Source organism: Mesorhizobium huakuii (genome assembly GCF_030160235.1).
In the GTDB taxonomy this organism is placed as follows: domain Bacteria; phylum Pseudomonadota; class Alphaproteobacteria; order Rhizobiales; family Rhizobiaceae; genus Mesorhizobium; species Mesorhizobium huakuii.
The window spans coordinates 113,164-169,454 of the sequence record NZ_BSNY01000027.1 but is presented as its reverse complement, the minus strand read 5'-3'; the positions used below and the strand labels follow the sequence as shown (position 1 = coordinate 169,454).

Below are 56,291 nucleotides of genomic sequence, written 5' to 3'. Positions count from 1 at the left end.
GGCGTCGAAGATGGCTGATGTGTCGCCGACCTTGGTGTGGATTTCCCAGCCGAGTTCGCCGGCAAAGGAGACGCGCACCAGCTTCGCCCACCGGCCGGCTATCCCGGTTTCCTGATGCGTCAGCCACGGCAGGGTGAGATCGGCGTCGCAGACATCGGCGAGGATTTTCCGCGAATTGGGGCCGGCGAGGATTTGGGTGGAATAGTCCTCGGTGCGGTCCGTCAGGGTGAAGGCCGCGTCTTTCGGCATGCGCGATTTCAGCCATTCGAAATCGTGCCATTGCGCGACCGCCGCGGTGATCAGCGTCATCTGGTCTTCGCCGTGGCGCACGACCGACATTTCGGTGACTATGCGGCCCTTGTCGTCGGCGAAATAGACGAGACCGATGCGGCCGGGCTTCGGCACCAGTCCGGTGACCTGCAGGCTCAGCCATTCGGCGGCACCGGGACCTTCCAGGTTGAAGCGCGAGAAGCCGGGCAGGTCGAGTATGCCGGCGGCGTCGCGGACGGCCAGGCACTCTTCACGCACACGTTGTTGCCAGGGCCCGTCGCGGCGGAACGTCAGTGTCGCTTCCTCGGAAATGTCGTCGCCAGGCTGCGCATACCAGGTGGCGCGCTCCCAGCCATTATAGGCGTCGAAGCGGCCGCCCAGCGCCTTGGTGCGATCATGGATCGGCGACAGTTTTCTGTCTCGCCCTTCCGGCCAGGCGTGGCGGGGGAACTGGATGGCGTATTCATTGCCATAGATTTCCATGCCCTTGGCGACGCAATAGTCCGGCGCCGAGGCAAAGGACGTGAAGCGGCGCGGATCGCAGGACCACATATCCCATTCGGTCTGGCCCTGGGTGACCCACTCGGCCAGCACCTTGCCGGCGCCACCACCCTGGGCGATGCCGAAGGTGAAGACGCAGGCCTCGAAGGCATTGGGCACGCCGGGCATCGGGCCGATCAGCGGATTGCCGTCCGGCGCATAGGGGATCGGCCCGTTGATGACCTTGGACAGGCCGGCCGTGCCCAGGATCGGCACGCGGGCGACGGCGTCTGCCAGGTAATGTTCCAGCCGGTCGAGATCGTCGGGGAAGAGCTGGAAGGAAAAATCCTCCGGCATCGGATCGCCAGGGGTGGCCCAATGCGCGCGGCAATTGCGCTCATAGGGGCCGAGATTCATGCCGGCCTTTTCCTGGCGAAGGTAATAGGACGTATCGACATCGCGCAGCAGCGGCAGTTTCTTGCCTTGTTCCTTCGACCATGCCGCCAGTTCAGGGATTTCCTCGAACAGGATGTATTGGTGACTCATCACCATCATCGGCACCTCGCGACCGAACATCCAGCCGACCTCGGCGGCACGGTAGCCGGCGGCATTGACGACGATTTCGCAGCGGATCTCGCCTTGCGGCGTGGCGACCACCCATTCATCCTTCTCGCGGTGCACGCCGGTGACGGGGCAGAAGCGGATGATCTTCGCACCCAGGTCGCGCGCGCCCTTGGCCAGCGCCTGGGTCAACTGCGCGGGGTCGATGTCGCCGTCGCTCGGGTCATAGAGCGCGCCCTTCAGGTCGTGCGTCTCGATGAAGGGATAGCGGCGCTTGATCTCGTCGACGCCGACCACGTCGATATCCATGCCTTGATAGCGGCCCATGCCCTTGGCGCGCTGGAATTCCTGCATGCGCTCTTTCGTGTGGGCAAGGCGCAGCGAGCCGGTGACGTGGTAATTCATGGGGTAGTCGACCGCGTCGGCGAGGCTGCGGTAGAGCTCGGTCGAATAACGCTGCATGTTCATCAGCGACCAGGACGAGGAGAAGGTCGGCACATTGCCGGCGGCATGCCAGGTCGAGCCTGATGTCAGCTCGTTCTTTTCCAGGAGCACGCAGTCGGTCCAGCCCGCTTTGGCGAGATGATAGAGCGAGGAGGTGCCGACGACGCCACCTCCGATGATCACCACGCGCGCCGTGCTTGGCAAACCCGCCATCTTCTTCTCCCAGAAATGAAGCGCGTTGCGCTTCCATTTTTGTTGTGATGCAAGTCGTTATCCCGGCGACATGCATTTCAATAAACCGGTGGCGAAACCACCCAGATGACAACCGCCGGCTCGGTGCCTGGATTGCGCCAGCGATAGGGCTTGCCTTCGAAGCGGAAGGAATCGCCTTCGCCGAGCCGGTGCCAGATACCAGCTATCTCGATCTCGAAAATACCCGAGGCGAGATAGCCGGCTTCCTCGGTCGGCCGGAGCTGCTCGGTCTTCATCTGCGCGCCCGGCGCGAAGATCGAGCGCACCATTTCGAAGCTACCACCGAGATCGGGTGACAGGAGTTCTTCCACCAGGCCGGATTCGCTGGTGCCAAGCGTGCGGCGCCTGCCGGCGCGCACCACCACGCCGCGCTCGCTTTCGACGGGCACGTCATGGCTGAAGAACAGGCTGATCGGCACGCCGAACAGTTCTGCGAACGCCCTGAGATCACTGAGCGACGGCGTCGACAGGCCGCGTTCGACCTGACTGACCCAGCCGACCGAACGGTCGAGTTTCAGCGCGATTTCGGCGAGCGTCAGCCCGCGTGCCCGGCGCAGCGCGCGGATATCGCTGGCCAGCACGCGTTCGTCAGGTCCCTGCAATGTTCGTGCGGTAGGAGGCGCCAAAACGCTCACTTCATGAAAATTTCAATCCGAATTTCATGAGAAATCAAGCTCATGAAAAAATCAAGTCGATTTTCACCAATGCTCAAGATTTGCTTGCAGGATTTTGACGGTTCATGCAAAGGCTCCGCCGCGAGCGGCGAGTGGGGACGTCCGATCGACACAAAGGCTAAGGGACGGCCCATGTTGGAAAAGAAGGCTCGAATCGCGGATGAGGCCGAGATCGTCGATGAGGCGATCGTGTCGCGCCGTTCGGTGCGCGCATTTTTGCCCGACATGATCGACGACGACACCATCCGCGACATTCTGGCGGTCGCGGCGCGCGCGCCGTCCGGCACCAACATGCAGCCATGGCGTGTCTACGTCACCAAGGGCGAGACCAAGCAACGGATCTCGGATGCCATTCTGAATTCCGGTATCCGCGCCGAAAAGGCCGACTGGGACGAGTATCGTTACTATCCCACCCAGTTCTTCGAACCTTATCTGACGCGGCGACGCGCCAATGGCTTCGGCCTCTATGGCGCGCTCGGCATCGGCCGCCGCGAGGTCGACAAGATGCGTGCCCAGCACGACCGCAACTTCGTCTTCTTCGACGCGCCGGTCGGCATGATCTTCACCATCGACCGCCGGCTCAACCAGGGCTCGTGGATCGACTACGGCATGTTCCTGCAGAACATCATGGTCGCGGCGCGGGGCAGGGGCCTGCATACATGCCCGCAGGCGGCCTTCGCGCCCTACCACCGGCAGATCCGGCCGGTTCTCAACATTCCCGACGAGGAGATTGTCGTGTGCGGCATGGCGCTCGGCTATGAGGACACCTCCAAGCCGGAAAACGCCTTTCGCACCGACCGTGTGCCGCTGGAAGAGTGGGTGACGTTCAGCGAATAGCTGCCAGCTGTGCCAGCGACTTCAGCTATTCCGTGTTCATCTGCATGCCATGGCCGCTGACATGGGCGCCGTCCTGCGGCGTCAGCTTGAGATAGGCAAGCAGCGCGCAGAGCGTGATGACGCCCTCGATCGCGAACAGGATGCGGAAATCATTGGTCGCGGCGGGTCCGCCGCCAGCCAGGAACGACAACATGGCCGCCGCCAGGCCGACGCTGACCGCCACCGCGAGCTGCCAGAGGATGTAGTAAAGCGCGCTGAAGCGAGCGAGCTGATCGGGGGCGATGTCGGAATAGGCGAGGTTTCCGGTCGATGCCCATTGGACGGAACGAAAGACGCCGAACGCAAAGATGTAGCCAAGCACGATCCAGACCGGCGTCGCCGCCTGCATCAAGGCGAAGCCGGCGACCATGGCGGCGACAACAGGCGTGTTGAAGACCAGCACGCGGCGGAAGCCGAACCGGTTGAGGACGCGCGGCATGAAGAAGCGCATGATGACCGAGCCGAGCGCGGCAACGAAGGTCAAAGATCCCGCCTGCACCGCGCTCATGCCGAAGCCGAGCTGGAACATCAGCGGCAGCAGGAAGGCGACCGAGCTGAGGCCGATCGTGTCCAGCCCGCCGCCGGTGAGGAATGAGATACGGAAGGTGCGGATGCGCAGGAGCTTGAGGTCGAGCAGGGGACTGGGCACACGCAGACAGTAGAGCGAGGCAATCGACAGGATGACGATCGCCAGCGCCAGTTCGCCGGCGATCATGCCGCCGCCGGCATCCTTGGCGGCAAGCGAGTCCATGCCGAACACCAGCAGCACCATGCCGCTGCCGACCAGCAGGAAGCCGGGAAAATCGAACCGCGTGCGGACGGGCTTGGTGACCGTCGGGAACAGCGAGGCGGCAAGGACCGCCGCCGCCAAGGCGAACGGCACGTTGATGAAGAAGATCCAGCGCCAGGAAATGTAGGTGGTCAGCGCGCCGCCGACGAGCGGTCCGACCAGCGGTCCGGTCTGGCTGGCGACCGAGATATACATGTTGATCTTCAGCGTCCGGTTGCGCGGGAAGCTCGACAGGATGACGACCTGGCCGAGCGTGCCCATCAGCGCTCCGCCAAATCCCTGCAGCGCGCGAGCGCCGACCAGTGTCCAGATGTTATCAGACAGGCCGCAGAGCGCCGAGGAGGCGGCGAACACCAGCAAGGCAAAGCAGTAGACGTTGCGCAGGCCGAAGCGGTCGGCGGCCCAGCCTCCGAGCGGCATCGAGATGATCAGGCTGGCGACATAGACGGTGATCAACAGGCCGAGCTGGCTCGGCGGGCGGGCGAGGCTTTCGCCGATGCCGGGCAGCGCGGTCACCACGACATTCTGGTCGAGGCTGGTCATGAACACGCCGCAAGCGACCGTCAGCGGCAGCAGGAGCAGGGCTCTGGCCGACACATCGGCGCGATCCGTGGCGCCGGCGGATAGTTCTGCGGTCATGGGGATGTTCGAACCAAACGAATGTGCCGAGTCTGAGACGGGATTTTTATCCCTTGGGCCGATCTGGCGACCACGTTTTGCACCATGGCCGCCGGCGGCGCGATTCTGTAGCGGCAGAACCGGCCGGCATTGAGGCCAGAATGTTCTCCGAGCCGTTTGGTCAATCAACCGTCAAGCAGATGCTGAAGCCGCGACCGCAGCCATTGGTGCGCCGGGTCGCCGTCGCGTCGCCTGTGCCAGATCTGTGTGAACTGGAAGGCCGGAATTTCGAAAGGTGGAGCGAATACGCAAAGCCGGTCGTCCTGTATCGGCAGTATCCGGCTGGCGACCGTAAGCACCAGGTCGGTGCCGGCGATAAGGCGAGGCGCCACACCCCAATGCGGGACGATGAGGGAGAGCCGCCGGTTGTGGCCCAATTCGGCCAGGGCCTTGTCGACCTCGCTCGGACGCTCTGGCCGCAGGTCGACCAGCGCGTGCGGCCGCTCGAGATAGGTGGCGAGATCCATCGTCTTTCTGCCGCCAAGACTTGCCGCATCGGCGAGACAGGCAAAGCGCTCGTCGAACAGCCGATGCGAGCGTACGGACCGATCCAGGCCGGGAAAGACACCAAAGGCAAGATCGATCTCGCCGTCGACGACTTGAGAAACCATCACCTCGCGGCTCGCCTGGCTTACCACGAGGTCGACCTGCGGTGCCTGCGCCCGCATGACCGGCAGCAGGGCCGGCAGGATGACCGCGGCGCCATAGTCCGACATGGCGAGCCGAAACGTTCGGCGCTCCGTCGCCGGGTCGAAGCCAGCCGGCGCCAGAAGATGCCGCATGCGATCGAGCGCCTCGGTGAGCGCGGGGGTGATTTCCATGGCGCGCGCCGTCGGCTCGAGGCCACCTTGCCGCCTGACCAGCAGCGGGTCATCGAGAAGGTGACGTAGCCTGGCTAGGGCATGGCTGATGGCGGGCTGACTCTTGTTCAGTCGGATTGCCGCCCGAGAGACGTGGCGTTCGGCCAGCAAGGCCTCCAGCACGACAAGCAGGTTGAGATCGACACCAGAAAGACTATTCATCTAGTGCATACTATGTGTACGGAAATCGAATTTCCATACGTAAACATGATGATGTAGTCGGCCGTGATCGATATGGAGACGATCTCATGGCCAGAACCTTTTCCTTTCTGATCGTCGCCCTGCTGGCAGGGGCCGCCGTTCCCTTCCAGGCGGGGGCGAACGCCATGCTTGGCCGCCTGCTCGGTCATCCGCTGTGGGCAACCTTCGTTTCACTGGGTGTCAGCGCCGTGCTGATCGTCCCGGTCATGATGGGCTTCAAGCTGCCCGTTCCAGCCGTCGGGATGGCAGTCAAAGGTCCGTGGTGGATCTGGATCGGCGGCGCGGCAGGCGTGGTCTACATCACCGCCGCGCTGCTTCTGGCACCGAAACTCGGGGCTGCGAGCTTCATCGTTGCCGTCATCGCCGGCCAGATGGTCGCGTCGCTGGTCATCGATCATTTCGCCTTGATGGGCTTTGCCCATCGGCCGGTGACTGTCGCTCGTTTCGCCGGACTTGCGCTGATCGTCGGCGGGCTGGTCGTGACGCAATGGGCAAGTACGATTGCACCACCGGCAAACCAACCCGACTTCAATCCCGCCCAAAAAGGAGACAGCAAATGAAACCTCAGCTCGTCCTGCGTGTGGCGCGGCCGACGAACGACCTGGCGGCGGTCATCCGTTTCTACCGGGATGGTCTCGGCCTCCAGGAGCTGTTTCGCTTCAGCGATCACGATGGCTTCGACGGCGTCATGCTCGGGCAGCCCGGCGACGCCTATCATTTCGATTCACCCACGCGCATGGTCACGATGCCGGCAGGGCGCCCACGGCGGACAATCTGGTCGTCTTCTACATCCCGGATCGTGACGCCTGGCAAGCCGCCATCCAGCGCATGAAAAGCCAAGGCTACACCACCGTGCCGTCGTTCAATCCCTATTGGGACACGCAGGGCGTCACCTTCGAGGATTGCGACGGCTATCGCGTCGTATTGCAAAACGCCGACTGGTACGCCGTCGCGCAGCAATCCTAGCTGGCGCCGGGCGAGGTGACCCTACTGCACCTCGTAGCCGACTTCCTCGCTGGCATGGCAGAGCGCCTTCCAGAACGAACGCGCGAAGGAGCGGAAGACATAGATGTCGAACTGGTCGGCGCCCGTGCGTTGGATCTGGGCGAAAACGTCGTGGTGGGCGGTTGAGCGGCCGGCGCCGACCGGGAAGGCCGGCAGCGCGAAGTCGATGGCGAAGAATTTCGCCAGCACCCATTCGGCCTTCGGCCCGGCGATGCGGATGGCGGTGCGGCCGTATGACAGGTCCGTCACCGTGCCGACGGAAGGCGTCACCGCCTTGGCAAAGGAAGCGGCCAGCCCTTCGGCCTCGTCGGCCACGGTGAATTTTCCCGGCGCGAAGCCGAAGACCGACTTCACGCCATCGCTCGAGCCGCCGCCAGCGCCGTCGGGCAGCGCCAGCCCGGTGACGCTGCGGATGGAAGCGATCAGTTTCTTCTCTTCGCCGGGCCACGCCGCGAGCTGCACGATCGAGCCCGGCTTGGTCTCGGTCAGGAGGATCTCGACGCCATGCTCGAAATTGCCATGCGAGCCGACATGAAACTCCGGCTCGAGGGGGGATTGGCGCTCAACCATGCATGCGGGTCCCTTCCGGATCGTAGAAATGGTTGGAGACGATTTCGACCGGTCCGAACCTGTTGCGCAAGGGATCGGAGACATGGGCACGGGTGCCGTGCCTCGCCTTGCCGCCCTCGACCAGTGCCAGCGCGATGTGCTTGCCGAGTGCCGGCGAATAGCAGCAGGCGGTGATGTGACCGATCGAGCCTTGCGGATTGGCCTCGTCCAATGCCTCGACTATGTGCGCGCCGCCATTGAGCGGCCGGTTGTCGAGCGCGATCAGGCCGACCAGTTCCAGGCGGTCGGATGCGATCAGGCCTTCGCGGTCCATCATGGCCGAGCCGATGAACGGCTTCTTCTTCGACAGCATCCAGTCGAGATGCAGGTCACGCGCCGTGGTGCGGCCATCGATCTCGGCGCCGGTGACATGGCCCTTCTCGATGCGCATCGTACCCAGCGCCTCGAGTCCGTAGGTGACCAGCCCGAACGGCTTGCCGGCTTCGATCAGCGCTTCCCAGACATGGGTGCCGTGACCGGCGCCGGAATAGACCTCGAAGGCCATTTCTCCCGAGAAGGAAAGCCGGCAAATCATCACCGGCACGCCTGCTATCTGACCATGGACGATGCCCATGAAGGGCAGTGTCGCATTGTCGACTGCGGTGCCGGTGACGCAGGCGGCGAGGATCTGCCTGGCTTTCGGCCCGCCGATCGCGGCACCCGCCCATTCGTCGGTCACCGAGGTGACGTGGACCTTGAGGTCCGGCCAGATCACGTCGAGGAAATATTCGAGATGCTGCATCACCTTGCCGGCATTCGCCGTCGTGGTGGTCATCAGGAAATCCTGTTCGCCGAGCCGCCAGGTGGTGCCGTCGTCGAAGGCGAAACCGTCCTCGCGCAGCATCAGCCCATAACGCGCCTTGCCGACGGCGAGCGTCGAAAACATGTTGGTGTAGACGCGGTCGAGGAACGCGGCGGCGTCAGGACCTTGCACGGCGATCTTGCCCAGCGTCGAGACATCGACGATGCCGGCACTTTCGCGCGTCGCCTTGGCTTCGCGCACATAGGCCTGTTCGATTGTTTCACCTGAAAGCCCGTAGATCATCGGCCGATACCAGAGGCCGGCGGAATACATGGTCGCGCCGTTGGCGACATGCCAGTCATGCATCGGCGTCAGCCGCTCCGGCTTCAGGTCGCCAAAGCGTTCCGCCGCCAGCGAGCCGATCGATACCGGCGCGAAGGGCGGCCGGAAGCGAGTCGTGCCGACTTCCGGGATCGGCTTGCCCAGCGCCTCCGCCATGATGGCGAGGCCGGGAACATTGGAGCTCTTGCCCTGATCGGTCGCCATGCCGAGCGTGGTATAGCGCTTCAGGTGCTCGACCGAGACGAAGCCCTCGCGATGCGCCAGGCGCACGTCTTCGGCCGTCACGTCGTGCTGGAAATCGACGAAGCTCTTGCCCTTGGCCCTGATCTCGAAGACGGGCGCAGGATCGGGGTCGCCAGGCACCGCCTCGACCGTGGGCAATGCCGCCGGCGTGCTCGTTCCACCGGCCGCTGCAAGGCCGGCGGCACGGCCTTCGGCGATCGCCTCGGCCGTGGAAAAACTGCCGGTAAAAGCGCCGGCGCCAATCCAATGCTGTGTTGGCCATTGCTGCATCGGCTTCGGCGGCAGGAAAGCCTGGCGTGCGGCATTCCATTCCGCCTTGGCGCCGGCCTGGCTGGCCAGATGGATGGTCGGCGACCAGCCACCCGACATCAGCAGGCAGTCGGCATGGATGCTTCGTTCATCGCCGGTGAGCGCGCCGGTGACCATGTCGAAACGCTGGACCTTGATGCCGGACAGCGCCTTGCCGCCCTCGGTGGCGACGACGGCATGGCCGGCAAAGATCTCGGCCTCGGCTTCCGTGGCCAGCTTGCGCATCTCTGGCGAAAGCTCGGACCTGACGTCGGCGATGGCGACGATCGCCGCGCCGGCCTTCTTCAGGGCAATTGCCGCGCGATAGGCGCTGTCATTGTTGGTGAACAGCGCGATCCGCTCGCCCGGCAGCACGCCGAACTCGTTGGCATAACGCTCGGCGGCATGGGCCAGCATGACGCCCGGCCTGTCATTGCCCGGGAAGACCAGAGGGCGTTCGAAGGCGCCGGTGGCCAGCACCACCAATCTGGCACGGATCGCCCAGTAGCGATGGCGCGGCTCGCCCCTGGCGGGTTGCTCCTTGTGATCGCTGACCCGTTCGAGCGCGGCGAGGGTGTTGTTGTCGTAATAGCCCCACACCGTGGCGCGCGGCAGAAGCCGGACATTGTCGCGGCCTTCGAGTTGGGTGACGGTGCGACGCGCCCATTCGGCGGCCGGCGCGCCGTCGATGGTTTCAGCCGACCAGTTGGTCGAGCCGCCAAAGCGCGGTTCGAGATCGGCCAGCATGACGCGTGCCCCTTGATCGGCCGCCGCCTTGGCGGCCATCAGGCCGGCGGGGCCGGAGCCGACCACCAGCACGTCGCAAAAGGCGTTCATTCGCTCGTAGCGGGCAGGATCCTTCGCCGATCCGGCGCTGCCGAGACCAGCGGCGCGGCGGATGAAGTGCTCACAGAACATCCAGAAGCGCGTGCCTTTCAGCGGACCGATCACCGGTCCCATGAAGGTCTTGTAGTAGAAGCCGGCCGACAGGATCTTGCCGCCAAGCTGGTTGACGGCATGGACGTCCCAGGCGAGCGAGGGAAAGCGGTTCTGGCTGACGGCAACCAGCCCATCATGGATCTCGACCATGGTCGCGGGGATGTTGGGCTCGCGCACCTCGCCCTTCAGCACCGTCACCAGCGCATTGGGTTCCTCCACGCCGGCAGTCAGCAGGCCGCGCGGGCGGTGGTATTTGAACGAGCGGCCGAAAAGTGTGACGCCCTTGGCCAGCAGGGCGGAGGCCAGCGTGTCGCCAGCATGGCCGGTATAGGCAACGCCGTCGAAAGTGAAGCGGATCGTCTTCAGCCGGTCGATGCGGCCGCCGGTGTCGGTGCGGCGCGGGCTCATGCCTTGTCCTCCGCCTTGTGGCGCGCGCTCGAGCCATGATCGCCGCGCACGAAGGCGACGCTCGAAATCTCATGCGTCAGCGTGTTGCGCACGACGCGCAGATGCGCGCGGCAACCGCCGGAATGCTGCCAGATCTCATTGTGGTCGCCGGCCGGGTTCAGCCGGTCATAGACATAGGCGTTCCAGGCTTCGAAATTCTGCGAAGCCGGGTCGGGACGCTCGCGGTTGCCATCACCCTGATAGGTGAATTCGATGACGTCGCGCGGGCCGCAATAGGGGCAAGTGATCAGCACAGGATGTTTCCTAATGAAGCCGCGGGTTCGCGCCCTGGCCCTTGTCGTCGATGACGAGGCCGCGGTGGAAGCGGTCGAGTGTGAACGGCGCGTTGAAGTCGTGCGGTTCATCCTTGGCAATGGTCCAGGCAAAGGTCCAGCCGGAGGCCGGCGTCGCCTTGAAGCCGCCATAGCACCAGCCGCAGTTGAGATACATGCCGGGCAGGGGACCGGTGGTGATGATCGGCGAACCGTCCATCGACATGTCGCACACACCGCCCCAGGAGCGCAGCATGCGCACGCGCGCAAGGCCCGGAAACAGCGCCAGCATCTCGCTCATCACCTCGTCGACGATGGGCAGGTTGCCGCGCTGCGCGTAGCTGTTGTAGCCGTCGATATCACCGCCATAGACGAGGCCGCCCTTGTCGGACTGCGACATGTAGAAATGCCCCATGCCGAAGGTCACGACCGTGTCGATGAAGGGCTTTAGCGATTCGGTCACGAAGGCCTGCAGCACATGGCTCTCGATGGGCATCGTCTCGACGCCGGCCAACTGCATGACGCGCCCGGTGCTGCCGGCCACCGCGACCGCCACTTTCTTGGCCCTGATGTCGCCGCGCGACGTGGTGACGCCGGTGACGCGGTCGCCATCGCGCAGGAAGCCGGTGACCTCGCAATTCTCGATGATGTCGACGCCGCGGCGGTCGGCGCCGCGCGCATAGCCCCAGGCCACGGCATCGTGGCGGGCGGTGCCGGCGCGCCGCTGCATCAGGCCGCCAACCACCGGAAAACGTGCGTCGCCGGAGATATCTAGCGCCGGGATCAGGCGCTTGATCTGCGCCGGCGTCATCAGCTCGGCATCGACGCCGAGATGGCGCATGGCGTTGCCGCGCCTTGCATAATCGTCGAACTGGGCCGGCGTGTGCGCCAGGTTCAGGCAGCCGCGCTGCGAGAACATGACGTTGTAGTTGAGCTCGTGCGACAGGCCCTCCCACATCTTCATCGAATGTTCGTAGAAACGGGTATTGGCGGGCAGCAGATAGTTCGAGCGCACGGCCGTGGTGTTGCGGCCGACATTGCCGGAGCCGAGCCAGCCTTTTTCCAGCACGGCGACATTGGTAATGCCGTGCTCTTTCGCCAGATAATAGGCGGTCGCCAGCCCGTGGCCGCCGCCACCAATGACGATGACGTCATAGGAAGCCTTCGGGTCCGGCTTGCGCCAGGCCGGCTTCCAGTCCTTGTTTCCCTTGAGCGCGTTCGCGAGCAGCGAAAAGGCCGAGTACTCTGCCATTGATGTCATCCGGTTCGGGCGATGCGGCAGACTATAGAGCAGGCCGCATCCGCAAAGCCAATATTGCGCCATGGCCTTTCGACTGGCCGACGCCGCGATGCGACGGCTTGCCCCACGATATGGCCGTCTTTATCAAGGACAGGCTTTTTGAATGCCTTTGCCGCGTGTGAGTCGCCAACAAATCATGCTTTTGAGATTGCTTCGCCTCGTTTTGGTTTTCACGCTGGTCATTTCGGCGTCGCCTTCGTTCGAGGCGATGGCGCAGGCGCTTGGCCAGGGCTCCATCGGCCTGATCACCGATCAGCAGAAGGTCATCCAGGGCCTGACGGCGAAGACCGACGATCTGGAGAAGAAAATACAGCAGGACGGTGAGGACGATGCCTCGCTGGTGGATATCCGTCTGCAGCTGGAGGATCTGTCGCGGGCGGCACTGACCAGTGCGCTGGTGTTCCGTTCGCGCCTCACCGAGATCAACAATCGCATCGAGGTGCTGGGTCCACCGCCTGCGGCGGGCCAGCCGCAGGAGCCCGACATCGTGACCGGCGAGCGCCAGGCGCTGGCATCGGAAAAGGCCGAGATCAACGCGGTGGTCGCCAGCGCGCAGAACCTGTCGATCCGCATCAGCGGGCTGATCGACAAGATCGGCAACATGCGCAGCGCGCTGTTCCGCAACCTTCTGACCAAGCGCTACGTGCTGTCCGACGCGCTGAGCCCACAGGTTTTCTCCGACGCCCAGGAGGAATACGCCAACTTTTACAAGGCGGTGTCGTCCTGGCTGAGTTTCGCTTTCAAGTTCAAGTTCCAGCCCATCCTGGCGGCGACCTTCGTGGCGCTCGGCCTGGCGCTGGTGCTGCTGGTCGGCGGCCGGCGGCTGTTCGGGCGGGTGTTCGAAGCCGATCCCGCCAATGAGGACCCGTCCTATCTCAGCCGTCTGTCGGTGGCCTTCTGGTCGACCTTGCTGCCGACACTGGCGGTCGGCGCCTTCCTTGGCTCGACCATCTTCTTTTTCAACTATTACAATGTGTTGCGCGGCGACATAGGCCTGTTCCTCAATGCGCTGGCAACCGCCATCGGCGTTATCTTCTGCGTCAACCGGCTGACCAATGCGGCGCTTGAGCCGCGGCTGCCGAACTGGCGCCTCATACCGGTAGAAACCGGGCCGGCGCGCTGGCTGGTGCGCCTGTCCACCGCCATGGCGGTCGTCATCAGCGTCAACACCTTCCTGTCTGTCGTCAACGACAAGATGGGCTCGCCGCTGTCGCTGACCATCGCGCGCAGTTTCGTCGCCACCATTGTCGTCGGCATCATCCTGATCCTGATGGCGATGCTGCGGCCGTTCCGGGCACGCGACGGAAGCTGGCGGCCGTGGCCGGCATGGCTGCGCTATCTGGCGCTGGCGCTTGGCTTGTTCACCATCATCGCCGCCCTGCTTGGCTATATCGGCCTTGCCCTTTTCGTCTCGCTGCAGGTCGTGGTCACCGGCACGGTGTTGATCACCGCCTATATCGGCTTCCTGTCGGCGCAGGCGATCGGCGAGGAGGGGGCGTTCGCCAACACCACTGTCGGGCGCTGGCTGTCGACCCATTCCAGCTACGAGGACACGGCGCTCGACCAACTCGGCCTCGTCGTCAGTGTTGCCATCAACCTGTTGATCGTGCTGGTTTTCCTGCCGCTTATCCTGCTGATGTGGGGGTTCCAGCCCGGCGACATCCAGGCCTGGGCCTACAAGCTGGCGACAGGGATCAATATCGGTTCGGTGACGATTTCGGTCACGGGCATCCTCTCCGGCATCGTCGTCTTCGTCATCGGCTATTTCCTGACGCGATGGTTCCAGGGCTGGCTCGACGGCTCCGTCATGGCGCGCGGCAAGGTCGATACCGGCGTGCGCAACTCGATCCGGCTGGCGGTCGGCTATGCCGGCGTCGCCCTTGCCGGGCTGGTCGGCATATCGGCCGCGGGCATCGACCTCTCCAGCCTGGCGCTGGTCGCCGGTGCGCTTTCCCTCGGTATCGGTTTCGGCCTGCAGAATGTCGTGTCGAATTTCGTCTCCGGCCTGATCCTTTTGGCCGAGCGGCCGTTCAAGGTCGGCGACTGGATCGTCGCCGGCGACGTCAGCGGTACGGTCAAGAAGATCAGCGTGCGCGCCACCGAGATCGAGACCTTCCAGCGGCAGTCGGTGATCCTGCCCAACTCAAACCTGATCAACAACGCCGTCGGCAACTGGACGCACCGCAACAAGCTCGGCCGTGTCGAGATCAGGGTCGGCGTCGCTTATGGCAGCGACGTCAAGCAGGTGCATGCCATCCTGCTGGAAATCGCGCGCAGCCATCCGATGGTGCTTAAGAACCCCGAGCCCTTCGTGCTGTTTTCCAATTTCGGCGCGGCCGCGCTGGAGTTCGAAATCCGCGTGTTCCTGGCCGATATCATGAACGGCAGCGTCGTGCAGAACGACATTCGTTTTGCCGTGCTGGAGAAATTCACCGATCAGCATATCGAGATCCCGTCGACTCCGCGCGCTGTCGTAGAGGTGAACAAGCCCAAGGCCTGGCCAACCGACGACGACAAGATCGAGGCCGACTTCGTCGAACAGGAACAGGCGAAGGTGGAAGCCGCGGCGGAAGCGAAACGGGCCGCCAAATCGGGACGCAAGCCGCGCAAGCCGGATCCCGGCTAGGGGCCGGTTGCCGTCAGCTTCTCGCGAGCAACGCCGCCAGCGCCGTGCGAAGGTCGGTATCGCCGCGCCTGACTTCGCCGACGCCGTGCTCGACATCGATGCGGCCGGCATTGTGGGCGTCGAACATCGCGGCGACCAGTTCTGCATAGCTCGTGCTGATGCCGCCGCCGACGAGGGCGGGTACCCAGTCCTGCCTCGGCAGCTCTCGGGCGACGATCTCGCGGCCGGCGATCTCGCCAAGCGTTCGCGCCACATCGGCCGCGCTGTAGCGGTTCGGCCCTTCGGCGTGGACCACGCGCAGCGCATCGCGGCTGCTCGAGAGGAGGAGATCCGCTGCCATCAGCCCGACATCGCCGGCCGACACTGTCGGGAAGGACTTTGTCACGGGATGGTGCAGGCTCGGGAGCACGCCAGTCTCGGTTGCCCGGCCGACCAGGCGGCTCCAATTCTGCATGTGCTCGGCGGAACGCAGCACCGTCAGCGCCGCCGGTACCGACACCAGCTGCGACTCAAGATGGTGAAAGGTGAGCGTTATGCCGGTGCCAGCGGCAAGCTGGGCGCCATAGTCCGAGATTGCCAGGATACTTTCCGGTCTGACTTGATCGAGTGCGTCGACGATGGACCGGATAGTGGCTTCCATCTCAGCCGACGCATCGTCGGCGCGGACGCCGGTTGGACAGATGACCTGCACGGCGGTAGCGTCCTTTGTTGCCCGCGCCAATGCCGGCGTATCGCGCAGATCGGCAATCTCCGCCTCGCAACCGAGCGCACGGAACTCCTCTGCGTGCGACGGGTTTCGCACCACGGCCCTGACCGGAACGTGATGCCTGCGGAGCGCACCAATCGTTGCCCGTCCAATCTTTCCTGCCGCGCCCAACACAACAAACATGCCGGTATCCTTCATCCTCACCAGTGGGACGCCAGGAATGCCGAATGGGCGGGCTTGGGTCGCTCAAATTTGGATGGCGGAGCGCAAGAACGGACGATCGGCTTCAAAAGCCGAAACACAGCGAGATCGCCGGACCGCAGTTTACCGCTGCATGCGGATCAGCGCGGCCGGCGTGAAGCCGAGGATGCGCTTCATGCTTTGCGCCATGTGGCTCTGATGAGAAAAGCCCGCTTCCAGCGCGATCTGGCTGAGCGGCATTTTCCCTTGATGCAGCAAGGCCCTGGCCCGTTCGACCCGGCGATGGATGACATATTGGTGGGCAGGCATGCCGAAAGTGCGACGAAACAGCACTTTCAGATGCGAGACGCTTATGGCTGCCACTTGCGCCATCTCATCCAGCGAAAGATCCTGGTCGAGATTGGCTTCGATGAAATCGGTCAGCCTGCGCTTCTGGCCGAAGGAAAGCATCTGCCTGGCGGGAGCTTCCGGTTTCGACGCAGCGCCCTGGATGATCTGGACGGCCAGCGCCTTGGCCAGGCTTTCGAAATACAGCCGGTCGGATGGCATGTCCGGGTTCAGACCGGTCGCCAGCGCATGGGCGATGTGTTCGATCCTGGCATCGCGGCGCTGGAACTGCGGATTGACGACAACCCTGTCCGGATCGATATCGAGGTCCTCGGCAGCGCGCCGAACCAGCGCAGGACTGACCCACAGCCGCAGGATGGTGCAGTCGGCGTCATCCTTCCAGTCGCCATCGAGCCCGGCGGGCACGATATCGATGTCGCCGTCCGACTGGACCCGGCGGTGATGTTTTCCATCGCAATGGCACGAGGCGTTGACCGGCGCCCCGACGTGGATCCCAAGCCGATGGTTGATGGATGCCGGTACATAGTGGGTCAGCCCCGCGGTAATCCTTCGCGACTCAACCCCAACGCCGATCGTTTCCAGCCAGTTGTCGTGCATGGTCTCTTTGCCGCGTTGCCGCCTTCGGCATCATATCGTGCCGGTCGGCGAAATTAACAGGGTCGGACGTATGCCTGCTGACACGCCAAAACCAATTGCGGCATGAATGCGGCATTCAGTTGCGGTTCAGCTTCCATCTCATATAAGCTCCCATGCAAAGGGCGAAAATGCCTTGCGAAATGCAACAGAGGCGGTGGGAACACCGATATTGCAACATGTGGAAGTCTCTCGTCGCTGCCGTGGCCTTGCTTGCCGTGAGCGGCTCGGCTCATGCCGCCAGCGCGGTCAACAAGGACGCCGAGACCCGCACGCTGGTCGTGACGGAAGGCGGCAGCAAGACCGACCTTGCGCTGGCCGGAGGTGAAACCGTCGAATTCTGCCAGAACGGCTGCTTCGTCACCTTGCCGAATGGTGACCTTGAAGCCCTGACCGGCTCGGAAACCGTCGAAATCTCGGGCGGCGTCGCCCGCATCAAGTAACCCAGGCGGCATGATTGGAAAGGCCGGGCATTTGCTCGGCCTTTTATCGTTTCTGGTGGCGGTTGTTTAACAATGACGCCGGAAATACCGCCGCGGCAGCCGCCTGCAACCAGGCGTTTTAACGTTCGCTACGCCATCCCCCGCTATACCAGCGCCAAGACGCCGAAAAGCGGCGCGCAACGGGATTCCGGCTTTCCGGATCATACGCTGGCAGGGCAGGACGGGCATGGATGCGCGGTCGGACAGGAACGCAATACCGCTTGCGGTCGATCTCGACGGCACGCTGATCGCGACCGACCTGTTGTGGGAAGGCTTGTTCCTCCTCCTCAAGAAGAACCCGCTCTATGTCTTCCTGGTGCCGTTCTGGGCCGCCGGCGGGCCTGCGCGGCTGAAGCAGGCGATCGCACAACGCATCGATATCGATCCCGCGACGCTGCCCTATCGCGGGCCGCTGCTCGACCGGCTGCGCGCCGAGCACGCTGAAGGCCGCAAGATCGTGCTGGCGACCGGCACGCCGCGCAAATTCGCCGAGGCCATTGCCTGTCATCTCGGCATTTTCGACCGGGTGCTGGCAACCGATGGCCTCGACAATCTCACCTCCGGCAAGAAGCGCACCGCGCTGATATCGGCCTATGGCGATGGCGGCTTCGATTATGCCGGCAACAGCCGCCATGATCTCCAGGTCTTCGACGCCGCGCGCAATGCAATCGTCGTGGCGCCCGACCGCCATGCCGCGCGCTGGCAGGCAGCGCATGGCGCCGAAACCATGCCGGCGCCGAAGCCGACCTTGCGGACCATCATCAAGATGCTGCGCGTGCATCAGTGGCTGAAGAACTCGCTGATCGCCGTGCCGATGGTGCTGTCGCACGAATATTTCAACACCAACATGATCTGGGAGTGCCTCCTGGCGTTCGTCTCGTTCAGCGCGGTGGCGTCGGCGATCTACATCCTCAACGATTTCTTCGATCTGGCGCTCGACCGCAAGCACGTCACCAAGCGCAACAGGCCGTTTGCCAGCGGCGCGCTGTCGATCCCGTTCGGCCTCGGCGCGATCGCGGTGCTGCTGGCCATCGGCGTTGGTACCGGGCTGTTCCTGCCGCCTGAATTCCTGGCGGCGCTCGGCGGCTACATGGTCGTCACCACGGCCTATTCGCTGTCCTTCAAGCGCATGCTGCTGGTCGATGTGCTGACGCTTGCCGGCCTCTACTCGATCCGCGTGATCGCGGGCGCGGCCGCCACCGGCGTCGACGTCTCGTTCTGGCTGCTCGCCTTCTCGATCTTCTTCTTCCTGTCGCTGGCGCTGGTGAAGCGCTTCGTCGAACTGCGCACAACCGCCATTCCGCCCGGCGAACGCATTGCCGGGCGCGGTTATCGCACGGAAGACCAGGAGATCGTCGCCCAGGCCGGCATGGCCTCCGCCTTCTCCTCGGCGCTGGTGCTGGCGCTCTACATGGACAGTGTCGCGGTGCGCGAGCTTTACCCACATCCGTGGCTGATCTGGCCGCTGCCGCCGATCGTGCTTTACCTCACCATGCGCGTCTGGATCCTGGCGCGCCGCGACGAGATGAATGACGACCCGGTCGTCTTCATCATCCGTGACTGGCGCAGCCAGATCGTGGTGCTGATCGGCGCCGTGCTGCTGGTCATCGGAGGCTGGTAGGCATGGCCGAACGTTTTCGGAGCTTTGGCCTTGCCACGCCGCCGGCGCCACGAGCGATCCGCGCCGACGATGCCATCGCGCTGCTCAGGGGTGGCCAGGCGAAGGAAGCTTCGCTGCTCGCCTATGGCAATGGCCGCTCCTATGGCGATTCCTGCCAGAACCGGGCCGGCGCGGTCGTCGATATGCGGGCACTGAACCATATCCGCGCCTTCAACGCCGAGAGCGGCGTGCTCGAAGCGGATGCCGGTGTGCTGCTGTCCGATATCATCGCGCACGCCGCACCTTACGGTTTCTTCCCGGCGGTGGTTCCGGGCACGCAATTCGTCACGCTCGGCGGCGCCATCGCCAATGACGTGCACGGCAAGAACCATCACCGGCGCGGCACGTTCGGCTGCCACGTCGAAAGCTTCACGCTGCTGCGGTCCGATGGAAAGACCTATCGCTGCTCGGCATCAGACAATCCGCGCCTGTTTGCGGCCACCATCGGTGGCATGGGCCTGACCGGCCTGATGCTGTCGGCCTCGATCCGGCTGATGCGGGTGCCTTCGCTCGACATCGTCGAGAAGACGACGCCGTTCCGCAACCTGGGCGAATTCTTCGATCTGGCGGCAGCGGCGGACCAGGCCAACGAATATGCGGTCGCCTGGATCGATCAGCTCGCCGGCGGCCGCAACAGCGGGCGCGGACTGCTGTTTACCGGCAACCATGCCGAGCATGGCTCGCATGCGGCCTCGCGCGCTGGCGGCAATCTTTCCGTGCCGTTCCAGCTGCCTTTCAATGTGCTCAATCGGCCGTTCCTGACCGCTTTCAACGCCGCCTACCGGTGGAAGAAAGGTCGCGCGACCGCGCCGCGCCAGACCGGCTACCACAGTTTCTTCTTCCCGCTTGACGGTGTGCGCGACTGGAACCGGCTTTATGGCCCCAAGGGGCTGTTCCAGCACCAGAGCGTGGTACCGGAAGAGGCCGCGCGTTCCGTCGTGCCGGAATTGCTCGCGGCGGCCCGACGAGCTGGGCAGGGGTCCTTCCTCACCGTGCTGAAGCGCTTCGGTTCGATCCGCTCGCCGGCGCTGCTGTCGTTCCCCAGGCCGGGTTACACGCTGACGCTGGACTTTCCCAATAAGGGAACGGCGACGCTTGCCCTGCTTGGCGAACTCGACCGCATCACGGTCGCGGCCGGAGGGGCGGTCAATCCCTACAAGGATGCGCGCATGGGCGCGGCGATCTTTGCTGCTTCCTTCGCGGACTGGCCGAGGCTGGAAGCGCTGCGCGACCCTGCCTTCATGTCCGATTTCTGGGCGCGCACGGCTGGCGGCATCGACCTGCGGCGGCACGGCGCGGAGGCCGCCGAATAGATAAAAATGGAATGAATCGTGGTTAGCGAATAGTTGATGCCAAGGTTTACTCAAAACAGTCTTGTGAGTTCACGAAATCTTTTCGGATTTGTATTACAGGAATTCACGGGGTGGGCATGAAATATATCGTCTTCATTCTCTTTACGGTCATGACCAATGCCGCCGCGCAGCTCATGCTGAAGCAGGGCATGATGTCGCTTGGGCCCATCTCGTTCGAGGGCGTAAATCCGCTCATCAAGCTGCTGCAGATCGTCTTCAGCCCGTGGGTCTTCCTCGGGCTCTGCACCTTCGTGATTTCCATGGCCTCGCACCTCTATGTGCTGTCCAAGGTCGAGCTTTCCTTCGCCTATCCCTTCCTCAGCCTTGCCTATGTCGCCGTCGCCATCTTCGCCTATTTCGTCTTCCGCGAGGACCTGAATGGCTGGCGCATCGCCGGCATCGCCTTCATCTGCGTCGGCACGGTGCTGATCGCGCAAAGCGGGCGGGGACATGAGGACCAGACCGCTTCCATCGCGCCCGACAAGATCCCTGTAAACGAGACCGTTCGATGAGACATGTGATTTTCGGCGGTGACGGCTTCGTCGGTCGCCACCTTGCCCTGAAGCTTGTGGCCGATGGCGAAGAGGTCGTCGTCGCCGACATCGCCAGGAACGACCTTGCGCACTACCGCAATGTCCGGTTCGTCCAATGCGACGTCACCGATCCGGCTTCGGTCGCCGCCGTCGGGCTGAAGGCCGACGACATGGTCTACAATCTGTCGGCCAAGATGCTGTCGCCGATCCAAGTGCGGGCCAAGCGGCACGACTTCTTCTTTCCAGTGAATTTCCACGGCACCGAGCACATCGTGCAGGCCATGGACAAGGCCGGTGCGTCAAGGCTCGTCCACTACACGACCGACATGATCTACGGCCACACTGTCACCCAGCCGATGACCGAGGAGCATCCGGTCGCACCGCTCGGCGAATATGGCTGGTCGAAGCAGAAGACCGAGGAACTCTGCGCCGAATGGCGCAAGCGCGGTATGTCGATCTCGCTGTTTCGGCCGCGCCTGATCATCGGTCCCGGCCGGCTCGGCATCCTCGAAAAGCTGTTCAAGTTGATAGACTGGAACCTTCCAGTGCCGATGATTGGCTCGGGCAGGAATCCCTATCAGTTCATTTCTGTTTTCGATTGCGCGGAAGCTGCTCGCGCCGCCTGGAAGGCCGGCGTGCCCAACGAGGCCTATAATCTGGGTTCCCTCAACCCGCCGCCGGTGAAGAAATTGCTCGGCGACCTGATCCGCCATGCCGGCTCGAAGTCGATCCTGCTGCCGACGCCCGGCTGGGCGGTCAAGCGCACGCTAGACCTGCTCGACCTCTTGAACATGCCGATCATGGATCCGGAACAGTATCTGATCGCCGACGAGGAATGCGTGCTCGACGTGTCCAAGGCCGAGCGTCAACTCGGCTGGGTGCCGCAATATCGCGACGAGGACATGCTGATCGCCGCCTATAGCGAATACCGCGCCAAGAAGGCCGGGCCTGCCGTCGCCACCAAACATGTGCCCGCCGAGTAGCGGTCCCGCCAAACAGTTTTGGCGCACGACGCTGGTCGTAGCGCGGACAGGAGATTGAAATGACCGTCATGGCCAAGCCCGAACAGACAAATGCGCTCACCATGGTGAGCGCGCCGGCGCTGTCGCCCGCCACCATCGCCAAGCCCGATCTGATCAGCGTCGAGCAGGCCAAGGCGATGGATGTCGCCCGCATGACCGACCTGTTCAAGGCGCATCTCAATCCTGGCCAGCTGCATTTCATGAAGCTGCTCGGCTTCCACAAGGTCAAGATCGAGCGCGCCGAGGGCATGTTCTACATCGACCAGAACGGCCGCAAGATCCTCGACTTCTTCGGCGGATTTGGCTCGCTGGCCTTCGGCCACAACCATCCGCGTATCCTCGAAGCGCGCAAAAAATTCCAGGAGGAGAAGCGCCAGGAAATCGCCATCGCCTTCATGTCGCAATATGCGGCAGCGCTCGCGCACAACCTCGCAAAATGTTCGCCCGGCGATCTCGACATGGTGTTTCTGGGCTCGTCCGGCTCGGAGGCGATGGAAGCGGCGGTGAAGCTTGCGGAGCGCGCGGCGGGTCCGAAGCGGCCGAAAATCGTCTATGCCGAGAATTCCTTCCACGGCAAGACCAAGGGCGTGCTCGGCATCACCGACGGCCAGCTCTATCGCGCCGACTTCAAGATGGCGGACAATACGGTGCGCATTCCCTTCGGCGACATCGCGGCGGTCGAGCGGCTGTTCCGTAGTGATCCGGAGGTCGGCGTCATCGTCCTCGAGACTATCCAGGGCGGCGGCGGCATCATCCAGGCAGAGGCGCAATACTGGCAGAAGCTGCGCGCGCTGTGCGACCAGTATGGCGTGCTGTGGGTGGCCGACGAAGTGCAGTGCGGCTATGGCCGCTCGGGCCGCTTCTATGCCTTCGAACATTACGGTGTCGTGCCCGACGTGACGGCGCTGGCCAAGTCGCTCGGCGGCGGCAAGGCGGCGGTCGGTGCGATGATCGCCAAACGCGACGTTTACATGAAGGCCTACGGCACGCCGAAAACGGCGATGATCCATGCCATGGCAACCTTTGGCGGCTTGGGCGAGGCCTGCGTCACCTCGATCGAGGCGCTCAACGTGCTCTATGACGAGGGGCTGATCGACAACGCCGCCGCCACCGGCGACTATCTGCTGCAGCGGCTGCAGGCGCTCAAGGAAAAATATCCGAAGATCATCAAGGATGTGCGCGGCAAGGGTCTTATGGTCGGGCTCGAGTTCCACGACTTCTCGCAGACCTTGCCGATGGTGCTGCGTCCGATCGTCAGCGTGCTCGACGACAAGCTGAAGGGCTCGCTGTCAGGCTTCGTCGGTGCGCTGCTGCTGCGCGACTACGACGTGCTCGTCGCCTTCACCGAATACAACCGCAACGTCATCCGGCTCGAGCCGCCTCTGATCTGCCAGCGCGAGCATGTCGACGCCTTCGTCGATGCCTTCGACAGCCTGCTGTCGCGCGGCACCGTGTCGATCGTGAAGGATTTCGTCAAAAGCCAGGTTCGTTGAGCCATGCTGACCAAGTCTCCCGCTGCGAAGAACCCGCTCGACCGGCTCACCGAGACCGGTCTGGCGTGGGGCGAGGGGACCTATGCGCGGCTGGCCGCACCGATCGGTGCGGCGGCCTTCGCGCTCTACATCCTGCTGACGGCATTCACCGCGTGGGTGATGCCTGACGCCAACTGGGACATGCTGCCCTATCTCGCAATATCGGAGGAGGGCACCTATCCCGATGCGCAGGCGCTGCATGACTACGCCTACACCACCGTCAAATCGGGCGTGTCGGCCAGCGACTACAAGGCGCTGACCGACGATGGCGGCGGCTTTCGCAGCCACATGACGGAGAATGCCGCCGATTTCCATTCGCTGCTCGGCATGTACCGGATCAAATTCCTCTACGCGGAGATCCTGTCGACACTGAGCGCGGTGATGTCGCCGGTCGCGGCGATGCGGCTCGTGCAGGTGTTTTCGGTGCTGCTGTTCGGCGCGATCACGCTGGTCTGGCTGCACAGGGAAAAGGCCCTGGCCTTGGCGCCGGTGGTCGGCGCGGTGCTGATCATGGCTGATTTTGGTGACGCGGCGCGCGCTTCGACACCGGACCTGCTGACGTCGGCGCTGCTGCTCGGCGGGCTCTACGCCTATGTCAGGGGCCGCGAGGCGGCGACGGCGATCCTGCTCTTCCTCGCCTTCATGGTGCGGCCGGACAATATTGTCTTCCTGGCCATATTCGCGGTGCTGCTGGTCGCCTTCCGGCAGAAGGCGTGGGGCGCGCTGGCCGGGTTTGCCGCGTCCTTCGTCGCCTATTTCGCCATTTCGCACTGGGCCCAGCATCCCGGCTGGTGGCCGCATCTGTGGTTCTCCAGCATCGAGCAGCACTACAATATGGACGGGTTCGAGCCGGCGTTCTCGGGCACCGCCTATCTCAGGGCGTTTGCAACATCGCTGCTGCGCGCCGTCAACCTGAACAGCTGGGTCGGCGTTTCCGTGCTGGCACTGGCCGGCTGGTTCGCCGCCGCCCGTGCCGGCTTCCGCCTTGACCGCCGTGCCGGCATTCTGTTCGCGGCACTGGTGCTGGGTGCGCTGGCCAAGTTCACGGTCTTCCCGATTCACGACACGCGCATCTATTTCCCGCATCTGATCCCGCCCTTCCTGCTGCTGGCGCCACCGTTCATGAGGCTGTGGGCAGCCGTGGTCCGCGGTGAGCATCGCGCCGCCTTGCACGTCATTCCCGGAGACAAGCCATGAGTTCGCTGTCCAGCCTGGCGCGCATCGCCTTGTCGCTCGGCCTTCCCTCGGGCCTGCTCGATCGCGGGCCGTCGCTGCGCGGCACGAAATTCCTGGCCAAGGCGGCGCTGAAAGCGCGCTTCGGCAGATCAGGGCAGCCGTTCCAGATGGTCAATGTCGGTGCCTGCGACGGTGCACTGTTCGACGATGTGACGCCGTGGCTGCACAGGATTGCCGGTGCTCGCGCCATGCTGGTCGAGCCGATCCCGTACAATCAGAAGCGGCTGCGCGCCAACTATCCCGACACCGACCGCTTCATCATCGAGCCGGTGGCCGTCACAAAAACCAAGGGCACGATCACGGTCCACACTTTCGATGCCGTGGCGCTCGAGGCCGGCACGCTGCCGATCGAGTTCATCGGCTGCTCCTCGGTCACCGACACCAATCTGATGTCGGGCAAAAATGCCTGGGGCGAGGCCGACGCCAATTTCAACAAATTCGCGCCGCACCTCAGGGATATCGAGGTGCCGTCGGAAACGCTGCAGGCGCTGCTCGATCGCAACGGCATCAGCCATATCGATGCCTTCCTCGTCGATTGTGAGGGTGCCGACTGGATCGTCTTCGAACAGCTTGATCTGAAACGCTACCGCCCCGGGATGATCAAGGTCGAGGTCGGCGCGTTGCCGGCCACCGAGATCGGCCAGGTCGTGGTCAAGCTGAAGACGGCGGGCTACCAGGTCGGTTTTCAGGCCGAGGACGTTTGGGCCTTCGCCTAGCGGCTGGCGTTTTTTGCCCGATCCGGATCGGGTCGCGCCACACCCGCAGCGTGTCGCAAACAGGCGGTAGCGCCGTGCCTGTCGTCTGCATATTGTGCGCCGATCAAACGGGCGCCGACGCTGCCCGCAATAGCATCTGGAGTCGCGGGCAATGGCAGAGTTTCCGAAAAAGGCGAAGGTCGTCATCATCGGCCTGGGCGGTATTGTCGGCGCATCGATCGCCCATCACCTGATCGAGCGTGGTTGGTCCGACATTGTCGGCATCGACAAGTCGGGCATTCCGACCGATATCGGCTCGACCGCGCACGCTTCCGACTTCTGCTACACCACCAGCCACGATTTCCTGTCCTGCTGGACGACGCTCTATTCCATCGATTTCTACGAGAAGATGGGGCACTACGCCCGCATCGGCGGCCTCGAAGTGGCGCGCGTCGGCGACGACAGCCGCATGGACGAGATCAAGCGCAAGATCGCCTCGGCGAAGGCCTTTGGCACGCGCGCGCGCCTGATCGAACCAGCGGAGATCAAGGAAAAATTCCCGCTGATCGAAGAGGGGATGGTGCAGGGTGGCCTTTGGGATCCGGACGCAGGTCTGGTCATCCCGCGCTCGCAGACCGTCGCCGGCAAGCTGGTCGACCAGGCTGAAGCGTCGGGCAAGCTGAAATCCTTCGCCAACACGCCGGCCAAGTCGCTCGTCGTCAAGGACGGCCGCATCAGCGCCGTGGTGACCGATCGCGGCACCATCGAGGCCGACTATGTCATCGTCTGCGCCGGCATCTGGGGCCGGCTGATCGCGGAAATGGTCGGCGAGGATTTGCCGGTCATGCCGATCGACCATCCGCTGACTTTCTTCGGGCCGTACAACGAGTTCGCCGGCACCGGCAAGGAGATCGGCTGGCCGCTGCTGCGCGACCAGGGCAACTCGGCCTATATGCGCGACACAGGCGACCCCAAGACCGCCGAGGGCGGCCAGATCGAGTGGGGCTATTACGAAGAAAACAACCCGCGCCTTTGCCATCCGCGCGATCTGCTGGAGAAGCATGAGGCACGGCTGTCGCCGTCGCAGCGTGACCTCGACATGGAGCAGATCCTGGCGCCGCTCGAGCGCGCCATGGAGCTGACGCCAATCCTGGGCGAACTCGGCTACAACGAAAGCCATTCCTTCAACGGCCTGCTGCAGGTGACCGCCGATGGCGGCCCGTCCATGGGCGAAAGCCAGAAGGTGCGGGGCCTCTGGTATGCCGTCGCCATCTGGGTCAAGGACGGCCCCGGCATGGGCAAGCTTATCGCCGACTGGATGACGGACGGCCGCACCGCAATCGATCACCACGCCATCGACTATGCGCGCTTCTATCCGCACCAGACGAAGGAGCAGTTCATCTGGGATCGCTGCACCGAGACGGCGATGAAGGTCTATAATCCCGCGGTGCATCCGCGCGAGCCGTTCTCCAAGGCCCGCAATATCAGGCGCTCGCCGTTCTGGGAGCGCGAGAAGGAACTCGGCGGCTACTTCATGGAACTGGGCGGCTGGGAGCGTGCGCATGGTTACGCCGCCAACGAGCACCTGCTTGAGAAATATGGCAACCGCGTTCCCGTACGCGAGAATGAGTGGGACAACCGCCATTTCTGGCGCGTTTCCAATGCCGAGCACCTGGCGATGAGCGAGGATTGCGGCATCGTCAACCTGTCGCACTTCTCGATGTACGACGTCGAAGGACCCGACCATGTCGCGCTGCTGGAATGGCTGTGCGCGGCCAAGATCGGCGGCGACAACAACATCGGCAAGGGCATCTACACCCACTTCCTCGACGAGGAAGGCATGGTGCGCGCCGACTTCACCGTCATCCGCATGGCGGATCGCTGCCGGGTGATCGATGGTGCCGACGCCGGTCCGCGCGACTTCCGCTACATGCAGCGCACCGCGCAGGACAAAGGCTTTGACGCCACCATCACCGATGTGACGGAGAAATACGTCACCATCGGCATCTGGGGGCCGAATGCCCGCACCACCTTGCAGAAGGTGGTCGAGAATCCCGAAGGCCTTTCGCCGGAGAATTTCCCCTTCGCGGCGATCAAGCCGGTGAGGATCGGCGGCAAGGATGTCACTGCCTTCCGCATCTCCTATGTCGGCGAGCAGGGCTGGGAACTGCATATGCGCTACGAGGATGGCCTCGCCGTCTGGGACGCGCTGCGCTCGACCGGCGTTATGCCGTTCGGTGTCGAGACCTATGCCAACACGCGCCGCATGGAAAAGAGCCTGCGCCTGCAGAACGCCGACCTTTTGACCGAATACAATCTGCTGGAAGCCGATCTGGCGCGGCCGAAGGTCAAGGAGAACGATTTCTGCGGCAAGGCCAAGCATGTGGAGTATCGCGCCCGCGAGCACCAGCCGGCGACTTTGTGCACGCTGGTGATGACCGAAAACACCGATTCCAAGGGCGTGGCGCGCTATCCCGTGGGCACCATGCCGGTGCTGGATCCCGACACGGGCGAGACGCTGGTCGACGAACTCGGCCGCCGCTCCTTCACCACCTCGGTCGCCTACGGGCCGACCATCGGCAAGAACATCGCGCTTGCCTATCTGCCGCATTCGTATGCGCAGGAAGGCCGCAAGCTCAATGTCGAGTATTTCGGGGAGACCTATCCTGTCGAAGTCGCCGGCGTCGGCTACAAGCCGCTTTATGACCCGGAGAATCTCAAGCCGCGCAGCTGAGGTTCGGCCGGAGCAACCGACCGACCGCAAAAGCCTGGCTTCGAGCCGGGCTTTTGTCTTTTTAAGCCCGGGATTTTCGCTTACCCTCGCGGCATGCCTGCTTTATCGCGCGCAAGACATCTCCTTTCCGGCTGCGCCGCGCTGGCGCTGATGCTCTGGCTGACGCCAGGGGCTAGCGCGGACGAGCCCGTCGATGTCGAGCTGGTGCTGGCGGTCGACGTTTCGCTGTCGATGTCGGCGGACGAGCTCGAGATACAGCGTCATGGCTACGCGGCGGCGCTGACGCATGACAATGTGCTGCAGGCGATCGCCGACGGCGCCCATGGCAAGATCGCTGTCACCTATGTCGAGTGGGCCGGCACCACATGGCAACGCGTCATCGTTCCCTGGACTGTCATCGCCAACCGTGCCGACGCGGAGCGGGTGGTCGCGCAATTGTCCGCGCAGCCGCCGAACAGCGCGCGGCGCACCTCGATCTCCGGCGCGCTGGAATTCGGCAGCGACCTCTTCGCCGAAAGCGGCTACGAGGGGACCAAGCGGGTCATCGACATTTCCGGCGACGGACCCAACAACCAGGGCGCGCCGGTCAATCTCACCCGCGACGGCGTGGTCAGGCAAGGCATCGTCATCAATGGCCTGCCGCTGATGACCCGAGGCGGCCTTTCCAGCGCCTACGACGTCAACGATCTCGACCGCTACTACAGCGACTGCGTCATCGGCGGCCCCGGCGCCTTCATGATCCCGGTCAATGACTGGACGCAATTTCCCGAAGCCATCCGCCGCAAGCTGGTGCTGGAGCTTGCCGGCCCGGCCTCACCGCAATGGGCGACGGAGGAGGCTGATCATCCGCCGGTGGTGCTGGCGCAGGACAAGCCCGCCGCCGACTGCCAGATAGGCGAGAAAATGTGGCGCAACCGCAGCTGGATGCTCGACAGCCGCTGAGCCGACCGAGCCAACCTGCGGTGACGACGGGCATGATCGCATTTCATCGGCCGGGGCCGTTGCTGGCGACTGTCCATGGGGCAGGCTTTCAATCCTGCCCAGCGCGGGCGGTGAGGCGAGCCTGCTGGCAGCGGCCGAACACGTTCCTGTTGATTGACAAGCCGACAGGCGTCTGTGAACAATTTCGCCCAGAGAAACAAAAGGGGAACCGACATGAACAGGATCGCCGTTTTCGCCGCGACTTTGACGCTTGCCGCCGGTCTGTCCGCGCCGGTGATGGCCGCCACATCGGTCACCATCGGAATCAGCGGCTGGACCGGCTTCGCACCGCTGACCCTTGCCAAGCAGGCAGGGCTCTTCGAGAAGCACGGCCTCGACGTGACCTTGAAGAAGGTGCCGCAGGCCAGTCGTCCGCTCGCCATCGCCAGCGGCGACCTGCAATGCGCCGCCACCACGGTCGAGACCTGGCTGGTGTGGAACGCCAGCGGGGTGACCACCAAGCAGATCTTCCAGCTCGACAAATCCTATGGCGCCGACGGAATCGTCGTGCGCAACGACATCAAGACGGTCGCCGATCTCAAGGGCAAGAACGTCGCCTCCTCGGCCCCGGGCACGTCGCCCTATTTCCTGCTCGCCTGGGTGCTGAACAAGAACGGCATGTCGACCAAGGACGTGACCGTCGTCAATCTGGAGCCGGACGCGGCGGCGCAGGCCTTCCTCGCCGGCCAGAACGATGCAGCGGTCACCTATGAGCCGTTCATCTCGGCCGTGCGCGACAAGGCCGACCAGGGCCACATACTGGCGACCACGCTCGACTATCCGATGGTGCTCGACACGGTCGGCTGCACGCCCGAATTCCTCAAGGCCAATCCCGACGCCGCCAAGGCGCTTGCCGATAGCTATTTCGAGGCGCTCGATCTGATCAAGAAGGATCCGCAGAAATCCTACGAGATCATGGGCGCCGACGTGAAGCAGTCGGCCAAGGAATTCGAGGATTCGGCGAAGTACCTGAAATGGGCCGACAAGGCCGAGAACAAGCAGTTCTTCACGAAGGAATTCCAGGATTTTTCCAAGACAGCCGGCGACCTGCTGCTGCAGATGGGGCTGATCAAGGAAGCGCCCGACGTCGCCACGCTGGCCGACACCAGTGCGGTGGCCAACTGACCGTCCGGGCTTTGCCATCCCGAGGCGACGCCTGACGCCGCCTCTCTCCTGAACACATGACCATTTGATGGGGACGATGTGAAGATGCGCCCCTTGCATCCAGTCTCGCCTGGCCTGCGAACCGTGCTCGGCATTTCCTTTTTCGTGCTGTTTATTGCCTTCTGGGCCTGGATCACGCTTGGCGGCCACGTCAACCGCATCTTCCTCGCCGATCCACTGTCGATGCTCAGGGATGGCTGGCGCCTGCTGGTCGAGGACCGTTTCTGGCTCGATATATTGATCACCATCTGGCGCGTCTTCGGCGGCTTCGTGATGGCCTCGGTCGTCGCCGTGCCGATCGGCATTGCCATGGGCGCCTGGAAACCGGTGGAAGCATTCCTGGAACCCTTCGTCTCCTTCGCCCGCTATCTGCCGGCCTCGGCCTTCATTCCGCTGCTCATCCTGTGGGCCGGCATTGGCGAACTGGAAAAACTGCTGGTCATCTTCGTCGGCTCGGTTTTCCAGATCATCCTGATCGTCGCCGTCAAGGTCGGCTCGACGCGGCGCGATCTGGTCGAGGCCGCCTATACGCTGGGCTCGACCAACAACGGCATCGTCAAACGGGTGATCATGCCGGCCAATGCGCCCGAAATCGCCGAGACGCTGCGCCTGGTACTCGGCTGGGCCTGGACCTATGTCATCGTCGCCGAGCTGATCGGCTCGTCCTCCGGCATCGGCTACATGATCATCAACAGCCAGTCGCGGCTGGCGACCGGGCAGATCATCTTCGGCATCATCGTCATCGGGCTGATCGGGCTGTTATCCGATTTCGCCTTCAAGGCGCTCAACCGCTTGCTCTTTCCATGGAGCCTGGCGTGAGCAAGCTTCTCATCGAGGGCGTCTCGCGCACCTTTGCCGGCGTGCGCGGCGGACTGCCGGTCAAGGCGCTGATGCCGATCGACCTGGCGGTCGCCGCCAACGACTTCATCACCATCCTGGGGCCGTCCGGCTGCGGAAAGTCGACGCTGCTCAGGATCGTCGCCGGTCTCGAGGCGCCGAGCGAAGGCCGCGTGCTGCTCGACGGCAAAGCGGTGACCCGGCCAGGGCCGGATCGCGGCATGGTCTTCCAGTCCTACACGCTGTTCCCTTGGCTAACGGTGGCCGAAAACATCGCCTTCGGCCTGCGCGAACGCGGCATGGCGCCAAAGGAACTGGACGACATCGTCGCCTCCTATGTCGATCTGGTCGGGCTGAAAGGGTTCGAGAACCATTGGCCGAAGCAGCTGTCCGGCGGCATGCAGCAGCGCACGGCGATCGCCCGGGCACTGGCCAACGATCCGGAGATCCTGTTGCTGGACGAACCGTTCGGCGCGCTCGACAACCAGACACGCGGGCTAATGCAGGAGCTGCTGCTCGGCATCTGGGAGCGGCGCAAGAAGACCGTGCTGTTCGTCACCCACGATATAGAGGAGGCGATCTTCATGGCCTCGCGCGTCATCGTGATGACGGCGCGGCCCGGCAGCATCAAGTCGGATGTCGCCATCGACCTGCCGCATCCGCGCCACTACACGCTGAAGACCAGCCCGGAATTCTCGGCGCTGAAAGCGCGGCTGACCGAGGACATCCGTGTCGAGGCGATGCGCACGGCACAGGCGCGGCCGGCCGAGGCCTGATCCGACGATCAGGCCGCCAGCAACTGCTTGCGGTCGACGCGCTCCTGCTGTGGCGAGCGGGCATAGAGCTCGCGGTAGCATTTGGAGAAATGCGAGGCCGAGACGAAGCCGCAGGCGACCGCGACTTCGACCACCGGCATCGAGGACTGGATCAGCAGATGCCGGGCGCGGTCGAGGCGGATTTCCAGATAGTAGCGGGCAGGGGAACGACCCATCTCGGTGCGGAACAGGCGCTCGATCTGGCGACGCGACAGGTCCACATGGTCGGCGATCTCGATCAGCGACAGCGGCTCGGACAGATTGCCTTCCATCAACTCGATAATGGTCAGCACTTTCGAGTTCTGTACGCCAAGTCGGGCGCGCAGCGGCAGGCGCTGGCGGTCGGTCGGGCTGCGCACGCGATCGGTAAGCACCTGTTCGCAGACCCGGTTGACGAGGCCCTCGTCGAAATCGTCGCCGATCAGCTTCAGCATCATGTCGAGCGCGGCGGTGCCGCCGGCGCAGGTATAGATGTTCTGGTCGACCTCGAAGAGGTCGGCAAAGACATTGGCCTTCGGGAACGCCTCGGAAAAGCCCGGCAGGTTCTCCCAATGGATGGCGCAGCGCTTGTTGGACAAGAGGCCGGCGGCGGCAAGGATGTGCGCGCCGGTGCACAGGCCGCCGACGGCGACGCCACGATTATACTCCTCGCGCAGCCAGGCGAAGGCTGACTTGTTCTGGTAACGCTCGACATTGATGCCGCTGCAGACGATGGCCATGTTGGGGCGGTCTGGGCCCGCCATCTTCTTGCGCTCTTCCTCCAGCGAGGTGTTGACCGCGCATTCGACGCCGTTCGATGCGCGCACCGGCTTGCCGTCGATGCTGGCGAGGCGCCAGCGATAGGCCTCGTAGCCGAGCATGCGGTTGGCGGAGCGTAGTGGGTCTAGCGCGGTCGCAAAAGCGATCATGGTGAAATCGGGGATAAGGAAGAACACAAACGATCGCTTGATCGGATGCTTGATGGCGTTCACGGGAACCTCACCTGGCCATGACGCGAACAGGATGTCGCGAATAGCATAGCGACATCAGGAAAAACCTTGGCTGTCAATCGGCTACGCTGCCTCAGTGAGACAAAATTTGCGACATGGGTCGCAAATGGGCAATTGCCGTGCGGTAATGCAACGGCGGGCGGCATCACCTGTCCACGCGACAGGCAAAATGCGCAAAGGCAAAACAAAAACGCCGCCGTGGCCAGAGCCAGGCGGCGTTACAGTCTTGAAGCGGCGGCAGGGAGACGCTGCTCTGGAAAAATGCTCAGGCGACGAAGCCGAGGCGAGCCGCGGCCATCGCACCGGTCTGGCCGGGCATCGTGTTGGCAAGGCGCTGACGCTCGAGAGCGGTGGTCAGGTTCATTTCGCGGCGGGTAAAGAGGCGGGCAAAAAGCTTCATCATCATCTCCTATCGGTTGCTCAGACGGGTCGCCTTCGCTTGATGGAGTGGGGCAGCTCGTTTGCTGGCGCTGATATAGGCTTGTGCTTCGTGAAACTAAATCGCAAAAACGAAGCGCTTGATATGAAATGCGACACCAAATGCGACAAATTTGGGCAAACTGCTTGAAATTTGTGATTGTTTACAAGGCATTAAATCGAAATCAGGGCTGCTATGCGGCTTGCTCATATGCGCCATGCGTTGGCGGCATGGCTTCAAAACTCATTTGAACGCAAATAAAATAGAGAAGGCCTGCCGGGCTGGGTGCGCGCGGCAGGCCTTCAGCATTTGGTACACACGATCTACTTTGCTCCAGCCCAGGATCCAACGCCGTTGCGAGTGCCGGTCTTGGTGTCGGAAGCCTCAGGCCAGCCTATATCCTTCTGCAGTTCGATCGGCAGGGAGCGGATGGCGCGTTCGGTCTGGTAACGGGCGCGTGCCGCGCTGAATTCAGTCGCGATGCGACCGAGGGACGACAGGATAGACATTTCATTCTCCTTTGATGATCGGCCGGGGCCATTCCGACCTTCGATGGGCGGGGTCTTACACGCGGCGTGTTTCAACCCCATTTCATGTCGATTGCAGGTCTGTGTCATGGTCGTTTCGTGGCTGCTTGTGGCAGCAACCTCAATCGATGGAGTTGACTATCCTCCTCATCCGGTGTTCAATCAAACGAAATGGAATGATGCTTTGTATCAGAAAAATTGAAGGTCGCTTCCCATGAACGCCCCGCTCAATCATCCGCTGCCACTGCTCGATCTCGACGTTTTGCGCACTTTCGTGGCAATTGCCGAGACCGGCAGCTTCACCACCGCCGCCAACGCCGTCTTCCGCACACCGTCCGCGGTCTCCATGCAGATCAAGAAGCTGGAGGACATTCTCGGCCGTTCGGTGTTCGCGCGCGATGCGCGTTCCGTGTCGCTGACGACGGATGGCGAGATGCTGCTCGGCTATGCCCGCCGGCTGTTGTCGATCAACCGCGAGGTCGTGTCAAAGTTCATTATTCCCGAGATCGTCGGGGTGGTGCGGCTCGGTTCGCCGGATGATTACGGCGAGCGCGTGCTGCCGCATGTGCTGAAGCGTTTCGCGCAGTCGCACCCCTCGATAGCCGTCGACGTCACCATCGACCAGAGCAGCAATCTGCGCCGGCGCATGGACGACCGCGCGCTCGACATCACGCTTTTGACCAACTCCTACAAGACCAGCGCGCTCGGCGCCGAGGTGCTTTTGACCGAACCGATCGTGTGGGCCGGTGCCAAGGGCGGTTGCGCGCATCTGCGCGAACCCTTGCCGGTGTCATTGTGGGAGGAGGGCTGCGCCTGGCGGGCCGGTGCGCTCGAAGCGCTGGGACGCGAGGGTCGCAACTACCGCGTCGCCTATATGAGCGCGCATACGGCAGGCCAGCGTGCCGCGATCATGGCCGACCTCGCGGTCGCGCCGCTGCCGCGATCATTCCTCGGTAACGACATGGTCGAACTCTGCCCGAAGGACGGCATGCCCGATATCGGCACCTACAATCTTGCCATGGTGGTGGCGCCGGACGCCAGCGCGCCCGTCAAGGCCGTCGCCGACCACATCCGCGCGACTTTCGAAGTGTTCCGGGAAACCGGCAAGTTCTGATCCGTCACCGGATCGAAAGCGCTATTCCGCCGCCTCGGCGGAGGGCGCTTGAAACCTCGTATTCCCGTCTTGCCTGACTGGCCCGTCTTGCCTGACCGGTGAGCGGTTCTCGCCGAGGAACATAATGATGTGCTGGCGGGCGCGACGCGATTCCGGCATGTCGATCAGCGGCCAGGCGTGGAACATACCTTCCTCGTGGACGACATCGATCTCGACGCCGGCGGCGCGCGCCTTTTGCGCGAAGATCAGATTGTCGGGGGTGAGAAGATCGCGCGAGCCGGTCAAAAGCAGCGTTTTCGGCAGCACCGACAGGTCGCCATAGATCGGGCTGATGTGCCAGTCGCTGCGATCGATGCCGGCGCTGTACATCCGGATCGCTTCGAGGCCGCCCGAGATACCGAGCCAGGGGTCGTTGCGCTCGGCCTCGAACAGGTCGGGGTTGGAAAGCGACATGTCGAGGCCGGGTGAGATCAGCACGTGGCGCGAGGGCAGGGGCAAGCCTTCTTCCGCGGCCATCATGGTCAGCACCACGGCCATGTTTCCGCCGGCGGAATCGCCCATGAAGACGATGTCTTCCGCCTCCGTCTCGTCGAGCATCTGGCGATAGACGTCGCCGACCATGCCGAACATGGCGTGGAAATCGTGTTCCGGGGCGATGGGATAGATCGGCACGGTGATGCCATAGCCCAGCCGGTCGGCCATTTCGGCAATCAGGTGCCAGTGATAGGGCGTGATTTCAAAGACATAGGCGCCGCCGTGCAAATAGAGAATCCGCTTCTGCTCGCCTGCTCTTGGTGCGACTTCGTAGACCGGAAAACCATCGACGATCCGTGTCTGGATGTCGAAGCGCTGATGCAGCGAAGCCGGTGGATGGTGATCCTCGGTCTTGCGCGCGGCCGCGATCCAGCGCTGCAGGTTTTCCGGGCTGGCAAACGCCTTCTTGCGGCTGTACCTGAGCACGAAGGACACGAGGTGGCTTTTCAAACTTGGCATGCGGATACACGAACTTCGGCTGCAGCCGACTAAGAGAAACCTCCACTATCTCCGAAGATCGTACGCTGGCCCGAAATGTCAAGTTTTGCGCTCTGCCCGCACGGCGGTGTGATCCGCGCCGCTGACGTCAGCGGCGCGGCAAAAGGGCCGTGCGCAGCCGGTTGCTGGTGTCAGCCGGGGATTTCCGAGATCCCCGGCGCCTGCCGAGCAATTTGCATTTGTCGGCGAATGTCATCAGCGCGCGGTGCCCAGGAGCAGCGACGTAAGCGCGGCCTGCGGGTCGCTGGGCGGCGATGCCGGCCAGCCAATGTCCTTCTGGACATGCGCCGGCAGGCTGTTCAGCGCGCGGATCGCCTTGTTCCTGGCATGGTTCTGCCTGATGGTCACACCGAAGCGGCCGAGATTTCCGAACATCGACATTTTCATCTCCCTTGAAGAACGGCGACGACCGAGGATTATCTTCGGCCGCCGTTCGATGCGGGGTAAATGCGCCTGCCATGTATCGGATGGATTTCGCGAAAACAGCGTTTCGGTTTCCGGATCGGTTCGATCCGGAAACATTTGCGTGCAAATGAGTTTGAGGTTTGAGGCGGCCCGTGAAGGTCGCGTCTATTCGCGGCCGCGCCTTGCCGCGTGGCCTTCGCGCGAGCGCCGGCGCGGGGTGGCGTCACCGGCGATGCCGTCCTCGCTGACCGTCTTGCGCGGCGGCAGTTTCACCGCCGCCGACAGTTTCGGGAACGGGTCGACCTTGTTGGGCAGCGCCATGGCGTAGACGAAGTGCTCCTGGAATTTCGGTTCCAGCGCGGTCTCGATCTTCTCGATCTGGCTCACCGTCTCCTCGATCTCACGGCGATAGCCGCGGTTCAAGAGCGCCATGCGTGCGCCAGCACCCGCGGCGTTGCCGACGGCCGAGACCTTGTCGAGGTCGCAATCGGGGATCAGCCCCAGCACCATGGCGTATTTCGGATCGATGAAGGAGCCGAAAGCGCCGGCGAAGTGGATGCGGTCGACATGCTCGGTGTTCTGCTTTTCCATCAACAGCTTGGTGCCGGCATAGAGTGCTGCCTTGGCGAGCTGGATGGCGCGCACGTCGGTCTGGGTGATGGTGATCTTCGGTTCGCCTTCCTTCAGCACATAGGAGAAGGTGCGGCCATTGGCGGTGACGCGCGGAGAGCGCGCGGCCAGCGATCCGTCGACGACGCCGTCCTCCGAGATGATGCCGGCGAGATACATCTCCGCCACGATCTCGATGATGCCAGAGCCGCAGATGCCGGTGACGCCGGTCGCCTGCACGCTTTCCAGGAAGCCCGGTTCGTCGGACCACAGTTCCGAGCCGATGACGCGGTATTTTGGTTCCAGCGTGTCGGGGTCGATGCGCACGCGCTCGATGGCGCCGGGGGCGGCACGCTGGCCGCCGGAGATTTCGGCGCCCTCGAAAGCCGGACCGGTCGGCGAGGAGGCCGCCACGACCCGCGCACGATTGCCGAGCACGATCTCGGCATTGGTGCCGACGTCGACGATCAGCATCATCTCGTCCTGGCGATGCGGGCCTTCCGACAGCGTCACCGCCGCCGCGTCGGCGCCGACATGGCCGGCGATGCAAGGCAGCATATAGAGGCGCGCACCCTGGTTGAGCTTGAGGCCGATGTCGGAGGCCTTGATACGCACCGCGCCCGAGACGGCAAGGGCGAAGGGGGCGCCGCCGAGTTCGGTCGGATCGATGCCGAGGAACAGATGGTGCATGATCGGATTGCCGACGAAGACGGAATCCAGGATGTCGTTGCGCTGGACATTGCCCTCCGCGCAGACCTTGTCGACAAGGCTGGAGATCGCCTCGCGCACGGCCACCGTCATGCCTTCGCGGCCGTCCGGGTTCATCATCACATAGGAGACGCGGCTCATCAGGTCCTCGCCGAAGCGGATCTGCGGGTTCGAGGTGCCGGACGAAGCGGCGACGCGGCCCGACAGCAGCGACACCAGATGCATGGCAATGGTGGTCGAGCCGATGTCGCAGGCCAGCCCATAGGCCTCGTTCTTGAGGCCCGGCCACAGCGCGATCACGCGCGCGATGTCGCTCTCGGCATCCTTGTGGATGGCTGCGGTCGCGGTCCAATTGCCCTTGCGCAATATGCCTTGCACCTGCGGCATCAGGTAGAAGTCGAATTCGAGGTTTTTGAAGCCCCAATCCTTCATCAGGGCGATCTTGAGCCGGTCGAGATCGCCGAGCGGCTTGTGCATGTCGGGCTCTTCTATCTCGACATAGCACATGCGGATCGCCGTATCGCGGGCGATCACCCTGGTATCCGCATCCTTGCGGATGGTCTGCGCGTTGATGACCGTGTCCTGCGGCACGTCGATGACGAGGTCGCCGAGGATCTGCGCCGAGCAGGAGAGGCGACGCCGCTCAGGCAGGCCGCGCACACGCTCGTAGCGCTCTTCCTTAGGTCCTTTGGGCGAGATGTGGTCGTTGGAGGACACAATCTTGTGCTTGGCGAAATTGCCTTCCTGCACCTCGATCTGGCAGCGCCCGCACGTGGCGCGGCCGCCGCACACGCTCTCGACATAAACGCCGAGCTGGCGCGCGGCATCGAGCACCGGCGTGCCGACGGGAAACCGCCCGCGCTTGCCCGACGGCATGAACAGCACGAGTGGATCGGTAATGTTGGCAGGCGAGTTCATGCGTACACGTGTCTCGGAAGGGATTGTCGATACCGTTTAACGGATCGTTTCACTATTGGGCGGAGTGTCTGATGGTCCAGAGGCCAATCATGTCCGATCTCCTGCTGTCCAGCATATTCACCGCTTTTACCATGGTGCGGGTGCTGAAGGGCCCGTGGCTGCGCAATCCGCAATATCTGGCCACCGGAATTCTCGGCGCGATTGTCGCGGTGCTGCTGCTGCACGGGCTGTGGCCCGCCTATGACGATGACTTCGTCATAGGCGGCGTGACGGGCATATTCGGCTCGTGGGCGGGAATGGCGTTGTTCGACGCCATATTGGGCATCGCCTGACCGCAACGCAGACGCGTCCGACCGCATCGATGATGCGATCGGTCCAGCGTGGTTTGCAGTCCGGTTCACGATTGCGCGCTTACCCCCGACCCATGCGGGCTTCGCGGCCGCCGCGACGGCGGCCACCGTTTGCAGCGCCATCGCCTGGCGCATTGACCTGCGTCGGCGCCGCGACCGCATGGCCGCCTTCGGCCGGCTTGTAATCCTTGTAGGTCCTGATCCAGTTGGTGCAGTTCTCGTCGGTGCCGTTGAGCACATTGGCGCCGCGCACGGCTTCCATTTCCTGCGGACGCACCGGGTTCATGATGGCTGATGTCATGCCGGCGCCGATCACCATCGGGATGAAGGCGGCGTTGATGCCATGGCGATGCGGCAGGCCGAAGGAGATGTTGGACAGGCCGCAGGTTGTGTTGACCTTGAGCTCTTCGCGGAGCCGACGCAGCAGCGCGAACACCTGGCGACCGGCATCGCCGAGCGCGCCGATCGGCATGACCAGCGGGTCGACGACGACGTCGTGCGCGGGAATGCCGAAATCGGCGCAGCGCTGGACGATCTTCTTGGCGACGGCGAAGCGCACGTCCGGATCCATCGAAATGCCGGTCTCGTCATTGGAAATGGCGACGACCGGGACGTTGTATTTCTTGATCAGCGGCAGGATGGCTTCGAGCTTTTCTTCCTCGCCGGTGACGGAATTGACCAGCGGGCGGCCCTTGGCGACCTTGAGTGCCGCCTCGATCGCGGCGGTGACCGAGCTGTCGATCGACAGTGGCAGGTCGACGAGACCCTGGACGATCTCCAGCGTCTGCACCAGCAGCGCCGGCTCGGTGGCGTTGGGGTCGACGGCGGTGACGCCGGCATTGACGTCGAGCATGGTGGCGCCGCAGGCGGCCTGTTCCAGCGCGTCCTTGATGACGGTCTCGAAATTGCCGGCGACCATCTCGGCGGCGAGCTTTTTGCGGCCGGTCGGGTTGATGCGCTCGCCAATCACGCAGAAGGGCTGGTCGAAGCCGATGATGATTTCTCGTGTCGCCGAGGCAACGATGGTCCGGGTCATGAAATCTCTCCGTCGTGATATAAAGAGTTCTTTATATCGTTATCTCTTTTCGATCAAGCGAATGGTGGTCCCCCGCGCGGATCAATGCGCGGTCTTCACCATATCCACCTGGGTTTCGGTAATCTCGTCGTGCAGGATGTGGTCGAGCCGGTCGGCAACCATCTGGTCGTCGCGACGGATTTCGCGCTTCCAGGGCTGGCGGCCCTTGAGCACGCCCGATTCATCGACGATCTCGGCGACATATTCCTCCTGGCGGTAGGCCATCACATGGATGCCCGAGATGCCGGGGATTTCCTTCACCTCGTTGATGATGTCGATGCAGAGCTGCTTGCCTTCCTTCTTCTGGTCCTGCGCGCCTTCCAGCCGCTTGATGACGGCATCCGGGATGTGGATGCCCGGCACGTTGGAGCGGATCCACTTGGCGGTCTTGGCCGAGGCGAGGGGGCCGACGCCACACAGGACGAACACTTTTTCGGTGTGGCCGAGATCGCGCGCCTTCTGCATGAAGGTCCTGAACATCGGCACGTCGAAACAATACTGCGTCTGCACGAACTGCGCGCCGGCGGCGATCTTCTTGCCGAGGTGGATCGGGCGGAAATCGAAGGGCGGCGCGAACGGGTTGACGGCAGCGCCGAGGAAGACCTGCGGCGGCGTCGTCAGCTTGCGGCCGGACAGGAACTTGCCGTTGTCGCGCATGATGCGGACGGTCTCGAGCAGCGACATGGAATCGAGGTCGAACACCGGCTTGGCGCCGGGCTGGTCGCCGGCCTGCACGCCGTCGCCGGTCAGGCACAGCATGTTGGCGACGCCCATGGCGGCACCGCCCAGCACGTCGCCCTGGATGGCGATGCGGTTCTTGTCGCGACAGGCGATCTGCATGATCGGGGCATAGCCCATGCGGGTCAGCAGCGCGCAGATGCCGACCGAGGACATGTGGCAGTTGGCGCCGGAGGCATCGACGGCATTGATGGCGTCGACCCAGCCGTCGAAGATCTTGGCCCGGTTGTAGACGTCCTCGGGGTCGGCGCTGTCGGGAGGATTGAGCTCGGTCGTCACGGCGAATTCACCGCGCCGCAGCACACGCTCCAGCCGGCCGCGGGACGAATGGCCGGGCAAGGGATCGAGCGGCAGATGGATGCCGGCCGGGTTCTCGTCGCGCTGACGGGCGCTCATGCGGCGGCTCCGGTCTTTGGCGCGGCCGCGGTTTCACGGGCGGCGGCGGCCTGCGCGGTGACCCGCAGCCAGGCGGAGGTTTCGCGCAGCGACTGGTCGACCGGCTTCTGCACGGTCAGGATCTTGTCGGAGTTGACCATGTTCTGCGAGCCTTCCCAGGCCTTGACCCAGACGCAGGGCATGTCGGGCTCGACCTCGCAATTGCCATTGGCCCGCACGCCGCCGCAGGGGCCGTTGCGCAGCTGCTTGGGGCAGTTCATCGGGCATGACATGCCGGTCGAGGACAGGATGCACTGGCCGCACATGCGGCAGTCGAACATGAACCCCTTGACGCGCTTCTCGACGAATTTGATCGGGGCCTCGACACGGCCGTAGCCGATGCCTTTCCACAGGGGATGGAGGAGCAGGAACATGTCGGCGAAACGGGAATAGAACCATTCGAGCAGGCGCGAATGCCGGATCGACCACAATCTCACCGCGAAGGAGCGCTGCACGCGCCGCTGCGGCGACACGTCGGCCGGCTTGTAGTCGGATTTCGGCGCCGCCTTCTTGACCAGGGTGGCCTGGGTAACCGTTGGTTGGGTCTCAGACATTTTCTTTGCCGCCCGCCTTGACCAGAGCGACCAGCCGCTCTCGGTCATATTTCGCGTCGAGGTCCTGGAAAGCCTTCTCGACCTCGGCTTCGAGATCGTCGCCGACGGGAACCGGATCGGCCTTGCGCCATTCGGCCAGATAGTCGTCGGTGCCGCCGGCGCCGGTGCGCATGGCGCACATGTCGATAGCCTCGGTGAAGCGCAACGGCAGCTCGCGCTTGGCATTCTGCCGGCCCTTCTTGACGATGACCTGGGCAGGGATGTCGCGCCAGTAGACGACGATAAGATCGGCCATGAATTCTCGCTCCTCGATCTCAGAGCATTGCCGGATGCGCAATGGACCCGCTTGTTATGGGACGACGCGCGCGCATTCAAAAGCGACGCATTTCAATGTCGTAAAATGAAAGGTGTGTTTATTCGTTCGCGGGGCGCACCGGCGGCAGGGTCGGCGTGCCGAAAAGTGGCCGCTCCTCGTGCGACACCGGGCTGATGAGACCCTACCAGATTCCGGTTCTGAGGCCGGTCCAGACGTAGAACCAGATCGTCGGATGATACCACTGTTTGGAAGGCAGGCCGGGATCGAAAGTCGTGAGTCTTCCGGCCAGTGCATCGCTGACGGCCTCGACGCAGATGTCGCGCGAGAACGCCGTCTGGCGGAGCGCGTGACTTGAGATGGTGTCGCCTTTTTTCGGTCTGCCGCGCGCCTGCTTCAGCACGCCGCCAGTGTCGACGCCAGCGTCGACGAGATGGACGGTCGTGCCGAAATTCTGCGCATCACCGGAGACAAGAGCCCAATAGCCGCCATTCATGCCGCGATATTTCGGCGTGATGCCGGCATGGTAGTTCAGCACCGGGCAGGGCATTTTGCGCAGCATCTCGGCCGAGATCAGTCGGCAACCGTTGAGCAGCACGACGCCTGGCTGGATCTTCTGGATCGCCTGCAGGCACTCAGGCCCATTGGCCGACGCTACACGGATGATCTCCTGGCCTGGTCGCGGCTCAACCTCAAGTCTCTCCTCGGCAATCAACCGCGCGCCATGGCTGGCCAGGAGCCGCTTGCCCAACCTGCTCAACACCATCGTGCCAAGCTGGCCCATGGCCGAGACCCAACCCTGGCGGCGAGCCCGACCACGCAGCAATTGCTTTTTGGATTCAGGGGTTTCGAGGATGACGCTGACAGGGCCAACGCGATCGGCGATTGCGTTGATCATGGCCCAGACATGCTGGCCGCCGCCGGTCACGACGACGATCGGCGCACTGGTTGCGACCGGTGAAGACATAGCCCGCTTTCCTGCCTTGCACGCGGCCGGCTGCCGCATGCTGGCCGGATTTGTGCCGGAATGGGGTTAAATCTTGATGACCACGCTCAGCGCTTGAACTCGATGATGTCGAGCTTCGATTCGTAGTAGGGCGCGGGAAGTTCGATACGCCATTCGCCGGCACCGGTGCGGAAGGCATAGCCGACCTGGTCGGTCTGCGGGCCGCTGCCATAGGGCTTTGCCCGATCATTGTTGACAGAACCGGAGCCGAGATAGATGGCGCGCTTCTCGTTGTCGTCGAAAAAGCGGCCTTGGGTGCGCTGCGAGCCGCTGATCTTTTCAAGCCGCCAGCCGGAACCATCGTCGGTCACCTTGCACTTGAACCAGCCATAGATCACGAGCGGGCTCAAACCGCCCGCCTTGATGGTGCGGCACTTCCAGTTGCCGGTCAGGTCCTTGTCGGAGAACGACACCAGCGGCTTGGCCAGCAAGGCATCCAACTGTTTGACCTCGGCCGGGCTGCCCGCTTTCGCCTCGGCGAGCGCCGCCTTGCGCGTCTCGCCATAGTTGTCGAGGCGGACCTTGTCGGCGGGCGTGATCAGCTTCTGCACCTGGCCGTCGGCAAGAGCGGGCAGGGTGCAGCAGAGCAGGCCGATGGCGGCAAAAAAGGGACGAAGGATCATCTGGAACTCCCTGGAGTCTGCAAAAATGGCAGTTGATGTCTGGAGCGGCGCCGTTGCCGGCCGATGGCTGATTTTATCGGGTCGATTGCGTCTGTCATCCGTGCTTAACAGCGTCGCCGTCAGAAATCATGGTGTGACACATGCGAATCTTGCTCACGGGATCGTCGGGTTGGCTGGGCAGCGCGCTGGCGCCGCGCCTGCGCGCGCTTGGCCATGAGGTGATTGGCCTCGACCCTGTTCCTTCGGTGGAAACGCAGATGATCGGCTCGATCGCCGATCGCGATCTGGTCATGCGGGCAGTCGGGGATAATCGAATCAAAGCCATCGTTCACAGCGGCGCGCTGCACAAGCCCAATATAGAGAGCCGCACCAACAGCGATTTTATCGCCACCAATGTGCAAGGCACGCTGAACCTGCTCGACGCGGCGGTGGCGGGCGGCGTGCAGCGCTTCGTCTTCACCTCGACCACCTCCCTGATGATCTCGCAGGCGATACGCGACGGCTTCAAGGGCGGTGCGCGCAAGGCCGCCTGGCTGACCGAGGCGATGTCGCCCGAGCCGCGCAACATCTATGGTGTCACCAAGCTTTCGGCCGAACATCTCTGTCGCCTCTATCATCTGCAGCATGGCCTGCCGGTGGTCGTGCTGCGCACGGCCCGTTTCTTTCCCGAAGCCGACGACATGGCGCATACGATCGAACAGTCTGACGCCAACACCAAGGCGAACGAATTGCTGTTCCGCCGGCTGACAGTGGAAGACGCGGCGGAAGCCCATGTCGCGGCATTGGAGAAGGCGCCGCAGCTCGGTTTCGATACTTTTATCATTTGTGCGCCGACGCCGTTCCAGCCCGATGACTGCGATGCGCTGATCAGGGATGCACCAGCCGTCGTCGCGCGCTATTTCCCCGACTTTCCGGCGCTCTATGCGCGAAAGGGCTGGTCGATGTTTTCCTCCATCGATCGGGTGTACGACGCGTCGCGGGCGAGAGACCGGCTGGGTTTTGTCTGCAGAACGAGTTTTGCCGATGTTCTGGCGGCGCTGAGGGCGGAGGAGGAGGCCGCCTAGCGCATTGCGATCAGGCGACCTTCGCTGCCTGCGCCATTTCGACCGTCAGGTCGCCATAGCCGGTGGCGCGCCGCTCATAGGCGAGGCCGAGCAGGGCGGCGGCCTTTTCCGCGACCTTGTCGAGTTCCGGGTCGTCGGTCTGGGCGAGATAGACCAGCTTTTCGTAGTTGCCGAAATAGTCCTTGATCAGTTCCGGGTGCTTGTCGAGGCCGAGCGGCTTCATGAAGAAGGCATCGAACTGGCGGCACAGGAAGTCCGTCATATAGAAGGACATCATGTCGTCTTCGGCGACCTTCGCATAGGCCTCCATGCCTTGATAGAAGGCAAAGCAGTGCGGGCCGGCCATCCGCTCGACGCCATGCTTCTCGATGACGCGGTCGAGCAGGCCACCGGTGCCGCAATCGGCATAGCCGACGAAGATGTGCTCGTACCCCTCCGCCTTGGCCTTCTCGATCGCTCTATCCATGGCGGGCGCGATGCGGTCGGGATAAAAATGAAACTCGGCCGGCAGGCACGTCAGTTCCAGGTGAGTGAGCCCGAGCTGTTCCTTGACGGCCAATACCTCGCGCGCAATCATCCCGCAGGCGATGACAAGCAGCCTGTCAGTTTGATTCGGTTTGGTTTTTTGCGTCTTGACCAAGTCGAGCGGCTTTCGCTGCGGGGCTAATTTATCTGTCGAGGGAGACACCGTCCATGAAACTGCTGCGTATCGCACCCATTGCCATCCTTGCCTGCGCACTTGCACTCACCGCCTGCGCCAACACCATTCGGGGTGTCGGCAAGGATGTCAAATCGACGGCGAGGGCGGTCAAGGACACTGTCGCCAACTGACCGGCAGCCTCTTCCATCATCTGGGTACAAAAAAGCCGCGCTGCAAGGCGCGGCTTTTCTTGTCGGTTATCCTGATGCCTTGGGTCAGGCCGAAGCGCGGACATTGTGCTTGCGCTTCATGAAGTCCTTGGCGGTTTCGACCGCCACAGCGGCATCGCGGCAATAGGCGTCGGCGCCGACGGCCTTGCCGAATTCCTCGTTGAGCGGCGCACCGCCGACCAGCACGACATAGTCGTCGCGGATGCCCTTTTCCTTCATCGTGTCGATGACGACCTTCATGTAGGGCATGGTGGTGGTCAAAAGCGCCGACATGCCGATGATGTCGGGCTGATGCTGCTCGATCGCATCGAGATATTTCTCGACCGCATTGTTGATGCCGAGGTCGATGACGTCGAAGCCGGCGCCTTCCATCATCATGCCGACGAGGTTCTTGCCGATGTCGTGGATGTCGCCCTTGACGGTGCCGATCACCATCTTGCCCTGCTTGGGGGCGCCAGTGGCCGCGAGCAGCGGACGCAGGATGAACATGCCGGCCTTCATGGCGTTGGCGGACAGCAGCACTTCGGGAACGAACAGGATGCCGTCGCGGAAATCCTCGCCGACGATGCGCATGCCTTCGACCAGCGCCTCGGTCAGCACCTTGTAGGGCGCCCAGCCGCGCTCCAGCAGGATGCGCGTGCCTTCCTCGATCTCTTCCTTCAACCCGTCATAGAGGTCGTCGTGCATCTGCTGCACCAACTCGTCGTCGGAAAGTTCAGAAAGGATGATCTCGTCGTCGGACATTTTTATCCAGCTCCTCACGGCATCGCGACTGTGTCGCAAGGCACAAAATATTAGCGTTCATACCTAACCCGCAACGGGCGGCTATCCATAGCTGATTTGCGACTTCCCGCAAAAGGAAAGCGACTGGAAAATCTATTGGTTTTCTTGTCGATTTTGCGACAGGCGTTGGCGCGGACGGGCCGTTTCGAATAGGGTGCATGGCTACGATCCGGCGAAAGCCGCGCCATGCGGCCACAACGGCTACGGACCAGCCATCGTCAGGCCAGGCCATATTCAGGGAAGAGCGATCATGAGCGAACACGCGGCAGTCGACCAGGAAGCGTCAAACGCGCGGCGTGGGCGAGGCGCGAGTGGCGGAGCGGCCGCAAGGCGCGCCGCGCGTTCCGGCGGCGGACCCGGCACCCAACTCACCTACATCAAGCGCAAGATCAACATCTATGAGGTGCTCGACGAGGAAGGCCTCGCGCTGATCGAGAAGAACACCGATACGGTGCTCGAAGAGATCGGCATCATCTTCCGCGACGACGCCGAAGCGTTGCAGCTGTGGAAAGAGGCCGGCGCCGACGTCAAGGGCGAGCGCGTGCATTTCCCGAAGGGGCTTTGCCGGTCGCTGCTGAAGACCGCGCCGTCCGTCTATACCCAGCACGCCCGCAATTCCGAACGCTCGGTGCAGATCGGCGGCAATGCCACCGTCTTCGCGCCGGTCTATGGCCCGCCCTTCGTGCGCGACCTTAACGGTGTCAGGCGCTACGCGACGATCGAGGATTTCCAGAATTTCGTGAAACTCGCCTATATGGCGCCGTCGATCCACCATTCGGGCGGCACGGTGTGCGAGCCGGTCGACGTGCCGGTCAACAAGCGCCACCTCGACATGATCTATTCGCACATAAAATATTCGGACAAGCCGTTCATGGGCTCGGTGACCGCGCCGGAACGCGCCGAGGACACCGTCGCCATGGCCAAGCTCGTCTTCGGCGACGATTTCGTCGAGAACAACACGGTGCTGACCAGCCTGATCAACGCCAACTCGCCGATGGTGTTCGACGAAACCATGCTGGGCGCGCTGAAGGTCTATTCGCGCCACAACCAGGCCTGCATCGTCACGCCGTTCATCCTTGCCGGCGCGATGAGCCCGGTGACGGTCGCCGGCACGCTGACGCAGGTTCTGGCCGAAGTGCTGGCCGGCGCATCGTTCACGCAGCTCATCCGTCCGGGCGCCCCGGTGCTGTTCGGCACCTTCGCCTCGTCGATCTCGATGCAGTCCGGCGCGCCGACCTTCGGCACGCCGGAGCCGTCGCTGGTGTCCTATGGCGCGGCACAGCTCGCACGACGTCTCGGCCTGCCGTTCCGCACCGGCGGTTCGCTCTGCGCGTCCAAGGTTCCGGATGCGCAAGCCGCCTATGAAAGCGCCAACACGCTGAACTCGACGATCCTGGCCGGCACCAACTTCGTCCTGCACTCGGCCGGCTGGCTCGAGGGCGGGCTGGCGTCCTGCTATGAAAAATTCATGATGGACATCGACCAGCTCGGCATGCAGCAGAAATTCTCCGAAGGCGTCGACCTGTCGGAGAACGGCCAGGCGATGGACGCCATCCGCCAGGTCGGCCCGGGCAGCCACTATCTCGGCTGCGACCACACGCAGGCCAATTTCCAGACGGCGTTCTACCGCTCCAGCATCGCCGACAACAATTCCTACGAGCAGTGGCTGGCCGAAGGCGAGAAGACCGCGCCGCAGCGCGCCAATGAGCTCGCCCGCCGCTGGCTGGAAAGCTACGAGGCGCCGCATCTCGATCCGAGCATCGACGAAGCCCTGAAGGAGTTCATCGCCAAGAAGAAGGGGTCGATGCCCGACGCCTTCACTTGAAAGGAGCCCGAGTCAGGCGGGGCTAAAGTCGCCAACATCATCCACAAGGAAGTCTGGCGGAGCGCCTTCTCCGACCCGGACAAGAAGGGATGATTGCGCGCGGAGGCAGACATGGCTCGAAGGAGTGCTTTCAAGGGGGGCGCGAACGATGTGGTCAGCTCCCTTGTCAGCCGTAACAACGACGTTGACGGGTATTGGGGCATTGGGCTGCTTCATTCGTTGGCGCGGGAGAATTCTACATCCAAAATTCGTATTGATTTGTCAGAAGCGTCGTGTGCGGCACTGCCGGCCTTCGCTTCGCTGATAAGGCGACATCGTTCGATGATCGAAGGGCAAGCGGCAGCCAAGGATTTGAGGTTCCAAGCGTCTTCGATTGAAGTCGAGTTCGATTTGCCAAGAGGCGGCTTCGGTATCGATTTCTGCAGGCGTGACGAGAACCCCTTTAGATGCTCACTGACGATTGTCGATGATCGGGGAAAGGCGTGGAGCCATACTATTTCGGGTTGCTCCCACCCTCACGACCCCGCGCGAGAGTCGCGGAGTTCCAGAGTTTCATAGGGCGACCATGTCCAACATGACGTCCCTTGGACTGCAATCAGACGGTTGCCGATTGGGCTTTGGCGACATCGAAGAGGCCCTAGCCGTCCACGGTCTCGTTCTTCGCGGCGGCTTCAATTTTGCAACAGACGAAGCGCCGCCACTCGGCTTATCGGGCGCGCCGGCAAGGTCCGCGCTGCTGGTCGGGCAGGCGGGTGCGGCGCCCTGGCCGCATTTCCTGCGCTGGTGGGAGCCGCAGCCTCCGACAATCGCCAATCCGCTCGACAGCTGGTCGCGGCAGGTCATCGGCGATGTGGCGAAGGCATTCGGCGCGCGCGCCGTCTCTCCCTCGGACAAGCCCTATCTGCCGTTCCAGCAATGGGCTGTTCGGGCTGAGGGACTGAAACCGTCGCCGCTTGGCATTCTCATGCATCCGCAATACGGGCTTTGGCATGCCTATCGCGGCGCGTTGCTGTTCGAGGACGAGATCGCGCTTCCCGAGCACGGCGAGGCAGTTCATCTCTGCGATGCCTGTGTCGAGAAGCCTTGCCTGAAATCCTGTCCGGTCGATGCATATTCCACGGCAGGTTTCGCCTACCGGGCCTGCCTGGCGCATGTGCGGGGTGGAAATGGCGAACCGTGCCGGAGCGGCGGTTGCCTCGACCGCAATGCCTGCCCCTACGGCACGGAATATCGCTATCCGCCTGATGTCCAGGCCTTCCATATGGCGGCATTCGCCGATCCGTAATCGTCAGTTGATCCTGCACGAGATGTTGACCATCAGGCTCAGGGAATGCCTTGCCGCGGCAGGCCGCGCGGATATGTATCGCGCATCTGACAAATGGAGCAGGCAATGACCAAGCAGGACCTCAGGATCAAGACACGTGATGGCGTGGCGAAGGCGGGTCTGTTCCGCTCAGCCAAGACGTCCCCAGCCAAGTCGGGCGTCATTCTCTACCAGGACGCCTTCGGTCCGCGTCCGGCGCTCGACGGCATGGCCGAGCGCTTGGCGGGCGAGGGTTATGCGGTGCTGGTGCCTGACCTCTTTTATCGCAACGCGCCCTACGGTCCGTTCGACGCCAAGACAGCCTTCACCGAGGAAAAGACCAAGGCAGCGCTGATGGCGCTGGTCACCGGCACGACGCAGGAGATGACCATCAGCGACGGCGAGGCCTTTCTCGATGCGCTTGCCGGCGAAGGCGTTACGGGTCCGATCGGCACTGTCGGCTATTGCATGGGCGGCGCGCGGGCGCTCAACGCCGCCGCGGCCTACCCGGACAGGATCAGGGCCGCCGCCAGTTTCCATGGCGGCAATCTCGCCAGCGATGCCGCCGACAGCCCGCACCGCAAGGCGGCATCGATCAAGGCGCGGGTCTATGTCGGCATGGCCGGCATCGACCGGAGTTTTCCGCCTGAGCAGTCGACGCGGCTGGAGGAGGCGCTGCGCAATGCCGAAGTCGACCACGCCATCGAGAACTATGTCGGCATGGCGCATGGCTGGTGTGTGCCGGACCACAGCGTCTACAACGAAGCCGGCGCCGAACGGCATTGGCGAAGGCTGATCACGCTGTTTGCCGAAACACTCGGGTGAAGCTTCCGCCTGCCTGGCACCTTTTCCCCGTAGAACGGGGAGGAGGAAGAGGCGGTGCGTAAAGAATCTTTGCATCACCCCAAGGAATAGCCATTAGCCTTCGTCCAACAGGCAAATGATGGCGATGATGCTGGATGAAAGAGAAGCCTCCGACGCCGAACTGATCGGGCGGGCGAAGGGCGGAGACAGGGGGGCCTTCGGCAAATTGCTGGAGCGCCACTACGACTTCGTCTATCGCGCCGCCTATCGCTGGTGCGGCAAGAAGGCCGATGCCGAGGACATCGCCCAGGAAGTCTGCGTCCGTCTCGGCAAGGCGATCCGCGACTATCGCGGCGGCGGCGCCTTCACGACATGGCTCTATTCCGTGACGATGAATGCGGCGCGCGACATGATGCGCAAGACCGCGCGCGAGACGGTAAAGACCGAAGCCTATGGCGTCCATGCGCTGATTTCGGGCGAGGCCCCGGCCGAGAGCGATGATCCGGCCGAGGCGCTGTGGGCCGCCGTGCGGCAGCTTCCGGACAAGCAACGCGACGCCGTGCTGCTGGTCTATGGCGAGGGCTTGAGCCACGCGGCCGCCGCCGAGGCGATGGCGATCTCGGAGACGACGGTTTCCTGGCACATCCATGAAGCGAAGAAACGGCTGAAGACGCTGATGCGTTCAGCCGGGGAAGTGTGACCATGGTCGACGACAACGAACTCAACAGACTGCGCGATATCGCAGCCCCGGCCCCGGGCGAGAGCGCGAAGGCGCGCGCCTTCGAAGCCGCCCTGCGCGCCTATGATGAGGAAAATATTTCCGCCGTGACCCAAGGATCGGCCGGCGGCCTTCGTCTCACAGAGCGAGCACAAAAGCTCTGGAGCGAGATCATGCAAAAGAAACTCATAGCCACGCCGGCCCTGGCCGGGCTCATCGCCCTGCCGATCGCCGGTTACGCCACTTTCCATCTGCTGAGGGAACAGCCGCCCAAATTCGGCGGCGACGAAAAGATCACCGAGACGCTGGCCGACAAGCCGGCGGCGTTGAAGCCGGCCGAGCCGAAGCAGGCTCCGACCGGGTTGGAGAAGGACAAGAAGGCCGACGCGGACGTTGAAAGCCGCGATGCGACCGACGTGCTTGTAGCGCCGGCTTCGCCGCCGAAATCCGAATCGGCCCAGGCTGGCGGCACAGCTCAACAGACTGCCAATGAACGCGCGGTGGTGGCCGAGCCGGCACCACCGGCGCCGACGGGTGAATTCACGCTGAATAGCACCGCGCCAAGCACCTCGCGGCTCGCCCGCGTGCCGGCTGCCGAGTCCAAGCTGATGGCGCCGCAGCCGACCATGGCGCCGGCGGATCAGATCGCGCCGCAGGAGGAAAACCGCAATCGCGTCCAGGATTTCAAGACCAATCCGGTGCATGCCGCGCTGGAAGATCCGGTCTCGACCTTCTCGATCGATGTCGATACGGCCTCCTATTCCTTCGTGCGCCGTTCGCTGAAGGAAGGCGCCGTGCCGCAGGCCGACACGGTTCGTGTCGAGGAGATGATCAACTACTTCCCTTACGACTGGAAGGGGCCGGACTCGGCGTCGACGCCATTCAACTCGACCGTCAGCGTCATGCCGACGCCGTGGAACGCGCACACCAAGCTGATGCATGTCGCCATCAAGGGCTTCGACATCAAGCCTGCCGAGCAGCCGAAGGCCAATCTGGTCTTCCTGATCGACGTCTCGGGTTCGATGGACGAGCCGGATAAGCTGCCGCTGCTCAAGTCGGCGTTCCGGCTGCTGGTCAGCAAACTCAGGGCCGACGACACCATCTCGATCGTCACCTATGCCGGTGAGGCCGGCACCGTGCTGATGCCGACCAGGGCTGCCGAGAAGGACAAGATCCTGAATGCGATCGACAATCTCACGCCCGGTGGTTCGACCGCCGGCGAGGCGGGCATCAAGGAGGCCTACAAGCTTGCCCAGCAATCCTTCGTCAAGGACGGCGTCAACCGGGTAATGCTGGCCACCGATGGCGACTTCAATGTCGGCCAGAGCGACGACGATGATCTCAAGCGCCTGATCGAGCAGGAGCGCAAGAGCGGTGTCTTCCTGTCGGTGTTCGGCTTCGGCCACGACAATCTGAACGACCAGATGATGCAGACCATCGCCCAGAACGGCAACGGCACCGCGGCCTATATCGACACGCTGGCCGAGGCGGAAAAAGTGCTGGTCGAGGATGCCTCCTCGACGCTGTTCCCGATCGCCAAGGACGTGAAGATCCAGGTCGAGTTCAACCCCAACAAGGTCTCGGAATACCGCCTGATCGGCTACGAGACCCGGGCGCTGAACCGCGAGGACTTCAACAATGACCGCGTCGATGCCGGCGACATCGGCTCGGGCCATTCGGTCACCGCGATCTATGAGATCACGCCGAAGGGCAGTGGCGGCGAGCAGATCGACCCGCTGCGCTATGGCCAGGCCACGGTCAACAATGGCGGCGTCGCCAATGCGGACGAGTATGCCTTCGTCAAGATCCGCTACAAGCTGCCGAACGAGGACGTCTCGAAGCTGATCACCACGCCGGTGACATCGGCCAATGAGGTGGCGTCCTTCGACCAGGCCAGCACCGACCAGCGTTTCTCCGTCGCGGTTGCTGCCTTCGGCCAGAAGCTGCGCGACGAGGATGCGACCGCGAAGTTCGGCTACGACAAGATCATGGAGATTGCCACTGCCGCCCGAGGAGCCGACCCGTTTGGGTACAGGTCCGAGTTCCTCTCGCTTGTGCGCCTTGCCTCGGCGCTGGGCGGCAACCGGTAGTGGCGATGACGGCCGGTTTCCTTCAGATGGGATCGTTCTGACAGGGGAAATCGGCCCACGGGCGGGTGAGGCAGGCCGGCGAGGGGTCATTCCCTTGCCGGCCTTTTTTTCGGATCTGTCGATATTCAGGTGAGGCCGGCCTGCGAATGGCGGTTTCCTGCGCGTCCGGTGCTCACGTACTTAAGTACGCTCCGCTCCGGTTCTCGGAACCCACCATTCTCGGCTCGGCCTGACCTGAATCTCAACAGATCCTAGGTATGGCGCTTTCCGACACGATCGTTAAATTGCGCGGTATTTCCGGTACCGGATCGCAATTTCCTGTTGCTACACCGGACTTGTTTACAGGGCTTGAGGGAGCCGGAATTGCAGATCAGGACTATCGCCAACTCGCCGCCGCCGGTGCGAGACGCTTCCACGGTTTCTTCAGCCCCATCGGCCGAATCCAGACGCATCAGCGACGATGTCGCGCAGGCGCGTCACACCGCCATGTCGGCGCTGACCAATGACCGCTTCCGCGCCATGCTGGAACAGATCACCGATCCGGCTTCTTCCGGCGCGCTGATGACGATGCGCGGCGACAATGTGGTCGACTTCAAGTCGGCGCAGTCGAGCTACGCCGACAACAGCGAATAACCAAAAAAGCTTCAGGCCCGGCTGCGACGACGCTCGCGGCGGGCTTCGCTGGTCTCGGCGGTGTTTTCCGTCGCCACCTTGTTGCGCATCGGACCGATGCGCTCGACGATCGTCTCGACCGTCGGACGACCCGCCTTGGTGTGCGCGTCGAGCGCCTTGCGCATGGCGGCGAGGTGCTGGAACGAAGTGCCGCAGCAACCGCCGACGATCTTGGCGCCGGCATCGACGGCGAGGCGCACATAATCAGCCATCAGTTCCGGCGTGCCGGAGTAATGGATCTCGGTGCCACGGAATTCGGGAATACCGCAATTGCCCTTGACGATCACCGTCGCCTGCGGCTTCGCCTCGGTCATGTCGAGCAGCGAGGCCAGAATGTCGGAGGCGCCGACGCCGCAATTGGCGCCAACACCGAGCGGTGCCTCGGACAATCCATCGGCGACGCCGTGGATGTCTTTCGGCAGCAGGCCCATCATGGTGCGGCCGGCGGTGTCGAAGGAGCCGGTATAGGTGTAGGGGAGGCCAACGCGGATGGCGGCTTCAGCGGCGGCGCGGATCTCGTCGGGCGCTGACATGGTTTCGATCCAGGCGACTTCGGCGCCGCCTTCCTTGAGACCCTCGATCTGCTCGGCAAAGGCGTCGACCGCCTCGTCATAGGTCATGGCACCAAGCGGCACCAGCAATTCGCCGGTCGGGCCGACGGAGCCGGCAACGATCACCTTGCGGCCGGCCTTGTCGGCGACAGCGCGGGCAATCTCGGCGGCGCGCTTGTTGAGCGCATGCACGCGGTCCTGCGCATGGTGGAGTTTCAGCCGGTGGCGGGTGCCGCCGAAGGAGTTGGTCAGGATGATGTCGGCGCCTGCGTCGACGAAATTCTGGTGCAGGCTGGTGATGGTGTCGGGTGCCGTCTCGTTGAGCAGCTCCGGTGCCTCGCCCGCCTCCAGACCCATCGCGAACAGATTGGTGCCGGTGGCGCCATCGGCCAGCAACACGCCCTTTTCAGCCAGCAGGGCATCGATCGGATTGGTGGTGGTCATCGGATTGGCTTTCGTGTTTCGAATTGAAATAAGGATATAAAGAAGTCCTTATGTCTAGTCAATGATTTGCAGCGACCTTCGGCAATGCGATTGGCCAGGCTCTCGACCATGTCGGGCCAAGCAAATCGACTGACCATGATTGCCGTCGATCAGACAGCGCCTGAGGGGAACGACATGCCGGCCAGGTTTCGGGCGAAGGCGGCGGCCTCGTGCGGATTGACGTCGGCGGCTCGGATCAGATTGTCGAAATGCTGGGTCAGCGCCTGGATCGGCTGGGTGGCGTTCAGCACGACATACATGTCGCCGACATAGATGGCGGCGCGGTAGGGGCCGAAGATGGTGAGCGGGATCGAATAGCGCATGCGGCCGTCATAGAGAAACAGGCGGAAGGTCGGATAGAGATCATCGAGCAATGTCGCCATATGGGCGAGCTGCTGGCGGCGGTCGGCCTCGGGAAAGCGGTCCCACACACCGAGCCCGCGCGCAAAAATCTCCAGCGTGTGGCGCGGCATGCAGACTTCCATGTCGGTTTCCGGGCGCCGGTTATATTCGATGCGGTATTGCGTCTCGCTGGCCTGCGCCAGGCGGCTCCTGTTGGTGATGTTGGCCTCGTAGTCGACCAGCGCGCGGGTTCGCAGCAGATCGGGGATGCCCGCCGGGACGTAGCGGATCTTCGTGCCCGCGGCCTCGGCGAACCATTTGGCGAGCAGCGTGCGGTCGAAACCGTCGGGCGCTTCCTCGATCTCCAGGCTCTCGCGGATCTCGCCGGTGACACCTTCGTCTTGGCTCAAGCCCAGCAGCCAATCCAGCGACACTTTGAATTCGGCGGCGATGTTGAGCAACGTTTCGGCGCGCGGCAGGCGCGTCGAAGCGCCCGACATCAGCTGCGACAGCGCCGACCGGTCGATGCCGACAGCTGACGCGAAGGCCGACTGGTTGAGGTCGGAACGTGTCAGGAGCAGCTTCAAACGCTCCCGGAAGATTGCTGACAGGTCGCGTTTGTCCATCGTCCGGTCCTCCGAATCATGAGGAAAAATTTGCGCCGAAGCGGCCTACCGAGGCATCTCAGGCGTAAATGAATCCCTAAGCTTGTTTACAATGTGTAACATGTGCGGTCAAAAATGCGCAATCGCAACATTTTGTATACTTTGTCGCGTTGAGTGGAATCGCTTCTCCTGACACTATGCTGTCAGGAACCGTTTGGGTTCCGACGACTGAGGGGCAGTGGTCGATAGCATGACAGGCAAGAGCATCAAGCGACGCAACGCACCGGCCATCGAGTGGCCGACCGTGGTTCTCGCTTTCTTCTGTTACGGAACGTGGCTTGCCACCGGTTTCCTGCTCTGGCCATCCTATCCCATTCTCGCGCTCGCCATTCTCGGCTTCATCCTGGCACTGCAGTCGTCGATCATGCACGAAGTGCTGCATGGCCATCCGACGCGCAGCGCGTTGATCAACGAGGCTTTTGTCTTCCTGCCGATCGGTCTGGTCTGGCCGTTCCGGCGTTTCAAGACATTGCATTT

At 63.2% G+C, this 56,291-nt stretch carries 55 protein-coding genes (2 of these 55 only partly in view); 30 read left to right on the top strand and 25 right to left on the bottom strand.

Annotated features, from left to right (window positions below; all coding sequences use genetic code 11):
* Together QQK95_RS14875 and QQK95_RS14870 are read right to left on the bottom strand one after the other, a co-directional pair.
* Positions 1–1,968, bottom strand: partial view of a GcvT family protein gene (locus QQK95_RS14875; RefSeq protein ID WP_284273759.1) — the 5' portion only. The gene continues 486 nt to the left of window position 1, outside the view; only the first 1,968 of its 2,454 coding nucleotides appear in the window; its start codon is at positions 1,966–1,968; its stop codon lies beyond the left edge, outside the window.
* A 77-nt stretch (positions 1,969–2,045) separates the two neighbouring features.
* A complete protein-coding gene (locus tag QQK95_RS14870) occupies positions 2,046–2,588 on the bottom strand; it encodes a helix-turn-helix domain-containing protein (protein ID WP_407660619.1) in 543 nt (180 codons plus the stop codon).
* Positions 2,589–2,813: 225 nt separating this feature from the next.
* Between QQK95_RS14870 and QQK95_RS14865 the strand changes: the two genes are divergently transcribed.
* Positions 2,814–3,518: a nitroreductase gene (locus tag QQK95_RS14865; RefSeq protein WP_284273755.1), complete on the top strand. Its 705-nt coding sequence runs from the start codon at positions 2,814–2,816 to the stop codon at positions 3,516–3,518.
* Between the two features lie 25 nt (positions 3,519–3,543).
* Here the strand turns inward: QQK95_RS14865 and QQK95_RS14860 are convergent, their stop codons facing one another.
* Positions 3,544–4,986, bottom strand: a complete 1,443-nt coding sequence (locus tag QQK95_RS14860; RefSeq protein ID WP_284273754.1) for an MFS transporter — start codon at positions 4,984–4,986, stop codon at positions 3,544–3,546.
* Between the two features lie 164 nt (positions 4,987–5,150).
* Positions 5,151–6,047 carry a LysR family transcriptional regulator gene (locus QQK95_RS14855; protein WP_284273753.1) on the bottom strand — a complete coding sequence of 299 codons (897 nt, stop codon included), beginning with the start codon at positions 6,045–6,047 and terminating at the stop codon, positions 5,151–5,153.
* Between the two features lie 86 nt (positions 6,048–6,133).
* Between QQK95_RS14855 and QQK95_RS14850 the strand changes: the two genes are divergently transcribed.
* Genes QQK95_RS14850 through QQK95_RS33490 form a run of 3 tightly spaced genes read left to right on the top strand, consistent with a single transcriptional unit; the run spans position 6,134 to position 7,052 of the window.
* Entirely contained in the window at positions 6,134–6,646 is a 513-nt protein-coding gene (locus QQK95_RS14850; RefSeq protein ID WP_284273752.1) for a DMT family transporter, read from the top strand.
* Positions 6,643–6,918, top strand: coding sequence for a VOC family protein (locus QQK95_RS33495; protein ID WP_409371688.1), 276 nt, complete (start codon positions 6,643–6,645; stop codon positions 6,916–6,918). The genes QQK95_RS14850 and QQK95_RS33495 overlap by 4 nt, the downstream gene beginning before the upstream one ends.
* Positions 6,861–7,052, top strand: coding sequence for a VOC family protein (locus QQK95_RS33490; RefSeq protein WP_409371690.1), 192 nt, complete (start codon positions 6,861–6,863; stop codon positions 7,050–7,052). Before QQK95_RS33495 ends, QQK95_RS33490 begins: the two co-directional genes overlap by 58 nt.
* Positions 7,053–7,073: 21 nt before the next feature.
* On the opposite strand, the gene QQK95_RS14840 is transcribed toward QQK95_RS33490, so the two are convergent.
* Genes QQK95_RS14840 through QQK95_RS14825 form a run of 4 tightly spaced genes read right to left on the bottom strand, consistent with a single transcriptional unit; the run spans position 7,074 to position 12,225 of the window.
* A complete protein-coding gene (locus QQK95_RS14840) occupies positions 7,074–7,661 on the bottom strand; it encodes a sarcosine oxidase subunit gamma (protein ID WP_284273749.1) in 588 nt (195 codons plus the stop codon).
* Entirely contained in the window at positions 7,654–10,662 is a 3,009-nt protein-coding gene (locus QQK95_RS14835) for a sarcosine oxidase subunit alpha (protein ID WP_284273748.1), read from the bottom strand. The genes QQK95_RS14840 and QQK95_RS14835 overlap by 8 nt, the downstream gene beginning before the upstream one ends.
* Positions 10,659–10,955, bottom strand: coding sequence for a sarcosine oxidase subunit delta (locus QQK95_RS14830; protein WP_284273746.1), 297 nt, complete (start codon positions 10,953–10,955; stop codon positions 10,659–10,661). Before QQK95_RS14830 ends, QQK95_RS14835 begins: the two co-directional genes overlap by 4 nt.
* 10 nt (positions 10,956–10,965) lie before the next feature.
* Positions 10,966–12,225, bottom strand: a complete 1,260-nt coding sequence (locus QQK95_RS14825; RefSeq protein ID WP_284273744.1) for a sarcosine oxidase subunit beta — start codon at positions 12,223–12,225, stop codon at positions 10,966–10,968.
* Between the two features lie 184 nt (positions 12,226–12,409).
* On the opposite strand from QQK95_RS14825, the gene QQK95_RS14820 reads away from it, so the two are divergent.
* Positions 12,410–14,899 (top strand): mechanosensitive ion channel family protein, encoded by a 2,490-nt coding sequence (locus QQK95_RS14820; protein ID WP_284273742.1) that lies wholly within the window; start codon positions 12,410–12,412, stop codon positions 14,897–14,899.
* A 13-nt stretch (positions 14,900–14,912) separates the two neighbouring features.
* On the opposite strand, the gene QQK95_RS14815 is transcribed toward QQK95_RS14820, so the two are convergent.
* Complete coding sequence (locus QQK95_RS14815) at positions 14,913–15,803, bottom strand: NAD(P)H-binding protein (RefSeq protein WP_284274115.1); 891 nt, start codon at positions 15,801–15,803, stop codon at positions 14,913–14,915.
* Between the two features lie 126 nt (positions 15,804–15,929).
* A complete protein-coding gene (locus tag QQK95_RS14810; protein WP_284273740.1) occupies positions 15,930–16,751 on the bottom strand; it encodes an AraC family transcriptional regulator in 822 nt (273 codons plus the stop codon).
* Between the two features lie 215 nt (positions 16,752–16,966).
* Here QQK95_RS14810 and QQK95_RS14805 point away from each other — a divergent pair, with 215 nt between their 5' ends.
* The 13 genes from QQK95_RS14805 to QQK95_RS14745 all read left to right on the top strand — a co-directional run bounded on the left by QQK95_RS14805 (position 16,967) and on the right by QQK95_RS14745 (position 31,791).
* On the top strand, positions 16,967–17,230 hold the full coding sequence (locus tag QQK95_RS14805) for a hypothetical protein (RefSeq protein ID WP_032930670.1): 264 nt from the start codon (positions 16,967–16,969) through the stop codon (positions 17,228–17,230).
* A gap of 226 nt (positions 17,231–17,456) precedes the next feature.
* Complete coding sequence (locus QQK95_RS14800; protein WP_284273737.1) at positions 17,457–18,890, top strand: UbiA family prenyltransferase; 1,434 nt, start codon at positions 17,457–17,459, stop codon at positions 18,888–18,890.
* A gap of 2 nt (positions 18,891–18,892) precedes the next feature.
* Positions 18,893–20,242, top strand: a complete 1,350-nt coding sequence (locus QQK95_RS14795; protein WP_284273735.1) for an FAD-binding oxidoreductase — start codon at positions 18,893–18,895, stop codon at positions 20,240–20,242.
* 116 nt (positions 20,243–20,358) lie between these two features.
* Positions 20,359–20,793 carry an EamA family transporter gene (locus QQK95_RS14790; protein WP_284273733.1) on the top strand — a complete coding sequence of 145 codons (435 nt, stop codon included), beginning with the start codon at positions 20,359–20,361 and terminating at the stop codon, positions 20,791–20,793.
* On the top strand, positions 20,790–21,797 hold the full coding sequence (locus QQK95_RS14785; RefSeq protein ID WP_284273730.1) for an NAD-dependent epimerase/dehydratase family protein: 1,008 nt from the start codon (positions 20,790–20,792) through the stop codon (positions 21,795–21,797). Before QQK95_RS14790 ends, QQK95_RS14785 begins: the two co-directional genes overlap by 4 nt.
* 101 nt (positions 21,798–21,898) lie before the next feature.
* Positions 21,899–23,329 (top strand): aspartate aminotransferase family protein, encoded by a 1,431-nt coding sequence (locus QQK95_RS14780; protein WP_284274113.1) that lies wholly within the window; start codon positions 21,899–21,901, stop codon positions 23,327–23,329.
* Between the two features lie 3 nt (positions 23,330–23,332).
* Entirely contained in the window at positions 23,333–24,565 is a 1,233-nt protein-coding gene (locus tag QQK95_RS14775; protein ID WP_284273727.1) for a glycosyltransferase 87 family protein, read from the top strand.
* Positions 24,562–25,320: an FkbM family methyltransferase gene (locus QQK95_RS14770; RefSeq protein ID WP_284273724.1), complete on the top strand. Its 759-nt coding sequence runs from the start codon at positions 24,562–24,564 to the stop codon at positions 25,318–25,320. The genes QQK95_RS14775 and QQK95_RS14770 overlap by 4 nt, the downstream gene beginning before the upstream one ends.
* Positions 25,321–25,471: 151 nt before the next feature.
* A complete protein-coding gene (locus QQK95_RS14765) occupies positions 25,472–28,033 on the top strand; it encodes a GcvT family protein (RefSeq protein WP_284273722.1) in 2,562 nt (853 codons plus the stop codon).
* Between the two features lie 93 nt (positions 28,034–28,126).
* A complete protein-coding gene (locus tag QQK95_RS14760; RefSeq protein ID WP_284273720.1) occupies positions 28,127–28,975 on the top strand; it encodes a DUF1194 domain-containing protein in 849 nt (282 codons plus the stop codon).
* Positions 28,976–29,188: 213 nt separating this feature from the next.
* Positions 29,189–30,139, top strand: coding sequence for an ABC transporter substrate-binding protein (locus QQK95_RS14755; RefSeq protein ID WP_284273718.1), 951 nt, complete (start codon positions 29,189–29,191; stop codon positions 30,137–30,139).
* Between the two features lie 84 nt (positions 30,140–30,223).
* A complete protein-coding gene (locus QQK95_RS14750; RefSeq protein ID WP_284273716.1) occupies positions 30,224–30,997 on the top strand; it encodes an ABC transporter permease in 774 nt (257 codons plus the stop codon).
* On the top strand, positions 30,994–31,791 hold the full coding sequence (locus QQK95_RS14745) for an ABC transporter ATP-binding protein (protein WP_284273714.1): 798 nt from the start codon (positions 30,994–30,996) through the stop codon (positions 31,789–31,791). The genes QQK95_RS14750 and QQK95_RS14745 overlap by 4 nt, the downstream gene beginning before the upstream one ends.
* A gap of 8 nt (positions 31,792–31,799) precedes the next feature.
* Here QQK95_RS14745 and QQK95_RS14740 read toward each other — a convergent pair whose 3' ends face one another.
* Complete coding sequence (locus QQK95_RS14740) at positions 31,800–32,738, bottom strand: GlxA family transcriptional regulator (RefSeq protein ID WP_407660618.1); 939 nt, start codon at positions 32,736–32,738, stop codon at positions 31,800–31,802.
* A gap of 250 nt (positions 32,739–32,988) precedes the next feature.
* On the opposite strand from QQK95_RS14740, the gene QQK95_RS14735 reads away from it, so the two are divergent.
* A complete protein-coding gene (locus QQK95_RS14735; RefSeq protein WP_284273710.1) occupies positions 32,989–33,387 on the top strand; it encodes a hypothetical protein in 399 nt (132 codons plus the stop codon).
* A 173-nt stretch (positions 33,388–33,560) separates the two neighbouring features.
* On the opposite strand, the gene QQK95_RS14730 is transcribed toward QQK95_RS14735, so the two are convergent.
* Positions 33,561–33,746 carry a hypothetical protein gene (locus QQK95_RS14730; RefSeq protein WP_032930657.1) on the bottom strand — a complete coding sequence of 62 codons (186 nt, stop codon included), beginning with the start codon at positions 33,744–33,746 and terminating at the stop codon, positions 33,561–33,563.
* A 232-nt stretch (positions 33,747–33,978) separates the two neighbouring features.
* Between QQK95_RS14730 and QQK95_RS14725 the strand changes: the two genes are divergently transcribed.
* On the top strand, positions 33,979–34,878 hold the full coding sequence (locus QQK95_RS14725) for a LysR substrate-binding domain-containing protein (RefSeq protein ID WP_010910020.1): 900 nt from the start codon (positions 33,979–33,981) through the stop codon (positions 34,876–34,878).
* A 21-nt stretch (positions 34,879–34,899) separates the two neighbouring features.
* Here the strand turns inward: QQK95_RS14725 and QQK95_RS14720 are convergent, their stop codons facing one another.
* The 3 genes from QQK95_RS14720 to QQK95_RS14710 all read right to left on the bottom strand — a co-directional run bounded on the left by QQK95_RS14720 (position 34,900) and on the right by QQK95_RS14710 (position 38,550).
* Complete coding sequence (locus tag QQK95_RS14720; protein WP_284273705.1) at positions 34,900–35,871, bottom strand: alpha/beta hydrolase; 972 nt, start codon at positions 35,869–35,871, stop codon at positions 34,900–34,902.
* A gap of 234 nt (positions 35,872–36,105) precedes the next feature.
* Complete coding sequence (locus QQK95_RS14715) at positions 36,106–36,291, bottom strand: hypothetical protein (RefSeq protein WP_284273704.1); 186 nt, start codon at positions 36,289–36,291, stop codon at positions 36,106–36,108.
* A 189-nt stretch (positions 36,292–36,480) separates the two neighbouring features.
* Positions 36,481–38,550 (bottom strand): ASKHA domain-containing protein, encoded by a 2,070-nt coding sequence (locus tag QQK95_RS14710; RefSeq protein WP_284273702.1) that lies wholly within the window; start codon positions 38,548–38,550, stop codon positions 36,481–36,483.
* 71 nt (positions 38,551–38,621) lie between these two features.
* Here QQK95_RS14710 and QQK95_RS14705 point away from each other — a divergent pair, with 71 nt between their 5' ends.
* A complete protein-coding gene (locus QQK95_RS14705) occupies positions 38,622–38,882 on the top strand; it encodes a hypothetical protein (protein WP_199642442.1) in 261 nt (86 codons plus the stop codon).
* Between the two features lie 79 nt (positions 38,883–38,961).
* Here QQK95_RS14705 and QQK95_RS14700 read toward each other — a convergent pair whose 3' ends face one another.
* The 6 genes from QQK95_RS14700 to QQK95_RS14675 form a co-directional block, all read right to left on the bottom strand.
* Positions 38,962–39,936, bottom strand: coding sequence for a methyltetrahydrofolate cobalamin methyltransferase (locus QQK95_RS14700; RefSeq protein ID WP_010910015.1), 975 nt, complete (start codon positions 39,934–39,936; stop codon positions 38,962–38,964).
* An 81-nt stretch (positions 39,937–40,017) separates the two neighbouring features.
* Positions 40,018–41,109 carry a methylenetetrahydrofolate reductase gene (locus tag QQK95_RS14695; RefSeq protein WP_284273698.1) on the bottom strand — a complete coding sequence of 364 codons (1,092 nt, stop codon included), beginning with the start codon at positions 41,107–41,109 and terminating at the stop codon, positions 40,018–40,020.
* Positions 41,106–41,702: a methylenetetrahydrofolate reductase C-terminal domain-containing protein gene (locus QQK95_RS14690; protein ID WP_284273697.1), complete on the bottom strand. Its 597-nt coding sequence runs from the start codon at positions 41,700–41,702 to the stop codon at positions 41,106–41,108. The genes QQK95_RS14695 and QQK95_RS14690 overlap by 4 nt, the downstream gene beginning before the upstream one ends.
* On the bottom strand, positions 41,695–41,997 hold the full coding sequence (locus tag QQK95_RS14685) for a virulence factor (RefSeq protein WP_095199797.1): 303 nt from the start codon (positions 41,995–41,997) through the stop codon (positions 41,695–41,697). Before QQK95_RS14685 ends, QQK95_RS14690 begins: the two co-directional genes overlap by 8 nt.
* A 202-nt stretch (positions 41,998–42,199) precedes the next feature.
* Entirely contained in the window at positions 42,200–42,982 is a 783-nt protein-coding gene (locus QQK95_RS14680; RefSeq protein ID WP_284273692.1) for a formyl transferase, read from the bottom strand.
* An 86-nt stretch (positions 42,983–43,068) separates the two neighbouring features.
* Positions 43,069–43,644 (bottom strand): DUF4893 domain-containing protein, encoded by a 576-nt coding sequence (locus QQK95_RS14675; RefSeq protein WP_284273690.1) that lies wholly within the window; start codon positions 43,642–43,644, stop codon positions 43,069–43,071.
* Between the two features lie 140 nt (positions 43,645–43,784).
* Here QQK95_RS14675 and QQK95_RS14670 point away from each other — a divergent pair, with 140 nt between their 5' ends.
* The gene (locus QQK95_RS14670; protein ID WP_284273688.1) at positions 43,785–44,708 is read left to right on the top strand and encodes an NAD-dependent epimerase/dehydratase family protein; all 924 of its coding nucleotides are present in this window, start codon (positions 43,785–43,787) and stop codon (positions 44,706–44,708) included.
* Positions 44,709–44,718: 10 nt separating this feature from the next.
* Here QQK95_RS14670 and QQK95_RS14665 read toward each other — a convergent pair whose 3' ends face one another.
* Positions 44,719–45,348, bottom strand: coding sequence for a DUF1638 domain-containing protein (locus tag QQK95_RS14665; protein WP_284273687.1), 630 nt, complete (start codon positions 45,346–45,348; stop codon positions 44,719–44,721).
* Between the two features lie 53 nt (positions 45,349–45,401).
* On the opposite strand from QQK95_RS14665, the gene QQK95_RS14660 reads away from it, so the two are divergent.
* Positions 45,402–45,539 carry an entericidin A/B family lipoprotein gene (locus tag QQK95_RS14660; protein ID WP_019858698.1) on the top strand — a complete coding sequence of 46 codons (138 nt, stop codon included), beginning with the start codon at positions 45,402–45,404 and terminating at the stop codon, positions 45,537–45,539.
* Positions 45,540–45,623: 84 nt separating this feature from the next.
* On the opposite strand, the gene QQK95_RS14655 is transcribed toward QQK95_RS14660, so the two are convergent.
* Entirely contained in the window at positions 45,624–46,322 is a 699-nt protein-coding gene (locus QQK95_RS14655) for a corrinoid protein (RefSeq protein WP_032930649.1), read from the bottom strand.
* A 289-nt stretch (positions 46,323–46,611) separates the two neighbouring features.
* Here QQK95_RS14655 and QQK95_RS14650 point away from each other — a divergent pair, with 289 nt between their 5' ends.
* The 6 genes from QQK95_RS14650 (at position 46,612) to QQK95_RS14625 (ending at position 53,734) form a co-directional block, all read left to right on the top strand.
* Positions 46,612–48,186 carry a trimethylamine methyltransferase family protein gene (locus QQK95_RS14650; protein WP_284273632.1) on the top strand — a complete coding sequence of 525 codons (1,575 nt, stop codon included), beginning with the start codon at positions 46,612–46,614 and terminating at the stop codon, positions 48,184–48,186.
* Positions 48,187–48,760: 574 nt separating this feature from the next.
* Positions 48,761–49,471 carry a hypothetical protein gene (locus QQK95_RS14645; protein WP_284273631.1) on the top strand — a complete coding sequence of 237 codons (711 nt, stop codon included), beginning with the start codon at positions 48,761–48,763 and terminating at the stop codon, positions 49,469–49,471.
* Between the two features lie 105 nt (positions 49,472–49,576).
* On the top strand, positions 49,577–50,314 hold the full coding sequence (locus QQK95_RS14640) for a dienelactone hydrolase family protein (RefSeq protein WP_284273630.1): 738 nt from the start codon (positions 49,577–49,579) through the stop codon (positions 50,312–50,314).
* Between the two features lie 118 nt (positions 50,315–50,432).
* Entirely contained in the window at positions 50,433–50,993 is a 561-nt protein-coding gene (locus QQK95_RS14635; protein ID WP_284273629.1) for an RNA polymerase sigma factor, read from the top strand.
* Between the two features lie 2 nt (positions 50,994–50,995).
* Complete coding sequence (locus tag QQK95_RS14630) at positions 50,996–53,101, top strand: YfbK domain-containing protein (protein ID WP_284273628.1); 2,106 nt, start codon at positions 50,996–50,998, stop codon at positions 53,099–53,101.
* A gap of 363 nt (positions 53,102–53,464) precedes the next feature.
* A complete protein-coding gene (locus tag QQK95_RS14625) occupies positions 53,465–53,734 on the top strand; it encodes a hypothetical protein (protein ID WP_064984317.1) in 270 nt (89 codons plus the stop codon).
* A gap of 11 nt (positions 53,735–53,745) precedes the next feature.
* Here the strand turns inward: QQK95_RS14625 and bmt are convergent, their stop codons facing one another.
* Both bmt and QQK95_RS14615 read right to left on the bottom strand, forming a co-directional pair.
* A complete protein-coding gene (gene bmt, locus QQK95_RS14620) occupies positions 53,746–54,768 on the bottom strand; it encodes a betaine--homocysteine S-methyltransferase (RefSeq protein WP_284273623.1) in 1,023 nt (340 codons plus the stop codon).
* Positions 54,769–54,917: 149 nt separating this feature from the next.
* Positions 54,918–55,775, bottom strand: a complete 858-nt coding sequence (locus QQK95_RS14615) for a helix-turn-helix domain-containing protein (protein WP_284273621.1) — start codon at positions 55,773–55,775, stop codon at positions 54,918–54,920.
* Positions 55,776–56,004: 229 nt separating this feature from the next.
* Here QQK95_RS14615 and QQK95_RS14610 point away from each other — a divergent pair, with 229 nt between their 5' ends.
* Positions 56,005–56,291: the start of a fatty acid desaturase gene (locus QQK95_RS14610; RefSeq protein ID WP_284273619.1), read on the top strand. 724 nt of this gene lie beyond the right edge of the window; 287 of the gene's 1,011 nt are visible here — the first part of the coding sequence; the start codon lies at positions 56,005–56,007; its stop codon lies beyond the right edge, outside the window.

Excerpts from the sequence above, each read along its gene's own strand:
- QQK95_RS14635 (WP_284273629.1), top strand. The coding sequence starts at position 50,433 with ATGGCGATGATGCTGGATGAAAGAGAAGCCTCCGACGCCGAACTGATC.
- QQK95_RS14840 (WP_284273749.1), bottom strand. The coding sequence starts at position 7,661 with ATGGTTGAGCGCCAATCCCCCCTCGAGCCGGAGTTTCATGTCGGCTCG.
- QQK95_RS14685 (WP_095199797.1), bottom strand. The coding sequence starts at position 41,997 with ATGGCCGATCTTATCGTCGTCTACTGGCGCGACATCCCTGCCCAGGTC.
- bmt (WP_284273623.1), bottom strand. The coding sequence starts at position 54,768 with ATGACCACCACCAATCCGATCGATGCCCTGCTGGCTGAAAAGGGCGTG.
- QQK95_RS14720 (WP_284273705.1), bottom strand. The coding sequence starts at position 35,871 with ATGCCAAGTTTGAAAAGCCACCTCGTGTCCTTCGTGCTCAGGTACAGC.
- QQK95_RS14670 (WP_284273688.1), top strand. The coding sequence starts at position 43,785 with ATGCGAATCTTGCTCACGGGATCGTCGGGTTGGCTGGGCAGCGCGCTG.
- QQK95_RS14695 (WP_284273698.1), bottom strand. The coding sequence starts at position 41,109 with ATGAGCGCCCGTCAGCGCGACGAGAACCCGGCCGGCATCCATCTGCCG.
- QQK95_RS14865 (WP_284273755.1), top strand. The coding sequence starts at position 2,814 with ATGTTGGAAAAGAAGGCTCGAATCGCGGATGAGGCCGAGATCGTCGAT.
- QQK95_RS14780 (WP_284274113.1), top strand. The coding sequence starts at position 21,899 with ATGGTGAGCGCGCCGGCGCTGTCGCCCGCCACCATCGCCAAGCCCGAT.
- QQK95_RS14735 (WP_284273710.1), top strand. The coding sequence starts at position 32,989 with ATGCGCAAAGGCAAAACAAAAACGCCGCCGTGGCCAGAGCCAGGCGGC.
- QQK95_RS14655 (WP_032930649.1), bottom strand. The coding sequence starts at position 46,322 with ATGTCCGACGACGAGATCATCCTTTCTGAACTTTCCGACGACGAGTTG.
- QQK95_RS14835 (WP_284273748.1), bottom strand. The coding sequence starts at position 10,662 with ATGAGCCCGCGCCGCACCGACACCGGCGGCCGCATCGACCGGCTGAAG.
- QQK95_RS14725 (WP_010910020.1), top strand. The coding sequence starts at position 33,979 with ATGAACGCCCCGCTCAATCATCCGCTGCCACTGCTCGATCTCGACGTT.
- QQK95_RS14790 (WP_284273733.1), top strand. The coding sequence starts at position 20,359 with ATGAAATATATCGTCTTCATTCTCTTTACGGTCATGACCAATGCCGCC.
- QQK95_RS14660 (WP_019858698.1), top strand. The coding sequence starts at position 45,402 with ATGAAACTGCTGCGTATCGCACCCATTGCCATCCTTGCCTGCGCACTT.
- QQK95_RS14785 (WP_284273730.1), top strand. The coding sequence starts at position 20,790 with ATGAGACATGTGATTTTCGGCGGTGACGGCTTCGTCGGTCGCCACCTT.
- QQK95_RS14755 (WP_284273718.1), top strand. The coding sequence starts at position 29,189 with ATGAACAGGATCGCCGTTTTCGCCGCGACTTTGACGCTTGCCGCCGGT.
- QQK95_RS14765 (WP_284273722.1), top strand. The coding sequence starts at position 25,472 with ATGGCAGAGTTTCCGAAAAAGGCGAAGGTCGTCATCATCGGCCTGGGC.
- QQK95_RS14730 (WP_032930657.1), bottom strand. The coding sequence starts at position 33,746 with ATGTCTATCCTGTCGTCCCTCGGTCGCATCGCGACTGAATTCAGCGCG.
- QQK95_RS14825 (WP_284273744.1), bottom strand. The coding sequence starts at position 12,225 with ATGGCAGAGTACTCGGCCTTTTCGCTGCTCGCGAACGCGCTCAAGGGA.
- QQK95_RS14675 (WP_284273690.1), bottom strand. The coding sequence starts at position 43,644 with ATGATCCTTCGTCCCTTTTTTGCCGCCATCGGCCTGCTCTGCTGCACC.
- QQK95_RS14640 (WP_284273630.1), top strand. The coding sequence starts at position 49,577 with ATGACCAAGCAGGACCTCAGGATCAAGACACGTGATGGCGTGGCGAAG.
- QQK95_RS14800 (WP_284273737.1), top strand. The coding sequence starts at position 17,457 with ATGGATGCGCGGTCGGACAGGAACGCAATACCGCTTGCGGTCGATCTC.
- QQK95_RS33495 (WP_409371688.1), top strand. The coding sequence starts at position 6,643 with ATGAAACCTCAGCTCGTCCTGCGTGTGGCGCGGCCGACGAACGACCTG.
- QQK95_RS14630 (WP_284273628.1), top strand. The coding sequence starts at position 50,996 with ATGGTCGACGACAACGAACTCAACAGACTGCGCGATATCGCAGCCCCG.
- QQK95_RS14810 (WP_284273740.1), bottom strand. The coding sequence starts at position 16,751 with ATGCACGACAACTGGCTGGAAACGATCGGCGTTGGGGTTGAGTCGCGA.
- QQK95_RS14710 (WP_284273702.1), bottom strand. The coding sequence starts at position 38,550 with ATGAACTCGCCTGCCAACATTACCGATCCACTCGTGCTGTTCATGCCG.
- QQK95_RS14775 (WP_284273727.1), top strand. The coding sequence starts at position 23,333 with ATGCTGACCAAGTCTCCCGCTGCGAAGAACCCGCTCGACCGGCTCACC.
- QQK95_RS14760 (WP_284273720.1), top strand. The coding sequence starts at position 28,127 with ATGCCTGCTTTATCGCGCGCAAGACATCTCCTTTCCGGCTGCGCCGCG.
- QQK95_RS14750 (WP_284273716.1), top strand. The coding sequence starts at position 30,224 with ATGCGCCCCTTGCATCCAGTCTCGCCTGGCCTGCGAACCGTGCTCGGC.
- QQK95_RS14815 (WP_284274115.1), bottom strand. The coding sequence starts at position 15,803 with ATGAAGGATACCGGCATGTTTGTTGTGTTGGGCGCGGCAGGAAAGATT.
- QQK95_RS14615 (WP_284273621.1), bottom strand. The coding sequence starts at position 55,775 with ATGGACAAACGCGACCTGTCAGCAATCTTCCGGGAGCGTTTGAAGCTG.
- QQK95_RS14805 (WP_032930670.1), top strand. The coding sequence starts at position 16,967 with ATGTGGAAGTCTCTCGTCGCTGCCGTGGCCTTGCTTGCCGTGAGCGGC.
- QQK95_RS14715 (WP_284273704.1), bottom strand. The coding sequence starts at position 36,291 with ATGTCGATGTTCGGAAATCTCGGCCGCTTCGGTGTGACCATCAGGCAG.
- QQK95_RS14795 (WP_284273735.1), top strand. The coding sequence starts at position 18,893 with ATGGCCGAACGTTTTCGGAGCTTTGGCCTTGCCACGCCGCCGGCGCCA.
- QQK95_RS14680 (WP_284273692.1), bottom strand. The coding sequence starts at position 42,982 with ATGTCTTCACCGGTCGCAACCAGTGCGCCGATCGTCGTCGTGACCGGC.
- QQK95_RS14820 (WP_284273742.1), top strand. The coding sequence starts at position 12,410 with ATGCTTTTGAGATTGCTTCGCCTCGTTTTGGTTTTCACGCTGGTCATT.
- QQK95_RS14855 (WP_284273753.1), bottom strand. The coding sequence starts at position 6,047 with ATGAATAGTCTTTCTGGTGTCGATCTCAACCTGCTTGTCGTGCTGGAG.
- QQK95_RS14645 (WP_284273631.1), top strand. The coding sequence starts at position 48,761 with ATGACGTCCCTTGGACTGCAATCAGACGGTTGCCGATTGGGCTTTGGC.
- QQK95_RS14740 (WP_407660618.1), bottom strand. The coding sequence starts at position 32,738 with ATGATCGCTTTTGCGACCGCGCTAGACCCACTACGCTCCGCCAACCGC.
- QQK95_RS14705 (WP_199642442.1), top strand. The coding sequence starts at position 38,622 with ATGGTCCAGAGGCCAATCATGTCCGATCTCCTGCTGTCCAGCATATTC.
- QQK95_RS14690 (WP_284273697.1), bottom strand. The coding sequence starts at position 41,702 with ATGTCTGAGACCCAACCAACGGTTACCCAGGCCACCCTGGTCAAGAAG.
- QQK95_RS14650 (WP_284273632.1), top strand. The coding sequence starts at position 46,612 with ATGAGCGAACACGCGGCAGTCGACCAGGAAGCGTCAAACGCGCGGCGT.
- QQK95_RS14860 (WP_284273754.1), bottom strand. The coding sequence starts at position 4,986 with ATGACCGCAGAACTATCCGCCGGCGCCACGGATCGCGCCGATGTGTCG.
- QQK95_RS14850 (WP_284273752.1), top strand. The coding sequence starts at position 6,134 with ATGGCCAGAACCTTTTCCTTTCTGATCGTCGCCCTGCTGGCAGGGGCC.
- QQK95_RS14770 (WP_284273724.1), top strand. The coding sequence starts at position 24,562 with ATGAGTTCGCTGTCCAGCCTGGCGCGCATCGCCTTGTCGCTCGGCCTT.
- QQK95_RS14700 (WP_010910015.1), bottom strand. The coding sequence starts at position 39,936 with ATGACCCGGACCATCGTTGCCTCGGCGACACGAGAAATCATCATCGGC.